This window comes from Leifsonia sp. 71-9, from assembly GCF_001898805.1.
Taxonomy (GTDB): domain Bacteria; phylum Actinomycetota; class Actinomycetes; order Actinomycetales; family Microbacteriaceae; genus Leifsonia.
Window position 1 is genome coordinate 55,751 of sequence record NZ_MKVJ01000018.1, and the last position, 54,443, is coordinate 110,193.

The following is a 54,443-nucleotide window of genomic DNA, read 5'->3' on the forward strand; positions in this document are numbered from 1 at the left end:
GACGACCCACTGGAGCTCCTCGATCGAGGCGCTGAGGTCGCGGGCGATCACGGGGAGCGCGCTGGTGACGACGAGGTTGTCGAGCGTCGCCATGAACATGGGCAGGGAGGCCGCCACGATGGCGAGCCACACCGGGATGCGTCGGCCCGCGATGGTGCGGGCCGGGGCGGAGTCTGTTGCGGTCATGAGCGGGCTTCCTGTTCGCGGATCGGGTGCCGGGTCGATGTTGTAATCGAATGATTACTCCGCACTTTAGTAATCGACTGATAACCTGTCAAGCGTGACGGACAAGATCAGCGAGCGGATCCCCTCGGCCGAGCGCCGGGAGCAGATCCTCGGCGCCGCGGGCCGCGTGTTCGGCGAACGCGGCTACTTCGGCGCGACCACCGACCAGATCGCCAAGGCGGCCGGCATCAGCCAGCCGTACGTGGTGCGGATGTTCGGCGGCAAGGAGAACCTCTTCGTCGAGGTGCTCGGCCGCGCGCTCGACACGCTGCTCGTCGCCTTCACCGAGACGATCGGGGAGTGGAACGCGCAGGGCCGGCCGACCGGGGCCCACGAGGGCGAGCGCAAAGAGATCAGCCGTCGCCTCGGGCTCACCTACGTCAACCTGATCGAGGACCGCGGCATCCTCCTCTCCCTCATGCAGGCGTTCGGGATGGGGCACGACCCCGTCATCGGCGGCAAGGCGCGCGCCGGCTTCATCGCGATCTACCGCATGCTCCGCGAGGACGCGGGGTTCGAGGCCGACGAGGCGCGCTCGTTCCTGGCCGAGGGGATGCTGCTGAACACCCTCCTGGGGCTGCGCCTGCCCGACGAGTACGGCGACGACCCGTGCGCCACCGAGCTGCTCGAGAGCACCTTCCGCACCAAGCTGCAGCTCGTGCTCGACACCACCGGGGCCGACGCGTGACCGGCAGCGGCCTGCTTCTGGTCGACAAGCCGGGCGGCATGACGAGCCACGACGTCGTCTCGCGAGTGCGGCGCCTCGCCGGGACCCGCAAGGTGGGCCACGCCGGGACGCTGGACCCGATGGCGACCGGGCTGCTGATCATCGGGGTGAACTCCTCGACGCGGCTCCTCACCTACATCGTGGGGGCCGACAAGGAGTACCTCGCCACCATCCGGCTCGGGTCGGCGACCACGACCGACGACGCGGAGGGCGACGAGACCGCCCGCGCAGACGCGGCAGCGCTGGCCGCGGTCGAGGGCGACGCGATCCGTGCCGGCATCGCCGAGCTCACGGGCGAGATCCAGCAGATCCCGAGCGCGGTCAGCGCCATCAAGGTGGACGGCAAGCGCGCCTACGCCCGTGTCCGCGCGGGGGAGGAGGTCGTGCTCGAGCCGCGCGCCGTCACCGTGAGCGAGTTCGAGCTCGTCGACGAGCGGCGCACGGCCGACGCTATCGACCTGGACGTGCGCGTCGTCTGCTCGTCCGGCACCTACATCCGCTCGCTCGCGCGCGACCTGGGCGCGGGGCTCGGGGTCGGCGGCCACCTGACCGCCCTCCGCCGCACCCGCGTCGGCGACTACGACGTGCGCGACGCCCACGACCTCGATACGCTCGACCCGGAGGCGGCGCTGCTGCCCGCGGTGGACGCGGCCACGGCGCTGTTCGAGCGCCTCGACCTCACCGAGCAGCAGGCGATCGACCTGACGCACGGCCGCCGCATCCACCTCGCCGACCGGGAAGGACCGGGCGGCGTCCCGGTCGCCGCCGTCGCGCCGACCGGCCACCTGGTGGGGCTCGTCGAGTTCCGCGGAAAGGAAGCACGGACCCTCGTGAATTTCCCGACGGACGAGATCGCCACGGCATGATCGAATGGTTCACCACGGTCCAGGTGATCGTCGCCTGCGCCGCCGGCCTCCTGTGCCTCGTGCTCGGCTTCGCCGGCCGCGTCCCGAACGACCTCACCATGGGCGCCGTCGCGCTGGTGGAGCTGCTGCTCATCGCCCAGCTGGTGGTCACGATCGTGTCGCCCGCGGTGGGCAACGAACCGAGCGGCAGCCTCCCCGAGTTCTACATCTACCTGATCTCGGCGCTCATCCTCCCTGCTGCAGGCGGCTTCTGGGCCCTCATCGAGCGCAACCGCTGGAGCACCGTCATCCTGGGCGGCGTGTGCCTCGCGATCGCCGTCATGGTGTACCGGATGGGGCAGATCTGGTTCGTGCAGGGCGCGTGAGCCCGCGCTCGCCGCGACGCCGCCGCCCACGCGAATAGAATCGTCTTCGATGTCTCCCCTCACCAAGTCCGCGAGCGAGCGCGTGCAGCGCCCGTCGAACCGGCGTATCTCCGGCATCGGCCGGGTGCTCGTCTTCGTCTACGGCGTGCTGGCGCTGGCCGCCACCGGCCGCAGCGTCTTCCAGATCATCGACCGCTTCGACGAGGCGCCCGTCGCCTTCACGCTCTCCGCGGTCGCCGCCGTCGTCTACATCGTCGCGACGATCGCCCTCGTCGCACCGGGCCGCGTCTGGTACCGGGTCGCGTGGATCACGATCACCTTCGAGCTGGTCGGCGTGCTGGTCATCGGCTCGCTCAGCCTGTTCGCCCCCGAGGCGCTCGGCCTGCACGACGTCGACCCGTTCGGCCGCGACGCGACCGTCTGGTCGGTCTACGGGATGGGGTACCTCTTCATCCCGCTCGCCCTGCCGATCCTGGGCCTGATCTGGCTGCGTGGCCACCGCCCGCGGACGGACGCCTCGTGAAGGTCTTCCGCTCCATCGACGAGGTGCCGGACGGCTTCGGTCCGAGCGCCGTCACCATCGGCAAGTTCGACGGCGTGCACTCCGGCCACCGCGCGGTCATCGGCCGGCTGCGGGAGGTCGCGGCCGACCGCGGACTGACCGCCGCCGTGATCACCTTCGACCGCAACCCGCTCGAGCTGATCGCTCCGGAGAAGTGCCCGGCCTCGCTGGTGAGCAACGGGCAGAAGCTCGACCTGCTCGCCGGCACGGGCATCGACGCGACGCTGATGGTCGCCTTCGACCGCGCCCTCGCCGACCTGGAGCCCGAGGAGTTCGTCCACCGCATCCTGGTGGAGCGGCTGCACGCGGCCGAGGTGCTCGTCGGCAGCGACTTCCGCTTCGGCCACCGCGGCGCGGGCGACGTGCGCCTGCTGCGCGAGCTGGGGGAGAAGTACGGCTTCGCCGTCGAGCTCATCGACGACGTGCGGCCCGAGCACGGCCGCCGGGTCTCCTCCACCTGGATCCGGGAGCTGCTCGCCGACGGCGACGTGGCGCACGCCGCCGAGCTGCTCGGCCACATACCGACCCTGCGTGGCGTCGTCGTGCACGGCGCGGCCCGCGGGCGCGAACTCGGCTACCCGACCGCCAACCTGTCGCCCGAGTCCGAGGGGCTGATCCCCGCGGACGGCGTCTACGCCGGCTGGCTGACGGACGGCGACGAGACCTATCCCGCCGCCATCTCCGTCGGCAACAACCCGACCTTCGAGGGCGTGCCGCACAAGCAGGTCGAGGCGTACGTGCTCGACCGCGAGCTCGACCTCTACGGCCACTGCGTTGAGGTGTCGTTCGTGCAGCGCATCCGCGGCATGGTCGCCTACCAGGGCGTCGAGCCGCTGATCGCCCAGATCGCCGACGACGTGGAGAAGGCGCGCGGCATCCTCTCGGCCGAGCCCGCGTGAGCGGCCCCGCGCCGTCGGGCGCGCGGCCGCTGTGGCACGGGCGCGCCATCGCGCTCGTCGGGATCCTGCTGGTCGCCGCGAACCTCCGCACGGCGGTCGCCGCGCTGTCGCCCATCTACGCCGAGATCCGCGCCGAGTTCCCGGTCAGCAGCCTGGGGGTCGGGCTGCTCGGGATGCTGCCGCCGATCTGCTTCGCCGTCTTCGGCCTGATCGCGCCGTCCTTCACCCGGCGGCTCAGCCTCGAGGCCGTCATGCTGAGCGCCCTCGGCGTCATGCTGGCCGGCCACCTGCTGCGCGCCTCGGCGCCGTCGTTCGTCGTGCTCGCCCTCGGCTCCGCGCTGACCTTCGCCGGGATGGGCGTCGGCAACGTGCTGCTGCCGCCGCTGGTCAAGCGCTACTTCCCCGACCGCATCGGCCTCGTCACGTCGCTCTACGCGACCGTGATGTCGGTGAGCACGCTGCTGCCGCCGCTGATCGCCGTGCCGGTCGCCGACGCCGCGGGCTGGCACATCTCGGTCGGGATGTGGGCCGCCGTCAGCCTGCTCGCGGTGCTGCCGTGGCTGCGCATCCTCGTCTCCCACCGCCCGGCGCATCCCGCGCACGACGTGGAGGTGGAGGGCGCCCCGCCCGCCATGGTCGGGAAGGTCTGGCACTCGCCGCTGGCCTGGGCGATGGCCGTCGTGTTCGCCGTCTCGAGCCTCAACGCCTATGCGATGTTCGCCTGGCTGCCGCAGATCCTGCACGACGTCGCGGGCACCCCGCCGGCGGAGGCGGGCGCCCTGCTCTCGGTGTACGCCGGAATGGGCATCCCCGCCGGCTTGCTGGTCCCGTTGCTGGCCGCGCGGTTGCGCAGCGTCGCCGGACTGATCTATCTGGCGGTCGCCTTCTTCGTGGCGGGATACCTCGGCCTGATCCTCGCGCCGGGCACGGCGACCTGGCTCTGGGTGACGTTCGCCGGGCTGGGACCGCTGCTGTTCCCGCTCGTGCTGGTGCTGATCAACATGCGCACCCGCACGCACGCCGGCTCGGTCGCGCTGAGCGGGTTCACGCAGGGACTCGGCTACACGCTGGGCGCCCTCGGACCGCTCGTCGTCGGCCTCCTGCACCAGACGACGGGCGCGTGGACCCTCCCGCTGATCGTCCTCACCGTGACGGCGCTCGCGGCCGCGGCAGCCGGAGCGGTCGTCGCGCGTCCGCGCGCCCTCGAAGACCGCTGACGCGCGCCGAGGCGGCAGCTCGACGCGGCGACGTGGAGCGGCTCGCTAGGCGGGGAGCAGGTTCGCGCGGTGGATGAGCGCAGCCGCGCCGATGAGCGGTCCCTCGGAGGAGAGCGCCGACGGGACGATGCGCACCTTGCGCACGAACGGGAAGTAGTGCTTCTCGATGACCTCGCGCATGTGCGTGAAGAGATCGGGCGTCGAGTGGGAGAAGCCGCCGCCGATGGCGACGAGCTCCAGGTCGAGCAGGGCGGTCGCCGAGGCGATGGCGTGGCCGACCGCGCGGCCGGTGCGGGCGATCGCGTGCCGGGCGACCTCGTCGCCGGCGACGTAGGCCGCAGCCAGCTCTTCGCCGGTCGTGCCCGTGAAGCCGTGCTTCTGCGCCCACGCGACGGTGTGCGGACCGGAGGCCATCGCCTCCAGCGCGTACGGGTTGCCGAAGGTGTCCTCGCCGCGGATGTCGCCGACCTCCACGTGCCCGATGTGCCCGGCGTTGCCCGTGGGGCCGGTGATGACCCGGCCACCGACGATGAGGCCGCCGCCGATGCCGGTCGAGACGACCATGCCCATCACGTTGTCGACGCCCTGGGCCGCGCCGACCCAGTGCTCGGCCATCGTGATCGCGACGCCGTCCATCTCGAGCGTCACAGGCACGTCGAGACCGGCGGAGCGCACCTCGGCGCCGATGTAGTCGCGCATCGGGTAGTCGCGCCAGTGCGGCACGTTCAGCGGGGAGACCAGGCCACGCACCCGGTCGATCGGGCCGGCGCAGCCGATGCCGACCCCGACGATCTCCGCACCGTCGGGCAGCGCGCCGAGCGCGTCGCGCACGATGCCGCCGACCGAGGCCTCCAGATCATCGACCGTCGCGGTGCGGCCGGTCGGGCGGCGGAAGCGGGAGTCGGGCACGAGTCGGCCGTCGGCGTCGACGAGCGCCGCCTCGACCTTCGTGCCGCCGAAGTCGACGGCGAGAGCGAGGGGTGTGGACACGAGGATTACCCTAGACGATCCGCTATCTGCTCATTTGAGCAACGCATGCGCAAAGGTTGCGGACGTCCTAGGCTGGTGAGGTGGCCCTGAACGATACCGACGAGATCCTCGCCGTCAAAGCCGCAGAGCTGTACTACGAGGCGGGCAAGACGCAGGACGAGATCGGCGTCGCCCTCAACGTGAGCCGCTGGAAGGTGGGCAGGCTCCTGGTGGCGGCGCGCGAGCACGGCTTCGTGCGCATCGAGATCGTGCATCCGAGCGCCAGGCGGTTCTCCCTCGAGCGCGAGCTGTGCGGCTTCTACGGTCTGGAGGACGCCGTGGTCGTCCCCGCCGCGGAGAGCGAATCCGAGACCCAGGCCCGCGTCGCGCAGGCCGCCGCGGACTACCTCACCACCCTCCGCCCCGTCCCGCGCACCCTCGGCGTCAGCTGGGGCCGCACGCTGCACGCGGTCGCCGCCCGCCTGCGCCCGGGCTGGGCCGTCGGTGTGAACCCCGTGCAGATCAACGGCAGCGTGTCGAGCACCCGTCAGGCGACGGCGGCGGCCGACACCGCGGTCGTCATCGCGCGCAAAGCGCAGGGCACCGCGACGCTGCTCCCCAGCCCCGCGATCTTCGAGCACGCCGCCACCCGCCGCGCGATCGAGGCCGACCGCTCGGTGCAGTCGGTGCTCGACCTCGCCCGCGGAGCGAGCGCCTACCTCTTCAGCGCCGGCGTCGTCGACACCAGCTCCGTCCACGTCGACTCCGGCTACCTCTCCCCGGAGGACGTCATCGGCCTCGCCGACAAGGGCGCGGTCGGCGACGTCGTCGGCCGGTTCATCACCGACACCGGCGAGGTCGCCGACCCCGAGCTCGACGGCCGCACGCTCGGCCTGTCGCTCGAGGAGCTGCGCACCGCCCGCACGAGCATCGCCGTCATCGCGGGCGAAGCCAAGCACCAGGTGGCGCACGCCGTGGTCGCGAGCGGCCTGTGCACCACCCTCATCACCGACGAAGCCACCGCGAACGACCTCCTCGGCCGCAGCCAGCCGAGCTCGTGAGCAGAACCAGTAAGGAATGACGTGACCATCGAAACCACCGTCCCGCCCGTGCGCACGCTCGCACCGGCGGCGCGTGCCGTCGAGGTGCTCGGCGGCGACCTCACCGAGGCGTCCCTGCGGCGCTACCTGAACGGCATCCCCGGTGTCGACGCCGTCGGGCTCGAGCAGCGGGCCGCGGGCCTCGGCACGCGCTCCATCAAGACCACCAGCAAGCGCTGGGCGCTCGACAAGATCATCGAGCTCATCGACCTGACCACCCTCGAGGGCGCCGACACCCCCGGCAAGGTGCGCTCGCTCGTCGCGAAGGCGCTCACGCCGGACGCCGGCGACCCGTCGACGCCGCGCCCCGCCGCGGTCTGCGTGTACGGCGATATGGTGCCGTACGCCGTCGAGGCGCTCGGCTCGTCGCACGCCGAGGCCCCGGCCGGAGTCGCCGTGGCCGCCGTGGCGACGGCGTTCCCGAGCGGACGCGCCTCCCTCGCCGTCAAGCTGGCCGACACGGCCGACGCGGTCGCGGCCGGCGCCGACGAGATCGACATGGTCATCGACCGCGGCGCCTTCCTCTCCGGCCGCTACGGCCTCGTGTTCGACGAGATCGTCGCGGTGAAGGAGGCGTGCCGTCGAACCGACGGCAGCTACGCCCACCTCAAGGTCATCCTCGAGACCGGTGAGCTCAACACGTACGACAACATCCGCCGCGCCTCCTGGCTGGCGATCCTCGCCGGGGGCGACTTCATCAAGACGTCCACCGGCAAGGTCTCGCCCGCGGCGACCCTGCCCGTCACCCTGCTGATGCTCGAGGTCGTCCGCGACTGGCACCGGCTCACCGGCGAGGAGATCGGCGTGAAGCCCGCCGGCGGCATCCGCTCCTCGAAGGACGCGATCAAGTACCTGGTGACCGTCGCCGAGACCGTCGGCGAGCACTGGCTGCAGCCGCACCTGTTCCGCTTCGGCGCGTCGAGCCTCCTGAACGACGTGCTCCTCCAGCGCCAGAAGCTCGCGACCGGGCACTACTCCGGCGCCGACTACGTGACGATCGACTGACGAAAGCAGACCCAGAATGAGTTTCCTCGAATACGCTCCGGCCCCGGAGTCGCGGTCGATCCTCAGCCTCCGCGACGAGTACGGCCTCTTCATCGACGGCGAGTTCGTCGCCGGTCACGGCACCCCGTTCCAGACCATCTCCCCGGCGACGGAGGAGCGCATCGCGACGATCGCGACCGCCGACACCTCCGACGTGGACGCGGCCGTCGCCGCCGCCCGCCGCGCCCACGACAAGGTCTGGTCGCGGATGAGCGGCACCGACCGCGGCAAGTACCTGTTCCGCATCGCGCGGCTGGTCCAGGAGCGCGCCCGCGAGCTGGCCGTCGCCGAGAGCCTCGACAACGGCAAGCCGATCAAGGAGAGCCGGGATGTCGACGTCCCGCTCGTCGCCGCGTGGTTCTTCTACTACGCGGGCTGGGCCGACAAGCTGGAGCACGCCGGGCTCGGCCCCGCGCCCCGCGCCCTCGGCGTCGCCGCGCAGGTCATCCCGTGGAACTTCCCGCTGCTGATGCTCGCCTGGAAGATCGCCCCCGCTCTGGCGGCCGGCAACACCGTCGTGCTCAAGCCCGCCGAGACGACGCCGCTGACGGCGCTGCTCTTCGCGGAGATCCTGCAGCAGGCCGACCTGCCCGCCGGCGTCGTCAACATCGTCACCGGCGCGGGGGAGACCGGGCGCGACCTCGTCGCCCACCCCGACGTGAACAAGGTGGCCTTCACCGGCTCCACCGCCGTCGGGCGCGAGATCGCCCGCTCCGTCGCCGGCACCGACAAGAAGCTGACGCTCGAGCTCGGCGGCAAGGCGGCCAACATCGTCTTCGACGACGCGCCGATCGACCAGGCCATCGAGGGCATCGTCAACGGCATCTTCTTCAACCAGGGCCACGTGTGCTGCGCCGGCAGCCGCCTCCTGGTGCAGGAGAGCATCCACGACGAGGTCGTCGACCGGCTGAAGAGCCGCCTGTCCACGCTTCGCCTGGGCGACCCGCTCGACAAGAACACCGACATCGGCGCGATCAACAGCGCCGAGCAGCTGCAGCGCATCCGCGAGCTCTCCGACATCGGGGAGGCGGAGGGGGCCGACCGCTGGACCGCCGACTGCGCCATCCCCGAGAACGGGTTCTGGTTCGCGCCGACGATCTTCGACAACGTGTCGACGAGCCACCGGATCGCACGCGAGGAGGTCTTCGGACCGGTCCTCTCGGTGCTCACCTTCCGCACGCCCGCCGAGGCGATCGCCAAGGCGAACAACACGCCGTACGGCCTCTCCGCCGGCATCTGGAGCGACAAGGGCAGCCGCATCCTCGCGGTCGCCGACAAGCTCCGCGCCGGTGTGATCTGGGCCAACACCTTCAACCGGTTCGACCCGGCGAGCCCGTTCGGCGGCTACAAGGAGTCCGGCTACGGGCGCGAGGGAGGCCGTCACGGCCTCGGCGCGTACCTCGTGCCGGGCCGCGCGCTGCCCGCCGCCGTCACCTCCTCCACCCGCTCGACCCGCAAGGGAGCCACGAAATGAGCCGCCTGGCCGTGCCGAAGACCTACAAGCTCTACATCGGCGGGAAGTTCCCGCGCAGCGAGTCCGGCCGCACCTACGAGGTGCTCTCGGCCTCCGGCGCGTTCCTGGCCAACGCGGCCCAGGGCTCCCGCAAGGACGCCAGGGACGCCGTGGTCGCCGCCCGCGCCGCCGTCTCGGGCTGGGCGGGCGCCACCGCGTACAACCGCGGCCAGGTGCTCTACCGCATCGCCGAGCTGATGGAGGGTCGCCGGGCGCAGTTCGTCGACGAGATCCAGAACGCCGAGGGCGTCTCCGCCGCCGTCGCCGGCGCCCAGGTGGACGAGGCGATCGACCGGTGGGTCTGGTACGCGGGATGGGCGGACAAGTTCACGCAGGTCGTGGGCAACGCCAACCCGGTCGCCGGCCCGTACTTCAACATCTCGGTGCCCGAGCCGACCGGCGTCGTCGCCGTGATCGCGCCCCAGGATTCCAGCCTGCTCGGCTTCGTGAGCGCCGTGGCCCCCGCGCTCGTCGCGGGCAACACGGTCGTCGTGGTCGCCAGCGAGCGCTTCCCGCTCTCGGCGATCAGCCTGAGCGAGGTGCTCGCGACGAGCGACGTCCCGGGCGGGGTGGTCAACATCCTCACCGGTTCGCCGGCCGAGATCGCGCCGTGGCTCGCCTCGCACGCCGACGTGAACGCGCTCGACCTGGTCGGCGCGGGCGCGCTGGAGTGGGTCGACCTGCAGATCTCCGCCGCGGAGACCCTCAAGCGCGTCCTCGCCCCGGAGAACGGGCCGGACGCCGCCGCTCCGTCGCTCGACCGCATCGCGTTCTTCACCGAGACGAAGACGGTCTGGCACACCAAGTCCCTGCTCTGACGTCCGCCGCCTCCCCGACCCCCTCGCCCTCCCGCCCGATCTGGGGGAGGATGGAGGGAGCCGGGGAGGATGGTACGGATGCCGGAGGAATGGGAAACGGGGCGAGGCCCGCTCGCCCTCATCGGAGACAGCCTGACGCAGGCCGGTGACTGGGCGAATCTGCTGCCCGGGGAGACGGTCTGGAATTTCGGCGTCGCCGGCGACACGACGGACGACGTGCTCGCGCGTCTCGACGATGTGATCGGTTCGGGGCCGGCGACGCTCGCCCTGCTGATCGGGACGAACGACCTGGCGTGGCGGCGATCGGCGGAGCACGTGGTCCGCAATGTGGAGACCGCGCTCGTGACGATCCGCAAGGAGCTGCCGGAGGCGCGCATCCTGGCCCAGTCGGTGCTGCCGCGCGGAGCCGAGTTCGCCGAGCAGATCAAGGACATCAACCGGCACCTGTGGCAGTTCGCGCCGACGGTGCACGCCGGCTGGCTCGACCTGTGGCCCGCCACGGCGCTGGAGGACGGCGAGCTCAACCCGGCGTACACCGACGACCGGCTGCATCTGAACGCCGAGGGCTACCGGGTGTGGGCGAGCGAGCTCATCCCGGCGCTCGAGCTCGTGCGGGAGCTCCCGCCGTCGACCAGGGCGATCGAGCTGCCGGATCTCGGCGGGGCGGCCTGAGCCGCTCGGCGAGCGTCAGCTGGAGCGCAGCAGCAGCGCGTAGACCTCGATGCCGCGCAGCCAGGTGCGCACGTGGATGCGCTCGTCGCGGGCGTGCAGCGTCCCGCGCTCCTCGGTGCTCATCTCGAACGGTGTGAACCGGTAGACGGTGTCGCCGATCGCGGTGAAGTGACGGCTGTCGCTCGCGCCCAGCATGATGTACGGCGTCACGATCGCGCGCGGGTGCACCTGCGCGAGCGCTCCCGCGACGCGGTCCCACTCCGCGCCCTCGCTCGGCGAGACCGGCGAGGGCTCGCTGGCGTCGACGGCCTCGATGCGCACCTGCGGGTCGCGGACGGCGCGCCGGATGTGCTCCAGGGTCTCGGCGACGGTCGAGCCGACGGCGATGCGGACGTTCACGATCGCTTCGGCCGTCTCGGGCAGCGCGTTGGCGGCCAGGCTGCCGCGCAGCTGGGTGACCGCGGTCGTGGTGCGGACGATGGCGCGCGTCTCGTCGCTGAGGCGGCCGAGAACGGCGCGCAGGAGCGGCTGGAGGCGTCGCGCCCGCGTGAAGACGGCGCGCAGCGGCCCGGAGGCGTGGGCGCCCAGGGTCTCCACCATGCGCAGGTTCGTCTCGGTGAGGCGGGCGGGGAAGGGTTTGGCGTTGAGCCGCGTGATGGCGCGGGCGAGGCGCACCGTGGCGGTCAGCTTCGGGGGAGTGGAGGCGTGGCCGCCGTGCTGCTCGACCGTGAGCCGCACCGAGGTGATGCCCTTCTCGCTCACGCCGACGACCGCGATGGGCCGGGTCACGCCCGGGAAGATGCGCTCCACGATGGCGCCGCCCTCGTCGAGCACGAGCGCCGGCCGGATGCCGCGCTCGCGGAGGGTCGCCACGATCGCCTGCGCGCCGGTGTCGACCGTCTCCTCGTCGTGGCCGAAGCTCAGGTAGACGTCCTCCTGCGGGGTGAAGCCCTCGCCGAGGAGGCGCTCGACGGCCTCCAGGATCGCCACGACGGCGCCCTTGTCGTCGAGCGTCCCGCGGTTCCAGAGCACCCGGCCGTCTCCGGTGCCGGTGATCTCGGCCGCGAACGGCGGGTGCTGCCAGCCCTCGTCGGTGGCGGGGACGACGTCGTAGTGGCCCATCAGGATGGTCGGGCGCCCGGTCGGCGCGCTGCCGGCCCAGCGGTAGAGGAGGGAGCGGCCGTGCTGCTCGCGCTCCAGCGCGGCGTGCACCGCCGGGTAGAGCCCGGGCAGGGCCGCGATGAACGTGTCGAACGCCTCCCAGTCGGTCAGTTCCACGTCGTTGCGCGACATCGTCGGGATGCGCAGGAGGGTGCGGAACCGGTCGAGCGCCGCGTCTTCGCGGGCGGCGACCGGGGCCTCGTCGACGGCGCTCACTCGCCGGCCGCCGTGCGGAAGGCGGCCAGCGCCTCGTCGCTGAAGAGCACGAACCGCACGTGCTCGACGGAGCCGACTCCCGAGGAGAGAACGGCGCGCACGGTGCTGACGGCGATCCGCGCGGCGTCGTCCATCGGCCAACCGTAGACACCGGCCGACACGGCGGGGAAGGCGACCGTCGTCGCGCCCAGCTCGCGTGCGACGCGCAACGAGGAGCGATAGGCGTTCTGGAGCAGTGGCGTGCGGTCCTCGGCGTCGGTCCAGACCGGGCCGACGGTGTGGATGACCCACTGCGCGGGCAGGTCGCCCGCCGTGGTGGCGACCGCCTGGCCGGTGGGCAGCCCGTCGGGCAGCGTCGTTGCGCGCAGCTCGCGGCAGGCCTCCAGGATGGCGGGGCCGCCCCGGCGGTGGATGGCGCCGTCGACGCCGCCGCCGCCGAGCAGGGAGCTGTTGGCCGCGTTGACGATCGCGTCCACGGCCTGGTCGGTGATGTCTCCGCGGACGATCTCGATGGGGTCCGTCATCTCAGCCCCGGTTGTTCGAGAGCTCGTAGACCTTCAGCAGCTCGAGGATCGCGTCGTCGCGCTGGCTGCCGCCCTCCTCGAACATCTCGGACACGTGGGTCCGGAGATGGTTCTCGACGAGGAGCTTGTTGAGGGAGCCGAGCGACTTCTGGATGGCGAGGGACTGCGTGATGATGTCGACGCAGTAGTCCTCGTTCTCGATCATCTTCTCGAGGCCCCGCAATTGGCCTTCCAGGATGCGCGTGCGGTGGAGGGCACGCTTCTTGATGTCCGCGATCACCCCTCCAGGATACCCCGCATCCCATATACCCCTATGGGGTATGTGCTACGGTGGTGGACATGGAAACGACCTACGACATCCTCGGCATGACCTGTGCACACTGCGCCCGGGCCGTCACTGACGAACTCTCGACCCTCGACGGGGTCGAACGCGTCGAGGTGGATGTGGCCGCCGGTCGCGCGACGGTCGCCCACACCGCACCGCTCGGCGACGACGCGGTCCGCGCCGCCGTCGAAGAGGCCGGCTACACCCTCGGCCGCCCCGACCGGCTCCCCCTCCTGTGACGGCGGTCGACGGCCTCGCACGGGTCGACCTCGCGATCGAGGGGATGACCTGCGCGAGCTGCGTCGCCCGGGTCGAGAAGCGGCTGGGCCGCGTGGACGGGGTGACCGCGACGGTCAACCTCGCCACCGAGCGGGCCAGCGCCCTCGTCCCGGCCGATCTCGACGTCGCCGCCCTGGTCGCCGAGGTGGAGAAGGCCGGATACGGCGCCCGCGTCCTGCACGACGACCGCGACGCGTCGGGCGACTCCGACTCCGGCGGCGAGCAGGCGGGGGAGGCACGCGACGGCCGCCGCCTCGTGCCGCGGATGCTCGTGAGTGCGGCCCTCAGCGTGCCGATCATCCTGATTGCGATGATCGAGCCGCTGCACTTTCCCGGCTGGGAGTGGGTCTCGCTCGTGCTCGCCACCCCCGTCGTCCTCTGGGGCGGCTGGCCGTTCCACCGCTCCGCCGCCGTCAACCTGCGGCACGGGGCCACGTCGATGGACACGCTCGTCTCGCTCGGCACGCTCGCGGCCTACACCTGGTCGCTCGTGGTGCTGCTCCTCGGCGCAGGCGGTCACGTCTACTTCGAGGTCGCCGCGGTCGTCACGACCTTCCTGCTCCTCGGCCGCTACGCCGAGGCCCGCTCGCGACGGCGGGCGGGGGAGGCGCTGCGCGGGCTGGCGCAGGCGTCGGCGCGCGAGGTCTCCCTGCTCGACGAGTCGGGGAGCGAGCGGCGCATCCCCGTGGCCCTGCTCTCGGCCGGCGACCGCTTCGTGGTGCGGCCGGGGGAGCGGATCGCCGCGGACGGCGAGGTCGTCGAGGGCGAGGCCGCGGTCGACGCCTCCGCGATGACCGGTGAGTCCGTGCCGGTCGAGGTCGCGGTCGGCGACGACGTGACCGCCGGGACCGTTGCGGCCGGCGGCATGCTCGTCGTCCGTGCCGAGCGGGTGGGCGCGGACACGCGCGTCGCCCGCCTCGCCGCCCTGGTCGAGCAGGCTCAGCTCGGCAAGACCCGCGCGCAGCGCTCCGCCGACCGGGTGTCGTCGGTGTTCGTGCCGATCGTGATCGGGCTCGCCGCGCTCACCTTCGTGATCTGGTGGCTCGTCACGGGGGACGCCGCCTCGGCGGTCTCGCCGGCGGTGGCCGTGCTGATCGTCGCGTGCCCCTGCGCGCTCGGCCTCGCGACCCCGACCGCGCTGCTCGTCGGCACCGGTCGCGCGGCTCAGCGCGGCATCCTGATCTCCGGGCCGGAGGCGCTCGAGCGCGCCGGTCGCATCGACACGGTCGTCTTCGACAAGACCGGCACGCTGACGACGGGCCGCATGACGGTCGCGCGTTCCGTCGTCGTGCCGGGGGAGTCGGTGGACGACGTCCTGCGGCTGGCCGCCGCCGCCGAGCGCGGCTCCGAGCATCCACTCGGCCGCGCGATCGCGGAGGCGGCGCCGTCCGAGGCCGTCGTCGCGGGCTTCCGCGCCGTGGCAGGCTTCGGCGTCACCGCGATCGTGGACGGCCGGGAGGTCGTGGTGGCGCGCGCGGGGGACGACCTGCCCGTCGTGCTGGCGGAGGCGGTCGCCCGCATCCGGGCCGACGGCGCCACGGCGGTGGCGGTCTCTGTCGACGGCGCGCCCGTCGCGGTGCTCGCCGTCAGCGACCCGCTCCGGCCGGACGCGGTGGACGCCATCGCGCGGGTGCGTGCCCTGGGCGCCGAGCCGGTCGTGCTGAGCGGCGATCACGAGGCCACCGTCCGCGCGACGGTCGCCGGCCTCGGGGAGGTGCGCGCCCTCGGAGGTGTTGCGCCCGAGGGCAAGGCCGCCGAGATCGCCCGGCTGCAGGCCGACGGCCGCACCGTGGCGATGGTGGGCGACGGCGTGAACGACGCCGCCGCGCTGGCGACGGCCGACCTCGGCATCGCGCTGGGCTCGGGTTCCGACATCGCCATCGAGGCGGGCGACCTCACCCTGCTCCGCCCCGAGCCGAGCCTGGTGGCGGATGCCCTGCGGCTCTCGCGCCGGATGCTCGCAGTGATCCGCGGCAACCTGTTCTGGGCCTTCGCCTACAACGTGGCCGCCCTGCCGATCGCGGCCCTCGGCCTCCTCGATCCGATGATCGCGGGTGCGGCGATGGCGTTCTCGAGCGTCTTCGTGGTGCTGAACAGCCTGCGGCTCCGGCGGTTCTGAGCGCGGCCGCGCTCAGCGGATCAATAGCAGGTGCGAATCCGCGGAATCGGGATGTCCGGCGGCGCGTCAACCCGGTCTCCCCTTAAAGGGGGGTAGGGGAGGACATACAACCGGGTCTATCCCCAGCGCAGGGGTTGAGAAATATTCGTTTTGCAGGAAAGGCCCGACTTTGCTGAAGAACCTCAGCCCGCTGCTGTCCGGTGCACTCTTGAGTGCGCTGGATTCGATGAACGACGGCGAGACGCTTACCCTCGTCGGCAGCGGCTATCCAGAGAACACGATCACCGCGCCCATCGTCCGCCTCGAGGACGACACCACCACCGAGGACGCCGCCCAAGCGATCCTCAGTGTGTTCCCGCTCGACAACATCCACCCGTCCCCGATCGCCTTCCTCGACCTGACAGGAGAGTCCTACGACGTCCCCGACGTCGCCTTCGCCGTGAACGGCATCGCCTCCGATGCCGAGCTGCGGCGCGTCCCGATGGAGCGTCTGGGCCTCGAGGAGTTCCTCGAGCAGGCCCGGTCCTCCTCCGTGGTCGTCCGCGTCGGCTCCGACGCCCCGCCGTGCGCCTTCCTGTTCCGCAGGGGAGTGCTCTGACCGGGTCCGCCGATCCCGGCGGCGCCCGCCCCTCGAGACGGTCTCGTCTCGAGGGGCGCGGGTGCCGCTAGGGTGGTGGGGATGTCCACCTCCCGCACCCCGCAGCCGCCCGCCTTCAACCGTGCGGCCCTGGCGCCCGGCCTCATCGCTGCGATCGTGCTGCTCGCCGGTCTCGCCCTGATCGGCGGTGCCTGGTATCTCTACGTCCAGTACGCGGTGGCGATCCTGGCGCTGATCATGTGCGTCTTCGCCGGACAGGCCAAGCAGTGGTGGTGGCTCGTCGGGCTCGTCCCGATCGCCGTCGTCTGGAACCCGGTCTGGCCGATCACGATCGACGACACGGTGCTGCGCGCGCTGCACGTCATCGCGGCCGTCTTCCTCGTCTGCGCGGCGACGCTCATCAAGATCCCGGCCGACACTCGTCGCTGAACGGCCGCGCATCCGGTAAAATGAACGCGTGCGGCGATTCCTGTGCCGCGCTCCCGGCGTCCCCGACGCCCGGTCGGGGCCGCTCGGTCCTCCGATCGGAGGTCGCGCCGGCCCTCACGCCTTAGGCGCCGTGCCCTCGGACAGCGCGCGGCGCACCTTCATGGAGGACCATGTCTCGTTCCGGTCAGCGCACCAGCTCGTCGCGCCCGCAGCAGCAGCGCCGGAGCCGGCACGCCAACAACGACGGCCTCATCCCGGTCCTCGCCCGCAAGGTGCGCGAGGTCGAGGCGAAGGCCGCCGACGGCAAGAAGCTCGGCCCGACGAACCGCACCAAGTTCCAGGTGATCGCCTTCCTCATGCGCGAGGAGCGCGCCCGGGCGAAGGCCGACGCCGAGCTGAGCGACGCGGCGCGCGCGGAGCAGCTGAAGCGGCTCGACGGCATCGCGACCATCCTCGCGAAGACCGCCGCCCGCGACACCTCGCTGATCTCCCTGCTCGAGAGCGAGGCCCCGCCGACCGCGACCGCGCAGAAGATGCGCCGCGACTGGCTGCTCGAGTCCGGCACCGAGCTCAGCCCCGACGACCTCATCATCACCATCGAGCGTCCCGTGGCCAAAGTCGACAGCGTCATCCCGCCGGAGCTGGCGGAGAAGCAGGTCGTGCCGCAGTCGGTGAAGGCGCGCCAGCTGTCCAACCCGTTCCTCGCGCCCGACTTCTCGCGGCTCACGCCGGCGCAGCCGACGCCGCGCCGCCGCCTCGACTCGTGGGAGCTGCTCGGCCCGCTGTTCAAGTCGTTCGAGTACGGCGCCGGCGGCCAGGCCGCCAGCATGGAGCTGCCGCCCGCCCCGGCCATCGACCGCTACTCGCCTCCCGGGCTCGAGCTCATGCACCACCAGGCCCGGTTCGTGGAGAGCGTCCGCCAGGGACACCGCACGTTCCTCCTCGCCGACGAGCCCGGCCTCGGCAAGACCGCGCAGTCGGTCCTCGCCGCGTCCGTCGCCGGCGCCTACCCGCTGCTGGCGGTCGTGCCCAACGTCGTGAAGATGAACTGGGCGCGCGAGGTCGAGCGCTGGACGCCGCAGCGCCGCGCCACCGTCATCCACGGCGACGGGGAGGGGCTCGACGCCTTCGCCGACGTCGTCATCGTCAACTACGAGGTGCTCGACCGGCACCTCTCCTGGCTGAGCACGCTCGGCTTCAAGGGCATGGTCGTCGACGAGGCGCACTTCATCAAGAACCTGCACTCGCAGCGCTCCCGCCTCGTCCTCGGGCTCGCCGACGCGATCCGGTCGAACACGCCGGACCCGCTGCTGCTCGCCCTCACGGGCACGCCGCTCATCAACGACATCGACGACTTCCGCGCCATCTGGCAGCTGCTCGGCTGGATCGACGGCAGCAAGCCGACCGCGCAGCTCATGGAGCGCCTGGAGGAGACGGGGCTCACCCCGGCGGAGTTCGGCTTCTACGCCGCCGCCCGCGAGGCCGTCATCGACATGGGCATCGTGCGCCGCCGCAAGCTCGACGTGGCAGCCGACCTGCCCAGCCGCCGCGTCGTCGACCTGCCGGTCGAGCTCGACGGCGATCTCGGCCGTTCCATCCGCCAGGCGGAGAAGGAGCTCGCCGACCGGCTCGTCGCCCGCTTCCACCGTGCCGCGGCCGCCGGCCGGCCGGACACCTTCGACGGCGACGACGAGGCGCACCGCCGCCACCTCATCCGGCTGGTCGCCCAGTCGGAGCTGGAGGAGTCGAAGTCGGCCAAGACCGGCGACAACGTCTTCACGATGGTCCGCAAGATCGGCCAGGCGAAGGCCGGTCTCGCCGCGGACTACACCGCGCAGCTCGCCCGCTCGGTCGGCAAGGTCGTGTTCTTCGCCAAGCACATCGACGTGATGGACCAGGCGGAGGAGGCGTTCGCGGCCCGCGAGCTGAAGACCATCTCCATCCGCGGCGACCAGAGCGCGCTGTCGCGGCAGAAGGAGATCGACGCCTTCAACAACGACCCGGACGTCTCGGTCGCGGTCTGCTCGCTCACCGCGGCGGGCGTGGGCCTCAACCTCCAGGCCGCGTCGAACGTCGTCCTGGCGGAGCTGTCCTGGACCGCTGCTGAGCAGACGCAGGCCATCGACCGCGTGCACCGCATCGGTCAGGAGGAGCCGGTCACCGCGTGGCGCATCATCGCCGCCCAGACGATCGACTCCAAGATCGCCGAGCTCATCGACGCCAAGCAGGGCCTCGCGGCCCGCGCCCTCGACGGCAGCGACGTCGAGGCGGGCTCGGCCGACTCGGTGCAGCTGGACGCGCTCATCCACCTGCTGACGGATGCGCTCGACTAGGCGGGGCGTCCCGCGAGGGGCGTGAGCACCGCCAGCAGTCGGTCGTCGGGCACGGACGCGAAGAACGCCGCATCCGCGTCCTCGACGGCGCGGACGGCTGCGGTCGCGACCTCTGTGCCCTCGGCGGTGACGGTGAGGACCTTGGCGCGCGCGTCGGCGGCATCCGTGCGGCGCTCGACGAGCCCTTTCGTGAGAAGCCGTCTGGTCACCTCCGACACGATCCGCGGATCGGATCCGGTGAACTCGGAGAGCCGGGCCTGATTCGGCAGCTCGCCCGACCGGCCCAGCCACGAGGCGGAGGTGAGGATGACGAATTGCGGGTGGGTGAGGTCGAACGGGGCCAGCGCGGCGTTCATCGCCCGCTGCCAGCGCAAGGTGGCGTGCCAGAGGAGGAATCCCGGGCTCTCCGCGGGTCCGCCGGAGAATCGTGTCATGCGCGCAGCGCCGCCTGCTCGAGGAGTGCGGCCATCGACTCGGGGAAGTCGCCGCTGATCTGCGGACCGAGTTCGGGGCCGACCGAGTCCGCTCCGGGCCCGGTGATCTGCAGGCTATGCGTGACTCGCGTCCCGTCGGGGGTGTCGGCGAGGTCGTGGCGGAAGGTCAGGACGATGTCGCCGAACTCCGTCCGGTCGGCGTAGGTCGCCCCCTCGACCAGGTCCACGATGACCGAGGTGAACGGATCCTGGCCGGCAGGGGTCACGGTCAGTTCGGTGCCGACGGCGAACGGGCCGCGCAGGTCGAACGTGTCCGCGCCGGGATAGGTGAGCGCTCCCGTGTGCAGATCGCGCAGGGCGGCCCACACGACGGGGCGGGGGAGTGCGGTGGTGGCGGTGTGCTCGGTGCTCCACATCATGATGCCTTTCTCTATGGCTAGATGATCTATGCCTAGACAATAACACCGAGAGGGAACCCCGTCCAGAGGGACCCACGCAACGGCAGGGAAGACCGGACGAACCAGTCTCATGTCGACGGGTGCTGCGAGCGTCGAGCTCGGGCTGGTTGCTACGTTCGCCTTCTTCGCCGAACTCGAGTGAGGGCGACTGTTCCCGAGGCGACGCCTGCCGCAACGAGGGCGTAGGTGAAAACGGTCAGCGGATAGCTACCCTGACGGTACTGAGCCGATCCAGCATTTCCGTCAGCCCGGGGCCAATCGCAGACATCTCCCAGCGGCCAGAACGATACCGTTTCACCAACTTCGGCGAATCGTTGTTCGCTCGTATCGGCGCCAGCTGGGGCCAGGCTATAGAGTCTGCACGTGTTGTGGTGCGCGAGAGCGATCTGTTCGCCTGCCAGGCACAGTGAGAACGCGATGAGCGCTATTGCCGCCGCGGCACAATACCGCTCAACCGAACGATCACCCACGCCGCCCCCCGAGTCATGCCGAACTCAATATGTTCCGGCACATGCACCATAAATCGTCGATAGCGCGACACGGATCCTTCTCGAGGATGGTCTGGTGTCCGACTGCGCGGCCCGGGAAACCGAGATTCGGCACGAAATGTGCCGCCCCGGCGTCAGGCGATTCCGGCGTCGTCCGGGTCGAGCGGCACCGGGCGGTCGTCGTCGGGGAGGATGCGGTCGGCCTCCTCGTCGTCCGTCACGGGGATGTCGTCGGCGTCGTGGGGCACAGGATCGGGCTCGTAGTCGCCCTCCTGCGATTCCCGGAACTCGTCCAGATCCTCATCGCGCCGGTCGCTCATGACACCGAGGGTACCGCTCGGGCCGGGCTCGGTCGAGGGGCGCTCAGCCCGCCAGCGTGAGCACGAAGTACGGGCCGCGCTCGTCGTGGAGGATGCGTGCCTCACCGCGGAACGCAGCGAAGTCGCCCGTGCCGGTGCCAGGGACGATGTACCCGAAGGCGGACGGGTCGTCGGGATGCTGCAGCGCCCCGTGGTGCACCGTGAACGAGCCGCTCCGGCCGTCGGGCAGCGCGCCGGTCACCCGCTCGGCGGCCAGGTAGCCGCGGCCGCCCTCCTCCGTCCCCGACGAGACGAAGTGCGCGACGGACTCGCCGACCAGGCCCTCCGTGTAGCGCTTGCGCATGACGATGGCGCCGACCCAGTCCCCGTCGAGGCCGGCGAGCGGTTCCGGGTCCCAGCCGGTGACCTCGAATCGGGCGGTGATCGTCTCCGTGGTGTCCATGCCCCGAGCCTAAGCACTGCGCTCCCGTGCGCTCTTGTGATTTCGCGACACGGCCGAAGTGGGCTAGACAGGGGTCATGGAGCACCAGAGCCAGGTCGAGATCGAGCGCAAGTACGACGTCGGAGAGGACACTGTTCCGCCCGACCTCGTCGGCGTCGGTGCGGTCGCGGTCGTGGCGGAGCCCGAGACGGCGGAGCTCGTCGCCACCTACTACGACACCGGCGACCTGACCCTCGCCCGCAACCGGATCGCCGTGCGCGCCCGCCGCGGCGGCGCCGACGAGGGCTGGCACGTCAAGCTCGCGCCCGGCGAGGAGGGGCGCGTCGAGCTCCACTGGCCGCTCGGGGACGGCGAGCGCGAGCCGCAGGAGCTGCGCGACGCGGTCGCCGAGGCCCTCGGGTCCGGGCTGGGGGACGAGCCGCTCCTCCCGATCGCCCGCATCGTGAACACCCGGGTGACGACCGTGCTGCGGGATGCGGCCGGCTTCGACCTCGCCGAGCTCTGCGACGACCACGTGCGCGGCGAGAACCTGCGCAGCGGCGGCCGCGACGAGTGGAGGGAGTGGGAGGTCGAGCTCCTGAGCGGTGCGCCGGACAAGCGCTCGGGCCGCACCGCGCTGCTCGACGGCGTCGAGGAGCGGCTGCTCGAGGCCGGCGCACGCCCGTCGGCGAGCGGCTCCAAGCTGCAGCACGTCCTCGAACTCTGACCCGCGCAGTGGACGGAGCGGTCCACGTGCGCGCAATACCTCACGGCCCCACCGAAGTCCAGTGCGTTTTTGTGCTGCGGCGGGAGGTCGGGCATGATGCCTAGGGGCGTTACAGAAACGGCGAGAGACGGAGCACCATGAAGATCGGCATCCTCACCAGCGGCGGCGACTGCCCCGGACTCAACGCGGTCATCCGCGGCGCGGTCCTGAAGGGCGACCGCGTGCACGGCTCGGAGTTCGCCGGTTTCCGCTACGGCTGGCGCGGCGTCGTCGACGGCGACATCATGCCGCTCGACCGCCACAGCGTCCGCGGCCTCTCCCGCCAGGGCGGCACCATCCTCGGCTCCAGCCGCACCAACCCGTTCGAGGGCGAGAACGGCGGGCCGGAGAACATCCAGCGGATGATGGACGAGAACGGCATCGACGCGATCATCGCGATCGGCGGCGAGGGTACGCTCACGGCGGCCCGCCGTCTCACCGACGCCGGCCTGAAGATCGTCGGCGTGCCGAAGACCATCGACAACGACCTCGCGGCCACCGACTACTCGTTCGGCTTCGACACCGCGGTGGAGATCGCCACCGAGGCGATCGACCGCCTGCGCACCACGGCCGAGTCGCACCAGCGCTGCATGGTCGTGGAGGTCATGGGCCGCCACGTCGGCTGGATCGCGCTGCACTCCGGCATGGCGGGCGGTGCGCACGCCATCCTCATCCCCGAGCGGCCGCAGTCGATCGAGCAGGTCGTCGAGTGGGTCGAGTCGGTCCGAGACCGCGGCCGTGCCCCCGTCCTCGTCGTCTCCGAGGGCTTCCACCTCGACACGATGGAGGAGGCGCACTCCCACAAGGGCCTCGACGCCTTCAACCGCCCGCGTCTGGGCGGCATCGGCGAGATGCTCGCCCCCATGATCGAGGAGCGCACCGGCATCGAGTCGCGCGCGACCGTTCTGGGCCACATGCAGCGCGGCGGCGTTCCGAGCGCCTACGACCGCGTGCTCGCGACGCGCCTCGGCATGGCCGCGGTCGACGCCGTCTACGAGGGCCGATGGGGCTCCATGGTGTCGCTGCGCGGCACGGACGTCGTCAACGTCTCCATCGCGGACGCGACCGGCGGCCTGAAGACCGTTCCGGACGCGCGCTACGAAGAGGCCGCGCTGCTCTTCGGCTGAGTCGCGGCTCCCGGGCACCACGTACTTCTGACGCACGGGCAGCAGGTCTAGGCTCCCTCCTACGAGAGTGAAGGGATGCCCTATGCCCAGATTCGTCCAGTTCGAGGAGTTCGGCTCGCGCGATTTCCTGCAGTTGGTGGAACGGGAGCGACCGTGGCCCGGGCCGGGTCAGCTGCTCGTGCGGGTGATGGCGGCGGGGCTCAACCCCATGGACTACAAGGCCTACCGCGACGAGCGATCGGCCGGACGGATGGGCGTCACGCTGCCGAGCGGCATCGGCCAGGACTTCGCCGGGTACGTCGAGGAGGTCGGCGAGGGCGTGACCCGGTTCGCGGCCGGCGACGCCGTGTTCGGCACGGCCCCATTCGCCACGGTCGCCGACTTCGTCGTCGTCGCGGAGGAGGGCCAGGTCGTCGCCAAGCCCGAGCCGCTGACCTTCGAGGTCGCCGGCGCCCTCGGTGTCGTCGGGCGCACCGCCATGGCGACCGCGCGCTCCCTCGGGCTCAGCGAGCACGACACGGTCCTCGTGAGCGCCGCGGCGGGCGGTGTCGGGGTGCTCGCCGCCCAGCTCGCCGTGCGCGCCGGGGCGACCGTCGTCGGGACGGCGGGGGAGGAGAACCACGAGTTCCTCGAGACGCTCGGCGTCATCCCCGTCACCTACGGCGACGGGCTGGCCGAGCGGGTGCGCGAGCTGCTGGACGGCGACCGCGTCACCGCCGCGCTGGACAACCACGGCGCCGGGACCATCGAGGCGGCTCTGGAGCTCGGCGTCCCGATCGAGCGCGTCAACACGATCGCCGTCTACGGTCCCGACGCCCACGGCGCACAGAACGTGGGCGGCGCCTCCGCCGGCAACGCGGAGCTGGCCGAGCTGGCCGCCCTGCTGGCCGAGAACGAGCTCGTCCTGCCGATCGACTCCATCTACCCGATCGAGCGCACGGTCGAAGCCTACGGGCGCCTGGAGGCCGGGCACCTGCGCGGCAAGATCGTCGTCGTGACGGACTGAGGCACGGGGATGATCGACGACGACACCGCCCGGCTGCTGCGGCAGTCGGGGCTGCGCTGGCAGCCGCAGTCCGGCGATACCTTCGCCATCGACCGGCCCGGGATGGCGGGCGAGCGCTTCACCGTCAGCGAGATGACGATCGAGCCGCACCACTTCGAGAGCGGCACCATCCTCGGCTTCAACGGCACGACGGAATGGGCGCTCGACTCGCTAGCCGTGGAGGACGCCCTCTGGATCCCGCGCGAGGACCAGCTACGCGAACTGCTGGGCGGCTCGTTCCGGCACCTGGCACGCACGGCGGACGGCTATCGCGTGACGACGGTGCTGGGCGGGGTCGAGCGGATGTTCGAGCACGACGACCCGGCGACCGCGTACGCGCAGGCGCTGCTCGCCCTCATCGGGGCGTCGGTGGACTGACGGAGGCGGCGCGCCTCAGCCGTCGGAGCGGCGGGCGGCGCGCTCGGCGTCGCGGGCCTTGACCCGCGCGTTCTCGGCGCGCACCGCGGCCAGGGTCGCACGCTCGGTCACCAGCCACTCCGGCGGGTCGGCCAGCAGCGCCTTGATCTCGGCGGTCGTGAGCGCCTCGTCGACCCCGCCGCGGGCGAGACCGGAGTTGGAGACGCCGAGCTTGCGGGCCACCTCGTCGCGCGGGTGCGGCCCCTCGGCGCGCAGGGTCTGCAGCCAGGCCGGCGGCTCGGCGTTCAGCGCGTCGAACTCGGTGCGGCTGATGTCCCGGTCGCGGAACTCCGCAGGGGCGGCGGGCAGGTAGATGCCGAGCTTCTTGGCGGCGGTGGCCGCCTTCATGGTCTGGGGTCGCTTCTCGGCACTCATGGGTTCCAGGTTACCGTTCGGTACGCTCGGGGGATGACCTCCCGATTCGCCCTGTCCTTCCCTCGGGGCGTGTCCGTCGGCAAGTGGACGCGCGAGTTCGAGCGGCGGCACCCGCACGTCGAGCTCGTCGTGGCCCCGAGCGCCGATCCGGTGGCTGCGCTCGCCGCCGGCGAGGTCGACATGGTATTCGCCCGCGACGCCGAGCCGGACGACGCACGGCACCTCATCCCGCTCTACGCGGAGGACGTCGTGCTCGTCATGCACCACGAGCACCTGCTCACCCTCGAGAAGAAGCTGCACCTCGCCGATCTGGCGGACGAGCCGCGGGTCGAGGGCGAGCCGTCGGAGGCGCTGATGCGCCGCATCGCCGAGGGCGAGGGCATCGCGCTGTGGCCCGCCTCCGTCGCCAAATCGCTGCGCCGCAAGGACGTCGTCGCGGTGCGGCTGGAGGACGGGGAGCAGAGCAGCATCGGTCTGACCTGGCCGCGGGAGGGGCAGCATCCCCTCGTCGACGAGTTCATCGGCATCGTGCGCGGACGCACGGCGCACAGCTCGCGCAACCCGGAGGTCGCGGCGGAGCAGGCGGCCACCGGAAAGCAGGCGGGGGCCAAGCCGGCGAAGGCCAAAGCCGCGCGGGGGAAGGGCGGATCCGGCACGAGCGCCACGGGCAAGCCCCGCCCTCGGACCACCGGAAAGCCCGCGTCGCGGGCCGCTCGGGGCCGCAAGCGCCGCTGAGGGGCAGAATGGCGGCATGGCAGCCAGTGCGGGCCGCGACGCCCAGTCCGAGATCTACCGTGCGGGAGTGAGCGGGAGCCGACCGCGCATCCCGGTCGGTCCCGCCGCTCTGGAGCGGGCGGCACAGCGGCGGATGTCGCGGGCCGCGTTCGCCTACGTGGCCGGCTCGGCAGGCGCCGAGCGCACCGCGCAGGCGAACCTCGACGCCTTCCGGGCGCGCCGGATCGTGCCGCGCGTGCTGCGGGACGTCGCCGAGCGCGATCTGAGCGTCGAACTCTTCGGCGTGCGCCGGCCGACTCCGCTGCTGCTCGCCCCGATCGGGGTGCTGGAGCTCGCGCGTCGCGACGGCGACGCCCTCGCCGCGCGGGCGGCCGCCTCCCTCGGCATCCCGGCGGTGCTCTCCAACCAGGCGTCGGCGCCGATGGAGGAGGTCGCGGCCGCCATGGATGGGGTGCGGCCGGGGGCGAGCCGCTGGTTCCAGCTCTACTGGAGCTCGTCGCGCGACCTGGTCGCGAGCCTCGTCGAGCGGGCGGAGCGCAGCGGGTGCGAGGCGATCGTCGTCACCCTCGACACCCACGTCCTCGGCTGGCGGCCGCGCGACCTCGACCTCGGGTATCTGCCGTTCAGCCGCGGGCTCGGGATCGCGCAGTACACCGGCGACCCCGTGTTCCGGCGTCTCGTGGCGGAGCGGGTCGCCGCGGGCGGGGAGCGGGAGCGCACCCGGGTGACCCCCGCAGCCGTCGCCGCCTTCGCGAGCATCCTGCGTCACCATCCCGGCGGACTGCGGGCCAATCTGCGGTCGCCGGAGCCCCTGGCGGCGGTCGAGACGTTCCTGGACGTCTTCGCCGACCCGTCGCTCACCTGGGACGATCTGGCGTTCCTGCGCGAGCGCACCCGGCTGCCGATCGTGCTGAAAGGCGTGCTGCACCCGGACGACGCCCGCCGGGCCGTGGATGCCGGAGTCGACGCGGTGCAGGTCTCGAACCACGGCGGCCGCCAGATCGACGGCGAGGTCGCGGCCCTGGACGCGCTGCCGGGAGTGGTGGAGGCCGTCGGCGGCAGCCACCCCGTCCTGTTCGACAGCGGCGTGCGGGGCGGGGCCGACGCCGTGATCGCCCTGGCCCTCGGGGCACGCGCGGTCGCGATCGGGCGCCCGTACGTCTATGCGCTCGCGCTCGCGGGGGAGGCGGGCGTGCGCGAGCTGCTCCGGAACGTGATCGCCGAGCTCGACATCACCCTCGGACTTGCGGGGGTTCGCTCGTTGGGGGAGTTGGGCGAGGACGTGCTGGAGGGGTGATGGTCGACGCCCGAAGGCCCGACCGCTCGGGTGAACGGCCGGGCCCGGTGGCGAGACTCGATCATCCTCGCGTGGCTCCGGAACCGGAGATTGTGCCGTTCGAGTAGACCGTCGCCGTCATTCCCCAGCTCGTCGTCACATATCCCGGTTGACCGACGTTCCACGTGCAGTTCATCGACAGGCTGCCGGTGCCGCCCCATTCGCTTTTGGCGACGTTGGAGATCGACCATGGCCAGACCACGTAGTTGGTGAAGCAGGTGTGGGAACCCCGATATCCGGCATAGCTCTCACTGACCCAGACGCGGGAGCCGTTGTAGTAGAACGTGCCGTTTTGTGTCTGCGTGTAGGCCGCCCCCGTGACGAATTGGCTCCAGTGATTCGACGAGACTCCGGCGTAAGCTGCCGCGGCCGTCAGCTCGGCTTTCGCGCTCGGACTCAGCCCGGAGTCCCGTGCGATGTCCTCTGCGGTCACAGCAACCGGTTCGCCGAGCGAGAGGACGGTCGAGATGCCGTCCGTACTCTCATACACTCGTGATTCGCCGGGGGCGATGAGGTTGGATGCCGATACCGGTAGCGCTGATCCGACGGAAAGTGGGAACTTGCATGACTGATCTCCTTTGATTGTCAGGCGGGTACTCGACAGCTTGTCGGTACACCTCGATCGTCACATTTGAAGTATCATGCGTGCAACGCGGAGTATTTGCTGCTAGTGTGCAGACTATATCTCATCGAAGGAGCGGAGATGGAAATCCTGGGCCTGATCCTCGCCGCTCTCGCCAGCGCGCTCTATCTCGCCGCTCTCGCGTACGCAGTGATGCGGATCATCCGGACGGACCAGCTCACCTGGCGCGAGCGGTTCGTCTGGATCCTTGGCGTCATCGCATTCCCTCTCGTTGGACCGATCGTCTGGTTTCTGCTGGGCCCGCATCCGCTGGGTCTACGTGCGCCGCAGATCAAGCGCTGAGATCCGGCTGACGGCGGCCTCCCGGGACGGTTACGCGCGCTCGCCGCACCGCGAACGTCCCGCGACGCGGCAGCCGCGGCGGCAGGTTCAGGAGGTGGCGGGAGGCTCGCCGGCCCGGCGCGCGGCCTGGGCCAGCACTTGCGGCCCGGTGACGAGCGCGCGCTTCCAGGGTGCGACGCCGTCGATCTCCACCTGGAGAGAGAAGCTCAGGATGGTCCGGATGAGCACGATGATGCCGAGCACGACGGCGTCGGTCAGCGTCGGACTGGAGGTCACCGTCTTGACCAGGTCGGCCGCGACGAGGATCTCGAGCCCCAGCAGGATCACGCCGCCGAACGTCTCCCGCAGGGTGCGGAACGCGACGGTCCCGCTGCGGTGGTGGCGCCAGGCGACGAGGGAGATCACGACCGCGACGATGAAGCCGAGCGCCATCGCCAGCACGCCGGCGAACTCGAAGGCGACGCCGATGGCCTCGAAGAACGCGTGTCCGCTCATGCGGTCATGGTGCCACAGGGCGGCACGGATCAGGAGACGTGGACGGCCGGTCGCCGTTTCACGTCCTTCTCGGCCTCCCGCAGCACCTCGCGCGTGACCGGGGCGACCTCGCCGACGCCGGTGATGAGGAAGCGGAACATGTTCGAGATCGGGTTGCCCTCGGTCCACTCGAAGTAGATCGTCGGGACGACGCCGGTGATGTCGCGGATCTCGAGCAGGACGGCAGCGATGGTGTTCGGGACGTTGCCGCTCTTGACCTGCAAGACTCGGTAGCCGTGCTTCACCACGCCGTGGACGACCAGGTCCTCCTCGAAGTCCGACGAGTCGGAGCGCAGCACCTCGAGGAAGATCGTGCGGGCGCGCTGCGGGATGTGGCTGTACTTGCGCTCGTCCTTGTTCTTCTGCGCGTACTCCTTCGTCGTGTCGACATCGGGCTCGTGCGAGATGATGCGGATCTCGCCCTCCTCCGCGTCCTCCAGGACGAAGTCGAGAGCGGTGATGTCGAGCGTCACCGAGGTGGCGCGCAGCTCGAACGAGCGCCCGATGCGCGAAACGATCGAGACGACGAGGATGCCGAGGATGAACAGCGTCGCGATGCGGAGGCCGTCGGGTCGCTCGATCACGTTGACGATCGTCGTGTAGACGAAGATCGCGGTGATGATGCCGAAGAGCACGAACCGCCGCGGCTGCTTCTTGCGCCGGGCCGAGAGCGCCACCGCCAGGGAGGCGGACGTGATGAGCACCAGCACGCCGGTCGCGTACGCGCCGCCCTGCGCGTCCACGTTCGCCTGGAAGACGAGGGTGATCAGGAACGCGATCGCGGTGAAGACGAGCACCAGGGGCCGCACCGCGCGCGCCCACTGCGGCGCCATCCCGTACCGCGGCAGGTAGCGCGGCACCAGGTTGAGAAGGCCCGCCATCGCGGACGCCCCGGCGAACCAGAGGATGAGGATGGTGCTGATGTCGTACACGGTGCCGAACACGTTGCCGAGGTACTCGTGCGCGAGATAGGCGAGGGCGCGGCCGTTCGCCGAGCCGCCGGCCTGGAACTCCTTCTGCGGGATCAGCAGCGTCGTGGTGAAGCTCGACGTGATGAGGAAGACGCTCATGATGATCGCGGCGGTCGTCAGCAGGCGGTGGGCGCCGCGGATGCGCCCGGCCGGGTACGCGGGGTCGTCGTCCGGCTTGCCCTTGATCTGCGGCATGACGGCGACGCCGGTCTCGAAGCCGGAGAGGCCCAGGGCGAGCTTCGGGAAGACGAGCAGGGCGACCCCGACGATCATCAGCGGGTTGCCGTTCTGCCGGAACAGCATCCCCCACCAGTCGGAGATCGCGGTGGGGTGGTGGAACACCTCGACGATCGAGGTGCCGACCACGATGACGTTCAGCGCGAGGTAGATCGCCACGAGCACGACGGCGATGCCGATGGCCTCCCGGAACCCGCGGAGGAAGACCGCGCCGAGCAGGGCCAGCAGCACGAGCGTGATGATGACGTTCTGCCCGTGGAACCAGTCGGGCGCGAACGGGTTCTCGATCGCGTGCGCGGTCGCGTCCGCCGCCGACAGCGTGATCGTGATCATGAAGTCGGTGGCCGCGAAGCCGAGGAGCACGAGCACGAACAGCTTGCCCGCCCACCAGGGCAGCAGGCGCTCCAGCATCGCGATCGACCCGGACCCGCGGAAGCTCTCGCGGGCGACGCGGCGGTAGACGGGGAGCGCGCCCAGCAGCGTCAGCGCCACCAGGACGAGCGTCGCGAACGGCGAGATCAGCCCGGCCGCGAGCGCCGCGATCGCCGGCTGGTAGCCGAGGGTCGAGAAGTAGTCGACACCGGTGAGGCACATGACCTGCCACCACGTGTGCGTGCGCTCGGGATTGCGGCCGTGCGGCCCCTGCTGCGTCCCTCGCTCGTCGACGAGCCCCGAGAGCAGCCAGTGCCGGAAGCGGCCCGACTTCGATCCCGCGGCCCTGCCAGGGTGCGTCTGGCCGGGGACAGGGACGGGCGCGGGTGCGCCGTCCGCCGGTGTGGTCGACATCGTCGCTCCTCGTGCTGGGCCTACGCCCTCACACTAGTTCGCTCACCACGCCGACGCGCGGTAGTCCTTGAGGAACACTCCGTAGACATCCTCCCCGGCTTCGCCGCGCACGACCGGGTCGTAGACGCGGGCGGCGCCGTCGACGAGGTCGAGGGGGGCGTGGAAGCCCTCCTCGGCGAGGCGCACCTTCGTGTAGTGCGGGCGCTCGTCGGTGATCCAGCCGGTGTCGACGCTGGTCATCAGGATGTTGTCGGTCTCGAACATCTCGCCCGCGCTGGTGCGCGTGAGCATGTTGAGCGCCGCCTTCGCCATGTTCGTGTGCGGGTGGCCGGGACCCTTGTAGCGGCGGCCGAACACACCCTCCATCGCCGAGACGTTGACGACGTACGCGCGACCCGACTCCGTCGCGGCGAGGGAGGGGCGCAGCCGGTCGATCAGGATGAACGGCGCGGTCGTGTTGCAGAGCTGCACCTCGAGCAGCTCGAGCGGGTCGACGTCGCCGATCGCCTGGGTCCAGCTGTTGACGGTCTTCACGTCGGGCACGAGGCCGCCCGCGTCGATGGCGGTGCCGTCGGCGTGCTTGGCCAGCGACGACGATCCCGGCGCCATCGCGAGCGTCGCCAGGTCGTGCGCGGTGATGCCGCCCTGACCGCCGAGCTCGGCGATCGTGCCGGCGATCGTCGTGCGCGAGAGCAGCGGATGCGCGGCGACCGAGGCCTCCAGGGCCTGCGGGTGCGGGTCGGCGGTGTGGCCGAAGGTCTCCATCTCGGGCAGCGGGCCGTCGGGCAGCGGCTGCGACTCCGCCTCGGCCAGCAGCGAGTACGAGCCGGGGGAGCGGCGCACCGTCTGGGCGGCGTTGTTGATGAGGATGTCGAGGGGGCCCTGCGCCGCGACCGAATCGGCCAGGGCGATCACCTGGGACGGGTCGCGCAGGTCGATGCCGACCACGCGGAGGCGGTGCAGCCACTCGCCGGCGTCGGGCAGCTGCGAGAAGCGGCGGACGGCGTCGCGCGGGAAACGGGTCGTGATGGTCAGGTGCGCGCCGTCCCGCAGCAGCCGCAGCGCGATGTGCATGCCGATCTTGGCGCGGCCGCCGGTGAGGAGGGCGCGCTTGCCGCGCAGGTCGGTGCGCGCGTTGCGCTTGGCGTGGCTGAACGCGGCGCAGGAGGGGCACAGCTGGTGGTAGAACCAGTCGACCTCGGTGTAGTCCTGCTTGCAGATGTAGCAGGCGCGCGCCTTGAGCAGCGTGCCGGCGGTGGTGGACGGCGTGGTGCCGGAGGTCAGCTCACGACCGCGGGTCTCGTCGTCGATCCGGTCGGGGGCGCCGGTCGCGGTGGCCGCGACGACGGCGCGGTCGGCCTCTGCGACGGCATCCCGCAGCTCGCGGCGCCGCGCCTGCTTGACGGCCTTGAACATGTGGCCGGTGGCCTGGCGGACGGCGACGAAGTCGGGGTGCTCGCGGTCGAACTCGTGGAGGCTCCCGAGCACGCGCAGCGTGATCTCCAGGTCGGCGGGGTCGATGCCGACGGCGGGGGAGTCGGAGGGAGGGGTCGTGGATGGCACCGGAGAATTCTACGGTGCCCTCCTGCACGGTCCCTGCCTGCGCGCGCGAAGCCGCACCAGCAGGACGGGAGGCGCCTGCGCGGCCTCCGGCATGGGAGGCTTGAGGCATCATGACGTCTCCTGCACCCGTCCGGCTCCGTGTCGACGACATCCCCGGCCACACCGGTCCGGGCACCGCGAGCGAGGACGCCGTCTACGAGACGTTCGTCGCCTGGGCCGAGGCCGGCGGGATCTCGCTCTACCCGGCGCAGGACGAGTCCGTCATCGAGATCGTCGCCGGTGCGAACCTCATCCTGAGCACCCCCACCGGGACCGGGAAGTCGCTCGTGGCCGTCGCCGCGCACTTCGCCGCCCTCTCCCGTGGCGAGCGCAGCTACTACACGGCGCCGATCAAGGCCCTCGTCTCCGAGAAGTTCTTCGCCCTCGTCGACACCTTCGGCGCCGAGAACGTCGGCATGATGACCGGCGACTCCGCCGTGAACCCGGACGCGCCGATCATCTGCTGCACGGCCGAGATCCTCGCCAACCTCGCCCTCCGCCACGGCGAGGACACCCCCGTCGGCCAGGTCGTGATGGACGAGTTCCACTTCTACGCCGACCCCGACCGCGGCTGGGCCTGGCAGGTGCCGCTGCTGACCCTCCCGCACGCCCAGTTCGTGCTCATGTCCGCGACCCTCGGCGACGTGACCGCGCTCGCCGAGGACCTCACCCGGCGCACGGGCCGCGAGACGGCGACCGTCACGGGCGTCGAGCGCCCGGTGCCGCTGCACTACTTCTACGAGCTGTCGCCCATCCACGAGACCATCGACGACCTCCTGCACACCGGGCAGGCGCCGATCTACGTCGTCCACTTCTCCCAGCTCGCCGCGCTCGAGCGCGCCCAGTCGCTCTCCAGCGCGAAGATCGCCGACCGCGAGCAGCGCGACCGCATCGCCGAGCTGATCGGCGACTTCCGGTTCACGACCGCGTTCGGCAAGACCCTCTCGCGCCTCCTGCGCCAGGGCATCGGCGTGCACCACGCGGGGATGCTGCCGAAGTACCGCCGCCTGGTCGAACAGCTCGCCCAGCGCGGGCTGCTCCGCGTGATCTGCGGGACGGACACCCTCGGCGTCGGCATCAACGTCCCGATCCGCACCGTGCTGCTCACCGCGCTCACCAAGTTCGACGGCACGCGGATGCGGCAGCTCAACGCCCGCGAGTTCCACCAGATCGCAGGGCGGGCGGGGCGCGCGGGATACGACACCGCGGGGACCGTCGTCGCCCAGGCCCCCGAGCACGAGAGCGAGAACCTCAAGGCGATCGAGAAGGCCGGCGACGACCCGAAGAAGCGCCGCAAGATCGTCCGCAAGAAGGCGCCGGAGGGCTTCGTCTCCTGGGGCGAACCGTCCTTCCGCAAGCTGATCGACGCGGAGCCCGAGACGCTCACCTCGTCCATGCAGATCACGAGCGCGATGCTCATCAACGTGATCGGCCGCGGCGGCGACGTCTACGGCCACGTGCGCGCCCTCGTGTTCGACAACCACGAGCCGTGGAAGCGGCAGCTCGCCCTCGCCCGCCGCGCGATCGAGCTCTACCGCTCCCTTCTGACCGCCGGCGTGATCGAGAACGTCGGCGGGGAGATCCGGCTCACCGTCGACCTGCAGCCCAACTTCGCCCTCAACCAGCCGCTGTCGCCGTTCGCGCTCGCCGCGTTCGAGCTGTTCGACGCCGAGTCGCCGCAGTTCGCGCTCGACATCGTGTCCGTCGTCGAGTCGACGCTGGACGACCCGCGGCCGGTCATCTCCGCCCAGCAGTTCCAGGCGCGCGGCGAGGCCGTCGCCGCGATGAAGGCCGAGGGGATCGAGTACGACGAGCGCATGGCCGCGCTCGAGGAGGTCACGCACCCGAAGCCGCACGACGAGCTGCTGCACGAAGCGTTCGCGACCTACGCCTCGAGCCAGCCGTGGGTCGCCGACTTCGAGCTGCGCCCCAAGTCGGTCGTGCGCGACCTCTACGAGCGGGCGATGACGTTCGGCGAGTTCATCGCGTTCTACAAGCTCGCCCGCTCCGAGGGCGTCGTGCTGCGCTACCTGTCCGACGCGTACCGCGCGCTGGGGCAGACCGTGCCGCTCGACCTGCGCACCGAGGACCTCCGCGACATCATCGAGTGGCTCGGCGAGCTCGTGCGGCAGGTGGACTCCAGCCTGCTCGACGAGTGGGAGGAGCTCGTCCATCCCGACGCCGCCCGCCACGCCGCCGAGGCGACCGAGCTCGCGCCTCCCGCGCCGCGCAACGTCACCACCAACCGCCGGGCGTTCTTCGTGCTGGTGCGCAACGAGCTGTTCCGGCGCGTGCAGCTGGCCGCGCTCGACCGGGTGCCGGAGCTCGGGACGCTCGAGGCGGAGGCCGCGGCGCTCGCCGAGTCGGCGGTGCCGTCGTTCACCGAGCAGCAGTGGAATGCGGCCCTCGAGGGCTACTACGAGGAGCACGACGAGATCCTCACCGACGCCGCCGCGCGCTCGGCGAAGATGATCGTCGTCGACGAGACCCCCGCCGCGTCCGAGGGCGTCTGGCGGGTGCGGCAGATCCTCGCCGACCCGGCCGGCGACCACGACTGGGGCATCAGCGCGGACATCCTGCTCGAGGCCTCGGCCCGGGCCGGCGTGGCCGTCGTGCGGGTGACCGCGGTCGAGCGCCTGTAGCGATTTTGACGGCGGACCGCCGCCGTGTGAGTATCTACACGGTCGCTTGATCGCGCGCCAGGTCACTTGCATGACATCCCGGTGAACGGTTGTATCGGGTTGGATCGCATCCCCCACACGAGAAAGAATCCGGTGGACCTCACCCTCATCATCGTGCTGGTCATCGCGCTGGCCCTGTTCTTCGACTTCACGAACGGTTTCCACGACACCGCGAACGCGATGGCGACCCCCATCGCGACCGGTGCCATGAAACCGAAGGTGGCCGTTGCTCTGGCCGCCGTCCTCAACCTGATCGGCGCGTTCCTGTCGACGGAGGTGGCCAAGACCATCTCGGGCGGCATCATCAAGGAGGGATCGGGCGGCGTGCAGATCACGCCGGAACTGATCTTCGCCGGCCTCGTCGGCGCGATCGTCTGGAACATGGTCACCTGGCTGTTCGGCCTGCCGTCCTCCTCCAGCCACGCGCTCTTCGGCGGCCTGATCGGCGCGGCCATCGTCGGCGCCGGGATCGGGGCCGTCGACTTCCTCGTCGTGCTCGACAAGGTCATCCTCCCCGCCCTCATCGCCCCGGTGACGGCCGGTGTCGTCGCGTACTCCGCCACGAAGCTCGCCTACTGGATCACGCGCCGCTACGACGGCCGGCCGGATGGGCGCGGCGGGTTCCGCTACGGCCAGATCTTCTCCTCCTCGCTCGTCGCGCTCGCGCACGGCACCAACGACGCCCAGAAGACGATGGGCGTCATCACCCTCACGCTCATCGCCGCCGGGCTCCAGACGGCCGGCTCCGGCCCGGAGCTGTGGGTCGTCATCTCCTGCGCCCTGGCCATCGCGATCGGCACGTACTCGGGCGGCTGGCGCATCATCCGCACCCTCGGCCGCGGCCTGACCGAGGTGAAGCCCGCCCAGGGCTTCGCCGCCGAGACCAGCACCGCGGCGACCATCCTCGCCTCCAGCCACCTCGGCTTCGCCCTCTCGACCACCCAGGTCGCCTCCGGCTCCGTCATCGGCTCCGGCCTCGGGCGCCGCGGCTCGTCGGTGCGCTGGGGGACCGCCGGGCGCATCGCCACCGGCTGGCTCCTCACCCTCCCCGCCGCCGGCATCGTCGGAGCCGTCGCCGCCCTCATCGCCGGCCTCGGCCCCGTGGGCATCTTCATCGACACCGTGCTCGGCGTCGGCGTCGTCACCCTCATCTTCTGGCTCTCGCGCCGCAACCAGGTCCACAGCGACAACGCGGTCGAGCCCGCGCCCGTCCAGGGCCAGAGCGAGGTCGCCGCATCCGCCCGGGCCGTGAAGATCAAGAAGGTCAAGCCGCTCAAGAAGGAGCGCACGCGCAAGGAGTCCGCATGATCGGCATCGACTGGGTCGCGTTCCTCATCGTCTTCGCCGCCGCGATCGTCGGCGCCTGCGTCGTCGTGAGCCTCTACGCCCTCGGCACGCGCCTGCTGGCCGTGGCCGGCCGCGCCCTCGTGGTGGAGCCGGTGGAGTTCACCGACGCCATCACCGTGATCACACCCGAGGAGGCGGCCAAAGCCCAGCGCAAGGCCGCCAAGGCCCGCCGGAAGAACCCGCTGACCACCGGCCAGAAGCGCCTCGCCCTCAGCGGCGCCTACGCCTGCTTCGCCCTGACCGGCTGCGCCGTGCTCTACGGCCTGTACCTGATCATCCCCTTCTTCCACGCGTGAGGGTGGGGTGGGCGTGGCCGGGCTGACCGGCCGCCCGCCCTGCCCGCCGCCCGCCCCGCGAGGGGTGACTTGTTGCGGGTATCCCACCCCTCATACCCGCAACTACTCACCCTTCGCGAGGAGTGGGCGCGGAGAACCCACTCGCAAGCGCGCGAGGTGTGACTTGTTGCGGGTACTCGGCCCCTTTTACCCGCAACTACTCACCCTTCGCGAGGTGCGGGCATGCGGTGGGCACTCGCAAGCTCGCGAGGGGTGACTTGTTGCGGGTATCCCGCCACTCGTACCCGCAACTACTCACCCTTCGCGAGGTGCGGGTGTGTGGTGGGTACTCGCGAGCTCGCGAGGGGTGACTTGTTGCGGGTGTTCCGCCCTTCCTACCCGCAACTACTCACCTCTCGTGAGGTGCGGGCATGTGGTGGGCACTCGCAAGCTCGCGAGGGGTGAGTTGTTGCGGGTATCCGGCCGCTCGTACCCGCGACTACTCACCCTTCGCGAGGTGCGTGCGGGCGGGCGGGCGAGCCGGCCCGGGGCCGCCCGGGTCAGTCGGTGCCGCGGAGGCGGGCGACGGTGCGCATGAGGTGGTAGACGACGATGGCGGCGATGGTGCCGAGGGCGATGCCGTTGAAGGTCAGCTGGCCGAGGTTGAGCGTGAAGTCGGCGATGCCGACGATGAGGGCGGTGGCCGCGGTGAACTGGTTGACGGGCTTCGAGAAGTCCACCTTGTTGTCGAGCCAGATCTTCACGCCGATGATGCCGATGAGGCCGTAGAGGGCCGTCGTCACGCCGCCGAGCACGCCGGCCGGGATGGTGTTGATGACGGCGCCGACCTTGGGGGAGAGGCCGAGCAGGACCGCCACGATGCCCGCCACCCAGTAGGCGGCCGTCGAGTAGACCTTGGTCGCGGCCATGACGCCGATGTTCTCGCCGTAGGTCGTGGTGCCGGAGCCGCCGAAGAATCCGGCGACGGTGGTGGCGAGGCCGTCGGCGAAGAGCGCGCGGCCGGTGAGCTTGTTGACGGAGGGATCGGTCAGCTGGGCGACGCCGCGGATGTGGCCGACGTTCTCGGCGACGAGCACGAGCACCACGGGGAGGAAGGCGGGGAGGATGCCGAAGGTCGCGGCCGGGTTCTCGAACGGGTTGGCGGGCAGGGCGAAGGTGGGCAGCCCGATCCAGTCGGCCTTGGCCACGGACGAGAAGTCGATCTCGCCCGCGAACACGGCGAAGACGTAGCCGACGGCCACGCCGACGAAGATGGAGAGCCGGCCGAGCAGCCCCTTGAACAGCACGGTGCACAGGATGACGGCCAGCAGCGTCACGAGCGCGGTCCACGGCGCCTGCACGAAGTTGTTCTTCGCCGCGGGCGCCAGGTTGAACCCGATCAGGGCGACGATCGCGCCGGCCACCACGGGCGGCATCAGGGCGTCGATCCAGCCCGTGCCGGTGAGGATGACGATCCCGCCGACGATGGCGAGCAGGATGCCGACGGCGACGATCCCGAAGAGCGCGCTGCCCATCCCGTTGCTGGCGGTCGCAGCGGTGATCGGCGCGATGAACGCGAACGAGGAGCCGAGGTAGCTCGGGAGGCGGTTGCCCGTGATGAGCAGGAAGAGGATGGTGCCGATTCCGGAGAACAGCAGCGTCGTGCTCGGCGGGAAGTGCGTGAGCACCGGGACCAGGAAGGTCGCACCGAACATCGCCACCACGTGCTGCGCGCCGAGCCCGATGGTGCGCGGCCACGTGAGACGCTCGCCGGGGAGCACGATCTCGTGGGCGCCGACGTTCTTGCCGTCGCCGTGCAGCGTCCAGGGCAGGGCCATGTGTGTCCTCCGATAGGTGGCTTGGAATTAGGCTGGTACTCGGCGCGTCGCGCCCATCGGCCGTCCGACCCGGTGAACACCCGGTGAACCGCCCTACGAGATACTACGGGAGACCATCATTTCCGCTCCGACCTCCACGACCGAGCCGACCGCCACGGGGCGCTTGGACCGCTTCTTCGAGATCACCAAGCGCGGCACCACCTGGGCCACCGAGGTCCGGGGCGGTGTGCTGACGTTCGTGACGATGGCGTACATCGTCATCCTGAACCCGCTCATCCTGGGCGGCACGCCGGACGTCTCCGGCCACTCCCTGCAGGGGGCGCAGGTCGCCGCGGTCACCGCGCTGAGCGCGGGCGTCATGACGGTGCTGTTCGGCCTCGTGGCGCGGCTTCCGTTCGCGTTCGCCGCCGGCCTGGGCATCAACTCGTTCCTCGCGGTGAACGTGGTGCAGGTGCTCACCTGGCAGGAGGCGATGGGCCTCGTCGTCATCAACGGTCTCATCATCGTGCTGCTGTCGGCGACCGGCCTGCGCAAACTGATCTTCAACGCCGTGCCCGCGCAGCTCAAGACGGCGATCACCGTCGGCATCGGCCTCTTCATCGCGTTCATCGGTTTCGTCGACAGCGGCTTCGTGCGCAGCACGAACATGTCGTCGCCGCCCGTGCAGCTCGGCGAGGCCGGCTCGATCGCGACCGTCCCGACCCTGATCTTCCTGCTCGCGCTGGTGATCATGGGCGTCCTCATGGCCCGCAAGGTGAAGGGCGCCCTGCTCATCGGCATCGTCGCCGCCACCGTGGTCGCGATTATCGTGGAGGCGATCTGGCCGGTCGGTCCGTCGATGGGCGGCAAGAACGCCGGCGGCTGGAACCTCACCGTGCCGCAGCTGCCCGGTTCGCTCGTCTCGCTGCCGAACCTGAGCCTGGTCGGCCAGGTCGACGTTTTCGGCTCCTTCGGCCGCATCGGCGCACTCGCCGCCATCATGCTGGTCTTCACCCTCGTCTTCACGAACTTCTTCGACGCCATGGGCTCGATGACGGGCCTCGCGCGCAGCGCCGGCCTGGCGAAGGAGGACGGCACGTTCCCGCGCCTGCAGCCCGCGCTCATCGTGGAGGGCGTCGGCGCGGTCGTCGGCGGTGCGACCTCCTCGTCGTCCAACACCGTGTTCGTCGAGTCCGCATCGGGCATCGGCGAGGGCGCGCGGACCGGTTTCGCGTCGGTCATCACCGGTGTGCTCTTCCTGCTCGCGATGTTCTTCACCCCGCTGACGCAGGTGGTCCCGCTGGAGGTCGCGGCCGCCGCGCTCGTCATCGTCGGTGCGCTCATGGTCGTCCAGATCCGCCACATCGACTTCGGCGAGTTCTCGAGCGTCCTGCCGGTGTTCCTGACGATCATCGTCATGCCGCTGACCTACTCGATCGCCAACGGCATCGGCGTCGGCTTCATCAGCTGGGTGCTGGTCCGCTCGCTCTCGGGCAAGGCCCGCGAGATCAGCCCGCTGCTGTGGATCGTGGCCGCCGGCTTCCTGATCTACTTCGCCCGCGGGCCGATCGAGGCGTTCCTGCCCCACTAGGCCGCTGCCGGCCGTCGGGTCCGGCTCGGGGAAACCCCCGAGCCGGATCCGGGGGTTTCCCCGATACCGCCGGATCCCGCGGCCCGCTTGACTGGACGCATGACCAGCACGGACACCCAGAGCCCGAGTTCCCCGAACGCCTTCCCGCACACCGCGGCTCCCGTCGCGCCCGCGGCCGACCGCACCCTCAGCGTCACGAGCTTCGTGCTCGGTCTGGCCTCCATCGTCTTCGGCTGGACCTTCGTCGCCCCGATCGCGGGCCTGGTCATCGGCATCATCGCGCTCCGCCGCGAGCCGCTCGGCAAGACGTTCGCCGTCTGGGGGATCGTGCTCAACGCGCTCATGCTGTTCGGCGTCCTCCTCGGCCTGGTGCTCGCCCTCGCCGGGATCGGCCTCGGGCTGACCTTCCTGCCGTTCGCCTTCCTTTGATCGCGCCTCGCGCCTCGCGGCTCGGGGAGGCGCCCGGCGCCTGAGAGAATGGACGGATGGAACAGCCCCACCTCGTCCGCCCGCACAGCTACGTCGTGCGCGGACGGAAGACCGAAGCGCAGCAGCGCGCGATCGACGAGCTCTGGCCCGCCTACGGCGTCGACTTCGACGGCTCGCCCCTCGACCTGGACGCGATCTTCGGCCGCACGGCGCCCCGCACCGTCGAGATCGGCTTCGGCAACGGCGAGAACCTGCTGACCCTCGCCGAGCGGCACCCCGAGCGGGACTTCCTCGGCGTGGAGGTGCACGGCGCCGGCGTGGGGCGGGTGCTCGCCGGGATGCGCGACCGCGGGCTCACGAACATCCGGGTCGTGCGTCACGACGCGGTCGAGGTGTTCCAGACCGGGCTCGCCGCGGGCAGCGTCGCCGAGGTCCTGATCTTCTTCCCCGACCCGTGGCCGAAGGTGCGGCACCACCGTCGCCGTCTCGTGCAGCCCGACGTCGTGAAGATCATCCTCCCGGCGCTCTCGTCCGACGGCCTGCTGCGGCTCGCGACCGACTGGGAGCCCTACGCCGAGCACATGCTCGAGGTGCTCGACGCCGAGCCCGCGCTGGTGAATGTCGCCGGCGACGCGCACTTCGTCCCGCGCCCGGAGGGCCGCCCCGTCACCAAGTTCGAGCGACGCGGCGAGAAACTGGGCCACGCGATCTTCGACCTGGAGTACCGCCCCCGTCCGTAGGATGGGCGCATGACCACTGGGCTCACCGCCATCGGGCAGACCGCCGACGCTCTGCGCACGACCTTCGACAGCGGGGCGACCAAGCCCCTCGCCTGGAGGGTCGCGCAGTTGCGCGCCCTGCGACGGCTGCTCACCGAGCGCGCTGCGGAGCTGGAGGATGCGCTCCTCGCGGACCTCGCGAAGAACCCGACGGAGTCGCAGATCGCCGAGATCGGCTTCGTCGTCGGCGAGATCGACCACATGCTCCGCAACCTGCGCCGCTGGTTGCGCCCGAAGCGCGTGAGCGTCCCGGGGGCGCTGCTGCCCGGGAAGGCCTCCACGATGCTGGAGCCGGTGGGCGTCGTGCTCGTCATCGCACCCTGGAACTATCCGGTGCAACTGCTGCTCGCCCCGCTCGTCGGCGCGCTGGCGGCCGGCAACGCGGTCGCGCTGAAGCCGTCGGAGCTCGCCCCCGCGACCTCCGCCGCGATGGCCCGGCTCGTCCCTCAGTACCTGGACACGCGTGCGGTCGCGGTGGTCGAGGGCGCGGTGCCGGAGACGACCGAGCTGCTCGCCCAGCGCTGGGACCACATCTTCTTCACCGGCAACGGCCGGGTGGGCCGGATCGTCGCGGCCGCGGCCGTCGAGCACCTCACGCCGGTCACGCTCGAGCTCGGCGGCAAGTCGCCGGTGTACGTCGACGACTCGGTCGACATCCTCGCCGCCGCGCGACGGATCGCGTGGGGCAAGTTCATGAACGCGGGGCAGACCTGCGTCGCCCCCGACTACGTGCTCGCGACGTCGTCCGTCGCGGCCCGTCTCGCCGATGCCCTGCGGGTCGCGATCCGCGAGCTGTACGGTGACGACCCGGCGCAGAGCCCGGACTACGGGCGCATCGTCGACGCCCGCCAGTTCACACGGCTGACCGGCCTCCTCGACGGCGCCGGGACCACGGCGGTGGGAGGCGTTCAGGATGCGGCCGGCCGCTACCTCGCGCCGACGGTGCTCACCGACGTGCCGCGCGACGCGGCCGTGATGGCGGAGGAGATCTTCGGCCCCATCCTCCCGATCGTGCCGGTCACCGGCCTGGACGACGCGATCCGCTTCATCCGGGCGGGGGACAAGCCGCTCGCGCTCTACGCGTTCACCGAGCGCGCCGCGGTGCGCCGCCGCATCCTGACCGAGACGAGCTCCGGAGCGGTCGGCTTCGGCGTCCCGGCGGCGCATCTCGCCGTCGGCGGACTGCCCTTCGGCGGCGTGGGGGAGAGCGGGGTCGGCGCCTATCACGGCGAGCGGTCGCTGCGGGTCTTCAGCCACGAGAAGGCCGTGCTGAGCAAGCCGCTCGCGCCCGACACGATGAAGCTGATCTACCCGCCGTACACGGAGGGCAAGGACCGCTTCGCGCGCGGCCTCCTGCGCAAGCTGGGCTGAACGCAGGTCGCTCGGCCGTGTCTCGGATTCGAGACGGATCGTCCACCCCGCCTCCAGGGCCGGGAGGTAGGTTGGTGCTGTCGGCGGCCACGAACGGCCGACACCCCCGCGCCGGGTCCGTCCGGCGAGCCAACCGCACAACGAGAGGCAACGGTGCCAACCGTGAACCCCACCGCCATGATGGATGATTCCCAGACCCAGCCCGTCCCCGTGACGCCGGCGCCGGTCGTCGACGCGTCGGAGAACGTGTCCGACGTCCCCGACCCGAGCGCCGCCACCGGCCCGACGCGCACCGAGACCGACTCGCTCGGCAGCCGCGAGATCCCGGCCGACGCCTACTGGGGGGTGCACACCTCCCGTGCGCTCGAGAACTTCTCCATCGCCAAGCGCCCCATCTCGGTCTACCCCGATCTGATCGTGGCCCTCGCCAGCGTCAAGCAGGCGGCCGCCCGCGCGAACCTCGAGATCGGCGTCCTGGAGCCGCACAAGGCCGACCTGATCGACCGCGCCTGCCAGCTCATCATCGACGGCCGCTTCCACGACCAGTTCGTGGTCGGCGTCATGCAGGGCGGCGCGGGCACGTCGACGAACATGAACGCCAACGAGGTCATCGCCAACGTCGCGCTCGAGCTCGACGGCCGGCCGAAGGGCGACTACGCGACCCTCAGCCCGATCGACGACGTCAATCGCAGCCAGAGCACGAACGACACGTTCCCGACCGCGATCAAGATCGCGCTCACCTTCGCCCTCGCCCACCTCCTCGACCAGCTCGCTCTGCTGCGCGACTCGTTCGCGAGCAAGGGCGAGGAGTTCCGGCACATCCTGAAGGTCGGCCGGACCCAGCTGCAGGATGCCGTGCCGATGACCCTTGGCCAGGAGTTCCACGGCTTCGCCACCACCCTCACCGAGGACCACGCGCGCCTCACCGAGACCAAGTGGCTGCTCGCCGAGATCAACCTCGGCGCGACCGCCATCGGCACCGGCATCACGGCCGATCCCGGATACGCGGCCGCCGCGGTGCGCCACCTCAACGTCATCACCGGGCTCAACCTCGAGTCCGCCCCTGACCTCATCGAGTCGACGAGCGACGCGGGCGCGTTCATGTCGTTCTCCGGCTCGCTCAAGCGCAGCGCGATCAAGCTCTCGAAGATCTGCAACGACCTCCGCCTGCTCTCGTCGGGCCCGCAGGCGGGGCTGGGCGAGATCAACCTCCCGCCGCGTCAGGCCGGCTCCAGCATCATGCCGGGCAAGGTCAACCCCGTCATCCCGGAGGTCGTCAACCAGGTGGCCTTCTCGGTCGCCGGCGCCGACGTCACCGTCACGATGGCGGCCGAGGGCGGTCAGCTCCAGCTCAACGCGTTCGAGCCCGTCATCGCACACTCGTTGCTGCAGAGCATCACGTGGATGACGCAGGCCTTCCATACCCTGCGCGTCAACTGCGTCGACGGCATCACGGCCAACGTGGAGCGCCTCGGTGCGATGGTCGGCTCCTCGGTCGGCGTCATCACCGCTCTCACCCCGCACATCGGCTACGCGGCCGCGGCCGCCCTCGCCAAGTCGGCGCTGCTGACCGGCCACAACGTGGCCGACCTCGTGGTGGACGCGAAGCTGATGAGTCGCGAGGAGGTCACCCGGCTGCTGTCCCCGGCGCGCCTGAGCGGACTGGAGACCGTCACCACGGCCATCCCGGTGATCGACGCGGAGACCGCGGCGGAGTAGCGGCGGGCGGTTCAGCCGCGCGCGTCCGCCTCCCGGAACAGCGCGATCATGTCGCGCCCGAGCTGGTGCGGAGCCGTTTCGCACGGGCTGTGACCGGTGCGGTACACGGCGAGGCGCGCGCCGAGGGCGTCCGCGTTCGCGGCGTGGAGGTGGGTCGGCCACAGGTCGTGGTCGCCCGTCGCCACCAGCACCGGGATGCCGCTGGCGGCCACGCGGGCGCGGACGTCGGGCACGCGCTTCATCAGGCCGACCATGTCGTCGACGCTCGACCGCCGCGTCAGGTCGAAGCGGGAGCGGACGAACGCGAGACGGCTGGGCGGCACCTTGTTCTTGTTGGTGACGATGCCCCAGATCATCAGGCCGGCGCCCTGGTGCCCGTTCAGCAGCCAGCTCAGCCAGCCGATGACCCGCACGCCGCGGAAGGCCTGGCCGGGCTCGGGCGGCGTCGCCAGCAGTGTGAGGGAGCGGAACAGCTCGGGATGCGCGACGAGCGCGAGCTGCGCGACGATGCCGGCGAACGAGTAGCCGAGCACGTGCGCGGCACCGCCCTCGCGGAGGAAGGCGGCGAAGTCCGCCACCAGCAGGTCGTACGTGTAGTGTCCGCCCGGGGGAGGTCCGGCGTCGGCCGACTCGTACTGGCCCGCGAGGTCGTAGCTCTGCACGTAGTACCCGGCGGCGACCAGGATGGGCGCGAGGAGGTAGAAGTCCTCCTTCGACCCGGTCGCTCCCGGCACCATGACGACGCGCGGGTCCGCCGGGTCGCCGAGGGAAGCGACCGCCAGCTCACCGCTGGGCGCGGCGAAGCGCGAGAAGACCGTGCCGACGGGCGCGATCGACCAGTCGATGTCGGGCAGCGCGGCGTCGAGGCGCGCGGCCTCGCCGCCGTCTCCCGTGATGCCGGGCCGACGCTCTCCGATGGACATGCATTCACGCTAGCCGACGCCGGGCGCGATTGCAGTCAACGGGTCACGTGACGCGGCAGTAGGTCGTCAGGTAACCGATGCCGCCGATGGAGACGGTCACGGTCGATTTGTCGCGGAGGAACACCGGGGGAGTGCGCGAGTAGCCGGCGCCGCCCGGGCTGCCGGTCGAGATCAGGGTGCCCGGCTGAATGGTCGCGGAGTGCGAGAGGAACTCGATGATCTGCGCCACGGAGCGCACCATGTCGGCCGTCGAGGCGTCCTGCAGGATGCTGCCGTCGACGTTGGTGGTGAGCCACAGATCCTGCGGGTCGGCGATCTCGTCGGCGGTGACGACGACCGGGCCGTTGGGGGTGAAGCCGTCGAACGACTTGCACCGCGACCACTGGGCCTCGGAGAACTGGAGGTCGCGCGCCGTGATGTCGTTGACCACGGTGTAGCCCCACACGTAGTCGAGGGCGTCGCGGACGGAGACGTTGCGCGCCGGGCGTCCGATGATCACGCCGAGCTCGGCCTCGTAGTCCACCTGTGTGGTGAGGTCCTCCGGCCAGGAGGTGGTGCCGCCGTGCCCGGCGAGCGAGTTCGGCCAGAGGGAGAACACGGTCGCCGCCTTCTCGCTGCGCAGCTTGAGCTCCGAGGCGTGGGCCGCGTAGTTCGCGCCGATCGCGATGACCTGCGGGGGCCGCAGCACCGCCGACGCGTGCCGCAGCTCGGTCACCGGCGCGAGCGGGCGCCCGGTCGCGACCGACTCGTCGACGAGGGAGCGCACCTCCGCGAGCGCACCCTCCCCGCGTTCGATGAGGTCCTGGAGGTCGCGCGGCGCGTCGGGCATGACCTCGTCGAGGAAGAGGGCGCCGTCGGCCACGACGGCGGCCAGGCGCGGCGCTGCGTCGGGGGTGGTGCTGAGGTGCGAGAATCTCACACCCTCCAACCTATCGGGGAGGCGGGTGCCGCGGTACTCGACAGGCAGTCGGTTCGGAGGCTCCGCCGTCGACGCGGTGTCGAACGTGAGAGACCGTTCAGGCCACGGCGCCGGTGGCGTCCTCCGCGTGCTCCTCGCGCCAGCGGCGGCGTGCGGCGCGGCGGCGCCACGGCGACTCCTCCGGCAGGTGCATCCACAGCGTGCCGAACGCCCAGGAGAGCCGGCGGCCGAAGCCGTGCCAGGTGGAGAACGGGCGCGCCGAGATGCCGACCGTGAGCCGCTCGTCGTAGCGGACGATCACGCCGGGGTCGAGGTGGAAGGCGAGGTCGAGGTCGTCATGCACTTCGCGGAGGTCGCGGTGGACGCGGCTGCGCGCGTCGGCCCAGACCTCCCGCCGCATGGCGAAGTTGGAGCCGAAGATCGGGGGATGCCCGAGCCAGATCTCCATCGACCAGAAGTAGCCGCCGATGTAGAGCACCTGGCCGAGGCCGGCGACGAACGGGTTGCCGTCGTAGAAGACGCCGGGGCCGGTGAGCACGCCGATCTCGGGGGCGTCCACGAACTCGGCCTCGATGTGCAGGAGCCAGTCGACCGGCGGGCGGGAGTCGGCGTCGATGCGCGCGATGATGTCGCCGGTGGCCGCGTCGTAGCCGGTGGCGGCGGCGGGCCAGATGCCGCGCACGGGCTGCTCCAGGACGCGGGCGCCTGCGGCGCGGGCCACGGCCGCCGTGTCGTCGGTGCTGCCGTTGTCGACGACGATGATCTCGTCGGCGGGGCGCAGCTGCGTCGCGAGATCGCCGAGGCTGCGCCGGAGCATCTCCGCGTCGTCGAGGGCCGGGATGACGACGGTGATCGTGGGCACTTCTGGCCTCACCCCTCCCACCTCGTACGACCGGTTGTGATGCGATCCTACGCTTTGCTCGCCCGCCAGAGGTGCATTCCGGCGTAGCTGCGCCACGGGGCCCAGCGGGCGCCGTACGCCGCGAGGGTCCGCGCCTCGCCGGGCAGGCCGAGCCGGGCGGCGCCCTGCCGCAGTGCGAGGTCGCCGGTGAGCAGGATGTCCGGGCTGCCCAGCACGCGCAGGGCGATGTATCCGGCGGTCCACGGTCCGATGCCGGGCAGGGCGAGCAGGCGCGCCTCCAGATCGTCGCGGGATTCGCCCACGTCGATGTGCAGGGAGCCGTCGGCGAGGGCGCGCGCGACGCCGATGATCGCCTCCACCCGCCGTGCCGGGCCGCGCAGCACCTCGTGGCCGCGCTCGGCGATCGCTGCGGCCGTGGGGAAGAGGCGGGTGAAGCCGGCGAGGTCGATCGGTTCGCCGAGCGCGTCGGTGAGGCGGGTCAGCGCGGTGCGGGCGGCCGGGACCGAGACCTGCTGGCCGATGAGGGCGCGGAAGACGATCTCGTCGGCGTCGACCGCGCCGGGCACGCGCAGGCCGGGTGCCGCGCGGACGCTCGGCGCGAGCGCCGGGTCGGTCGCGAGGGCCGCGTCGATCGCGGCGGCGTCCGCGTCGAGGTCGAGCAGGCGCCGCACGCGCGCCACCAGCGGCGCGAGGTCGGCGACGTCGGCGAGGGTGGCGTCGCACTGGACGGCCGGCGCCTCCGTGGTGCCGATGAGTCCGAGCCGCACGACGGCCGGACCGTGCGGGAGGCGGAGCGCGCGGGAGTAGGAGGTGTCGCCTCCCGACTCCATCCCCGCCACGGACCGTGCCGAGAGGAAGGCGAGGAGGGAGGCGCCGTCGAACGGCGCGCGGGCCGGGAGCCGCAGGCTCAGCGTCGCCGCGTCCGCCTCGGTCTGGGTCGCCTCGGTCTGGGCGGCCGCTGCCGGTCGGCGGGCCGCCGCGCGGATGCCGCCCGGCGTGGTGCGGTAGATCTCAGCGATCGTCTCGTTGAACTGGCGGACGCTCGTGAATCCCGCGGCGAACGCCACATCGGTGATCGGGAGGTCGGTGCCGGTCAGGAGCAGCCGGGCCGTCTGCGCGCGGTGCGCCCGGGCCAGCGCGAGGGGGCCGGCGCCGAGCTCGGCCGTGAGCACCCGACCGAGGTGGCGCGGCGTATAGCCGAGCCGGTGCGCGAGGCCGGGGACGCCCTCCCGCTCCACCGTCCCGTCGGAGATGAGACGCATGGCGCGGGCCGCGAGGTCGTCGCGCATGTTCCATTCCGGCGAGCCGGGCACGGCGTCGGGGAGGCAGCGCTTGCAGGCCCGCAGCCCCGCCTCGTGCGCGGCGGCGGCCGTGAGGTAAAAGGTGACGTTGCCCGGCTTCGGGCTGACGGCGGGGCAGCTGGGGCGGCAGTAGATGCCGGTGGAGTGGACACCGGTGATGAACTGGCCGTCGAAGCGCGTGTCGCGTGCGTTCATCGCGCGGTAGCGCTCGGCGAAGACGGGGTCGTCGAGGGGGTTCGCGGCGGGGCCGGTGGTGCGTGCCATGACCTCAGCCTGACACGCGCCGCCGACATCGGATAGCGGAAAACGGACATGAGCGATCGGCTGCACCCTCACCCGTCGCTAGCCTGGGCGGATGGACGTACTCGACTGGCTGACCGCGGCCCTCGGCGACGAGGCGATCGCGGCGGGTGTTCTCACGACGGATCCCGCGCTCCTCGACGCGGTGCGCACCGACCGCTCCGGCTGGATCGCCGAGGGCGTGCCGCTCGCGCTCGTGAACGCGACCCGGGTGGAACACGTGCAGGCGACGCTGCGCGCGGCGAGCGAGTTCCGCATCCCGGTCGTCCCGCGCGGTGCCGGGACGGGCCTCGCGGGCGGCGCCAACGGCACGGACGGCGCGGTCGTGCTGTCGGTGGCGGGGATGGGCCGCATCGTCGAGATCTCCGCCGAGGACCAGCTCGCCGTGGTCGAGCCCGGCGTCGTCAACTCCGACCTGAACGACGCGCTCGAGCCGTACGGCCTGTTCTTCGCCCCGGACCCGGCGAGCCGGGCGATCTCGACCATCGGCGGCAACATCGCCACCAACGCGGGCGGCCTGCTGTGCGCGAAGTACGGCGTGACCCGGGAGGCCGTGCTGGCGCTCGACGTGGTGCTCGCCGACGGCCGGCTCATCCGGACGGGCCATCGGACGGTGAAGGGCGTGACGGGCTTCGACCTCACGGCCCTCTTCGTCGGCTCGGAGGGCACCCTCGGCGTGATCGTCGGGGCGACCGTGCGCCTGCTCCCGATCCCGGCGGGGGAGCCGCGGACCCTCGGCGCGATCTTCCCGGACGTCGGCACCGCGGCGGCCGCGGCGGCCCGGGTCTCCGCGGCCCGGCTGCGGCCCGCGGTGATGGAGCTGATCGACGGCCCGGCGCTCGAACGCATCTCGGCCTACCTCGGCGAGCAGACGATCGCGGACGCCTTCGGCACGACCGGCGGCGGCAGCTTCCTGCTCGTGCAGTTCGACGGACCGTCGGCAGGCGCGGATGCGACGGCCGCCGGCGCCCTCATCGCCGAGAGCGGCGGCACGGTGAGCGTCGCCGCCGACACCGCCGAGGGCGAGCGGCTGCTGGCCATCCGCCGCGCCTTCCACCCGGCGCTCGCCGCGAGCGGCGAGGTGCTCATCGAGGACGTCGCGGTGCCGCGCTCGCGGATGCCCGAGATGTTCGCCGCGATCGAGCGCATCTCGCAGCGGTACGGCATCCCCATCCCGACCGTCGCGCACGCCGGCGACGGCAACCTCCACCCCAACTTCGTCTACGAGGGGGAGGAGGCGCCCGCAGCGGTCTGGGAGGCCGCGGGCGATCTGTTCCGCACGGCCGTCGAGCTCGGCGGCACGCTGACCGGCGAGCACGGCGTCGGCGTGCTGAAGCGGCGTTGGCTGGCCGACGAGCTCGGCCCGGACTCGCACGAGCTCCAAGTGAAGCTCAAGTCGGTCTTCGACCCGCTCAGCATCCTCAACCCCGGCAAGGTGTTCGGCTAGAGCCGACCTGAACCGGGCTGCGACCGAAACGGCCCTTAACAGACTCGACGCCCGGTGGTGCGGCGATGCCTGCAACGCTCCCGGGACGTCGAGTTATACGACTAGGGTGCCCCTCCGCGGCGAGAACCGCAAGACCTTTCTCGCGGCCCGTCCGGCTGCGCGCAGAGCGAACGGGCTTTGACGCGGTGCCCCGTCACCGGTTGGATGGTGAACATGGCAGAGAACACCAACCAGAAGCCCGAAGTCGACGCGCCCGAGGGCCCGGCTCCGGCGACGCTCGAGATCGTCGACATCGTCGAGGGCACCGGCGCCGAGGCGACGCCCGGCGCCAAGGTCGACGTGCACTACCTCGGTGTGGAGTACGAGACCGGCGAGGAGTTCGACTCCTCGTGGAGCCGCGGGCAGTCCATCAACTTCCCGCTCAACAACCTCATCAAGGGCTGGCAGGAGGGCATCCCGGGCATGAAGGTCGGCGGTCGCCGCAAGCTCACCGTCCCGCCGGCGCTCGCGTACGGTCCGGCCGGCGGCGGTCACCCGCTCTCGGGCAAGACCCTCATCTTCGTCATCGACCTGCTCGGCGTCAGCTGACCCCTCCGCACGGCACGAAGCGCTCCCTCGGCATGGCCGCAGGGAGCGCTTAGTCGTTCGGGCGTGGGAGGGGCGGCTCGGTCAGAGCGCCGGCGGGTGCATGTGCGTCGGCACGGCGATGCGGTTCCAGATGTTGATGGTGCCGATCGCGAGGATCAGGTTCGCGAGCGCCTCGTCGCCGAACTCGGCCAGCGCCCGGTCGTAGAGCTCGTCGGACACGCCGCCGTCGTGGATCAGGGTCACCGCCTCGGTCAGCTCCAGGGCCGTGCGCTCCCGCGGTGTGAACCACGTCGACTCGCGCCAGGCCGACACGGCGAACACCTTGCGGAGCGGGTAGCCGCCTCCCTGCAGGTCGACCGAGTGCATGTCGACGCAGAAGGTGCAGCCGTTGAGCTGCGACGCGCGCAGCTTGATGAGGTCGCCGAGCGGGGCCTCGACGTGCTCGCCGACGTAGCTGTCGAGCGCGACGACCGCGCGGTAGCCCTCGCGGGCGAGGGAGGAGATCTGGATCCGTTCTGTCATGCCTCCACGCTAGGAGCGGCATTGGTTCGGTGTAAGTTTCAATTCGAGCGATTGCGAACAGACCGATTTCCGACCGACCGACTCCTGGAGGCGCGATGGAACTGCACGTGGCGCTGGAGGGGCGGGGCGACCGCACCGACCGCATCTACCGCGCCCTCCGCGACGCCGTGCTCGACGGCCGCCTGCGTCCGGGGGAGCGCGTGCCCCCGACCCGGGAGCTCGCCGCGCGGCTGGAGGTCGCCCGGGCGACCGTGACCACCGCCTACGAGCGCCTCACGGCGGAGGGGTATCTCGTGTCCCGGGTGGGGTCCGGGACGTTCGTCGCCGCGGTCACAGGAGCAGCCGGCGGCCGGCGTCCGGTCGTCGGAGCCGCCCGCCCCGCGCCCGCCTGGCGCGGCCGCGCGGACCCGCTCTGGAGCGAACCGCATCCCGTGGCCTACGACTTCGGGGTGGGGACGCCGGATCCCGCGCTGTTCCCGCTCGCCGACTGGCGGCGCTACGTCGACGCCGAGCTGCGCGGACGGCTGCTGCGCACGGCGCACTACGGCGATCCCGCCGGGGTGGAGCGGCTCCGCTCCGGCATCGCGCGGCACCTGGGTCTGGCCCGCTCGGTCGTCGCCGGTCCCGAGGACGTGCTGGTGACCAGCGGCGCGCAGCAGGCGTTCGACCTGATCGGGCGGGTGGTCCTCCGGCCGGGCGACACGGTCGTGGTGGAGGATCCGGGCTACCCGCCGGTGCGGCAGCTGTTCGAGACGATGGGTGCGCGGGTCGTGCCCGTTCCGGTGGACGACGACGGGCTGCGGGTCGACCTGCTCCCGCCCGCCCGGCTCGTGTACGTCACGCCGTCGCACCAGTTCCCGCTGGGCGGGGTGCTCCCGATCGAGCGCCGTGTCGCGCTGCTGGAGTGGGCGGCGCGCCACGACGCGGTGATCGTCGAGGACGACTACGACAGCGAGTACCGCTTCCGCTCGCGACCGCTCGATCCGCTACAGCGCCTCGACGCGGACGGCCGCGTGGTCTACGTGGGCACCTTCTCGAAGACGATGCTGGCGACCCTCCGGCTCGGGTTCCTCGTGGCGCCGCCGTCGCTGCTCCCGGCCCTGCGCGACGCGAAGCGCCTCACCGACTGGCACGGCGAGCCGGTCTCGCAGCACGCGATGGCGCGCTTCCTCGACTCCGGCGGGTTCGCCCGTCACATCCGCCAGGCCACGCGGGTCTACGAGGGGAGGCAGCGGATCGTCGTCGAGGAGGCGGGGCGCCTGCTGGGGGAGCACCTCGTCGTGGTGCCGTCCGTGGCCGGCCTGCACCTCGCGCTGCGCCCGAGTGGGCCCGGCTTCGACTCCGACCGGGTCGCGGCGCGTGCGGCGACGGCGGGCGTCGCCGTGCAGCCGCTGCCGCGGTTCAGCGCCGGCGAGCGACGGGAGGGGCTGCTGCTGGGGTTCGGGGCCATCGCCGCCGACGACATCCCGGACGGCCTGCGGCTGCTCGCCGACGCGGTGTCGCGCGAGCAGCCGCGGCCGTGAGCCCGGCGCCGGGCATCCGGCGCCTGGCTCAGATCGCGGACCACCCGCCGTCGGAGGCGAGCACGGCGCCGGTGACGTTGGCCGAGTCGTCGCTCAGCAGCCAGGTGATGGAGGCCGCGAGCTGCTCGGCCTGCGCGACCGGCGGGACCACCGTCTGCAGCAGCGGACCGAGGCGCTCGCCGGCCCACGCGGAGCGCATGGTGCCCTCGACGTTGGTGGCGACGCCGCCGGGGGCGACGGCGTTCGCGCGCACGCCCTTGGGGGCGTAGAACACGCTGGTGCTCTTGGTCAGGCCGATCACGGCGTGCTTGGAGGCGGTGTACGCCGCACCGGCGGCGGAGCCGCGCAGGCCCGCCTCGGACGAGACGTTCACGATCGAGCCGGAGCCCGCCTCGACCATGAGCGGCAGGACGGCGCGGCTGAGACGCATGATCGCGGTCACGTTGACGGTGAACACGCGGTCCCAGGTGGCGTCGTCGACCTCGGCCGGCGGCAGGAAGCCGTCCATGATGCCGGCGACGTTGGCGAGGGCGTCGACGCGGCCGCCCGCGGCCTCCAGCAGCTTCGCGATGGTCTCCTCGCTGGAGACGTCGCCCGCCACGGTGGAGATCTCGAGGCCGGGGTTCTCGTCGACCAGCGCGGCGAGCCGCTCGGCCGAGATGTCGCTGCCGATGACGCGGGCGCCCTCGGAGGCGAGGCGCCGCGCGGTGGCCTTGCCGATGCCGGAGCCGGCTCCCGTGACGATGGCGGTCTTACCGGCGAAACGGCCGGGCGTGATGGTGCTCATGGTGTTCTCTCCTCGGGTCTTCCTCGACGGAACCTGCGATGCCCGCACCGGGCGTCGCCCTATTTATAGCACTCGGTGCCATAATGAATCCCATGAGTTCGCCGACAGCCGATCCCGCCCCGCGCCGCCGCGGGCGACCCGCCGACGTGGACCCGGAGCGCGTCGCCCTCCTGGCGCTGCGGCACTTCGACGAGCACGGCTACGAGGCGACGACGATGGACGACATCGCCGGGCTCGCCGGCATCGGCCGCCGCACCCTCTTCCGCTACTTCCCGAGCAAGCCCGCCCTGGTGTGGGGCGGGATGGAGCCGGTCGTCGAGCGGATGAACGCCGTGCTCGAGACGGCGCCCGACGACGAGCCGATGCGGGACGTGCTCGCCCGCGCGATCACGGCCTCCCTCGACCTCGCGCCCGACTCCCTCGAAGCGACCAGGCGGCGGCTGCGCCTGCTCGGCTCCGACCCGGCGCTCATCGCGTTCGGCCTCGCGCGGCTGAGCGCCGACCACGGGATGGTCGCGGCCTTCCTGGCCCGCCGGCTCGGCGAGCCCGTGGACGGCCTCCGGGTGCACGTGCTCGCGGACGCGCTCGGGTCCGCCAACTTCTCGGCGCTCATCTGGTGGGCGCGCAACGACCAGGGCGACCCCGCCGCGATCGCGGTGGCCGCCCTCGACGAGCTGCTGCGCGGGTTCTGACCCGCGGTTCCTCGCGGCTCGGTGTCAGCCGTTCGGGAGGATGACCGCGCGCCCGCGGATCTTCCCCTCGTGCAGGCGCTCGTACGCCTTCGGGGCCTCGTCGAGCGAGTACGTCTCGATCTCGACCTCCACCTGCCCGGCGCGCGCCAGGTCCAGGACCTCGATCAGCTCGGCGCGCGAGCCCCAGTACGGCGTCCGCACCGCCACGTCGTAGGCGATACGGCCGAAGCCGACCGCGAGCGCGCCCCCGCCGATCCCGACGATGGTGACGTCGCCCTCCGCCGCCGCCATCGCGCCGGCGAGCTCGACCGTCGGCTGCACGCCCACGAAGTCGAAGACCGCGTCCGCGCCGCGCCCTCCCGTCAGCTGCTGCACGGACGCGACCGCGACCGGGTTCGACAGGAACGTGTGGTGCGCGCCGACCGCGGTCGCGAGGTCGAGCTTCTCCTGGTTGACGTCGAGCGCGACTACGGTCGCGCCGCTGATCGCGCGCAGGATCTGGATGCCCACGTGGCCGAGGCCGCCCGTGCCGATCACGACGGCCGTCGTCCCCGCGCCGAGCTTCGGCAGCGAGTTCTTGATGGCGTGGTACGGCGTGAGGCCGGCGTCGGTGAGCGAGACGTTCTTCACCG

57 protein-coding genes (2 of these 57 running past the window's edge) are annotated in these 54,443 nt (G+C 71.6%); 35 read left to right on the forward strand and 22 right to left on the reverse strand.

Translation table 11 applies throughout. From position 1 onward, the window contains the following. A protein-coding gene (locus BGO91_RS13120) for a DHA2 family efflux MFS transporter permease subunit (protein WP_290473197.1) crosses the window boundary here: on the reverse strand, positions 1-186 show its 5' end (the start). It extends 1,314 nt beyond the left edge of the window; the window shows 186 of its 1,500 coding nt (coding positions 1-186); the start codon lies at positions 184-186; its stop codon lies beyond the left edge, outside the window. 94 nt (positions 187-280) lie between these two features. On the opposite strand from BGO91_RS13120, the gene BGO91_RS13125 reads away from it, so the two are divergent. Genes BGO91_RS13125 through BGO91_RS13150 form a run of 6 tightly spaced genes read left to right on the forward strand, consistent with a single transcriptional unit; the run spans position 281 to position 4,861 of the window. Beyond that, complete coding sequence (locus tag BGO91_RS13125; RefSeq protein WP_290473198.1) at positions 281-913, forward strand: TetR/AcrR family transcriptional regulator; 633 nt, start codon at positions 281-283, stop codon at positions 911-913. Then, positions 910-1,818 (forward strand): tRNA pseudouridine(55) synthase TruB, encoded by a 909-nt coding sequence (truB, locus tag BGO91_RS13130; RefSeq protein WP_290473199.1) that lies wholly within the window; start codon positions 910-912, stop codon positions 1,816-1,818. Before BGO91_RS13125 ends, truB begins: the two co-directional genes overlap by 4 nt. After that, the gene (locus tag BGO91_RS13135; protein WP_021763419.1) at positions 1,815-2,183 is read left to right on the forward strand and encodes a hypothetical protein; all 369 of its coding nucleotides are present in this window, start codon (positions 1,815-1,817) and stop codon (positions 2,181-2,183) included. The genes truB and BGO91_RS13135 overlap by 4 nt, the downstream gene beginning before the upstream one ends. A gap of 49 nt (positions 2,184-2,232) precedes the next feature. Further along, positions 2,233-2,706: a hypothetical protein gene (locus tag BGO91_RS13140; protein ID WP_290473200.1), complete on the forward strand. Its 474-nt coding sequence runs from the start codon at positions 2,233-2,235 to the stop codon at positions 2,704-2,706. Continuing rightward, on the forward strand, positions 2,703-3,644 hold the full coding sequence (locus tag BGO91_RS13145; RefSeq protein WP_290473201.1) for a bifunctional riboflavin kinase/FAD synthetase: 942 nt from the start codon (positions 2,703-2,705) through the stop codon (positions 3,642-3,644). The genes BGO91_RS13140 and BGO91_RS13145 overlap by 4 nt, the downstream gene beginning before the upstream one ends. Next, on the forward strand, positions 3,641-4,861 hold the full coding sequence (locus BGO91_RS13150) for a CynX/NimT family MFS transporter (RefSeq protein ID WP_290473202.1): 1,221 nt from the start codon (positions 3,641-3,643) through the stop codon (positions 4,859-4,861). The genes BGO91_RS13145 and BGO91_RS13150 overlap by 4 nt, the downstream gene beginning before the upstream one ends. Before the next feature lie 45 nt (positions 4,862-4,906). Here the strand turns inward: BGO91_RS13150 and BGO91_RS13155 are convergent, their stop codons facing one another. Further along, positions 4,907-5,851, reverse strand: coding sequence for an ROK family protein (locus tag BGO91_RS13155; protein ID WP_290473203.1), 945 nt, complete (start codon positions 5,849-5,851; stop codon positions 4,907-4,909). A gap of 80 nt (positions 5,852-5,931) precedes the next feature. On the opposite strand from BGO91_RS13155, the gene BGO91_RS13160 reads away from it, so the two are divergent. The 5 genes from BGO91_RS13160 (at position 5,932) to BGO91_RS13180 (ending at position 10,977) form a co-directional block, all read left to right on the forward strand. Further along, the gene (locus tag BGO91_RS13160; protein WP_290473204.1) at positions 5,932-6,891 is read left to right on the forward strand and encodes a sugar-binding transcriptional regulator; all 960 of its coding nucleotides are present in this window, start codon (positions 5,932-5,934) and stop codon (positions 6,889-6,891) included. A 21-nt stretch (positions 6,892-6,912) separates the two neighbouring features. Next, on the forward strand, positions 6,913-7,935 hold the full coding sequence (gene deoC / locus BGO91_RS13165) for a deoxyribose-phosphate aldolase (protein WP_179699411.1): 1,023 nt from the start codon (positions 6,913-6,915) through the stop codon (positions 7,933-7,935). Between the two features lie 16 nt (positions 7,936-7,951). Continuing rightward, positions 7,952-9,448 carry an aldehyde dehydrogenase family protein gene (locus tag BGO91_RS13170; protein ID WP_290473205.1) on the forward strand — a complete coding sequence of 499 codons (1,497 nt, stop codon included), beginning with the start codon at positions 7,952-7,954 and terminating at the stop codon, positions 9,446-9,448. Then, entirely contained in the window at positions 9,445-10,305 is an 861-nt protein-coding gene (locus BGO91_RS13175) for an aldehyde dehydrogenase family protein (protein ID WP_290473206.1), read from the forward strand. The genes BGO91_RS13170 and BGO91_RS13175 overlap by 4 nt, the downstream gene beginning before the upstream one ends. A 78-nt stretch (positions 10,306-10,383) precedes the next feature. Beyond that, the gene (locus BGO91_RS13180; RefSeq protein ID WP_290473207.1) at positions 10,384-10,977 is read left to right on the forward strand and encodes a GDSL-type esterase/lipase family protein; all 594 of its coding nucleotides are present in this window, start codon (positions 10,384-10,386) and stop codon (positions 10,975-10,977) included. Between the two features lie 15 nt (positions 10,978-10,992). Here BGO91_RS13180 and BGO91_RS13185 read toward each other — a convergent pair whose 3' ends face one another. The 3 genes from BGO91_RS13185 to BGO91_RS13195 form a co-directional block, all read right to left on the reverse strand. Beyond that, a complete protein-coding gene (locus tag BGO91_RS13185; protein ID WP_290473362.1) occupies positions 10,993-12,270 on the reverse strand; it encodes a M20/M25/M40 family metallo-hydrolase in 1,278 nt (425 codons plus the stop codon). Between the two features lie 80 nt (positions 12,271-12,350). Beyond that, positions 12,351-12,878 carry an O-acetyl-ADP-ribose deacetylase gene (locus BGO91_RS13190; RefSeq protein WP_290473208.1) on the reverse strand — a complete coding sequence of 176 codons (528 nt, stop codon included), beginning with the start codon at positions 12,876-12,878 and terminating at the stop codon, positions 12,351-12,353. A 1-nt stretch (position 12,879) separates the two neighbouring features. Next, positions 12,880-13,158 (reverse strand): metal-sensitive transcriptional regulator, encoded by a 279-nt coding sequence (locus BGO91_RS13195; RefSeq protein ID WP_021764665.1) that lies wholly within the window; start codon positions 13,156-13,158, stop codon positions 12,880-12,882. Between the two features lie 59 nt (positions 13,159-13,217). Here BGO91_RS13195 and BGO91_RS13200 point away from each other — a divergent pair, with 59 nt between their 5' ends. The 5 genes from BGO91_RS13200 (at position 13,218) to BGO91_RS13220 (ending at position 18,961) form a co-directional block, all read left to right on the forward strand. Next, positions 13,218-13,442, forward strand: a complete 225-nt coding sequence (locus BGO91_RS13200) for a heavy-metal-associated domain-containing protein (RefSeq protein ID WP_290473209.1) — start codon at positions 13,218-13,220, stop codon at positions 13,440-13,442. Further along, entirely contained in the window at positions 13,439-15,601 is a 2,163-nt protein-coding gene (locus tag BGO91_RS13205) for a cation-translocating P-type ATPase (protein ID WP_290473210.1), read from the forward strand. The genes BGO91_RS13200 and BGO91_RS13205 overlap by 4 nt, the downstream gene beginning before the upstream one ends. A 169-nt stretch (positions 15,602-15,770) precedes the next feature. Next, complete coding sequence (locus BGO91_RS13210) at positions 15,771-16,199, forward strand: RbsD/FucU domain-containing protein (protein WP_290473211.1); 429 nt, start codon at positions 15,771-15,773, stop codon at positions 16,197-16,199. An 81-nt stretch (positions 16,200-16,280) separates the two neighbouring features. Further along, a complete protein-coding gene (locus BGO91_RS13215; protein ID WP_290473212.1) occupies positions 16,281-16,628 on the forward strand; it encodes a DUF6804 family protein in 348 nt (115 codons plus the stop codon). Positions 16,629-16,798: 170 nt separating this feature from the next. Further along, entirely contained in the window at positions 16,799-18,961 is a 2,163-nt protein-coding gene (locus BGO91_RS13220; protein WP_290473213.1) for a DEAD/DEAH box helicase, read from the forward strand. On the opposite strand, the gene BGO91_RS13225 is transcribed toward BGO91_RS13220, so the two are convergent. The 4 genes from BGO91_RS13225 to BGO91_RS13240 all read right to left on the reverse strand — a co-directional run bounded on the left by BGO91_RS13225 (position 18,958) and on the right by BGO91_RS13240 (position 21,103). Further along, complete coding sequence (locus BGO91_RS13225) at positions 18,958-19,395, reverse strand: MarR family winged helix-turn-helix transcriptional regulator (RefSeq protein ID WP_290473214.1); 438 nt, start codon at positions 19,393-19,395, stop codon at positions 18,958-18,960. The two genes, BGO91_RS13220 and BGO91_RS13225, sit on opposite strands and share 4 nt — an antisense overlap. Continuing rightward, a complete protein-coding gene (locus BGO91_RS13230; protein WP_290473215.1) occupies positions 19,392-19,814 on the reverse strand; it encodes a polyketide cyclase in 423 nt (140 codons plus the stop codon). The genes BGO91_RS13225 and BGO91_RS13230 overlap by 4 nt, the downstream gene beginning before the upstream one ends. A gap of 661 nt (positions 19,815-20,475) precedes the next feature. Then, positions 20,476-20,661: a hypothetical protein gene (locus BGO91_RS13235; RefSeq protein WP_290473216.1), complete on the reverse strand. Its 186-nt coding sequence runs from the start codon at positions 20,659-20,661 to the stop codon at positions 20,476-20,478. Positions 20,662-20,704: 43 nt separating this feature from the next. Continuing rightward, complete coding sequence (locus BGO91_RS13240; protein ID WP_290473217.1) at positions 20,705-21,103, reverse strand: DUF3224 domain-containing protein; 399 nt, start codon at positions 21,101-21,103, stop codon at positions 20,705-20,707. Positions 21,104-21,179: 76 nt separating this feature from the next. Between BGO91_RS13240 and BGO91_RS13245 the strand changes: the two genes are divergently transcribed. From BGO91_RS13245 to BGO91_RS13260, 4 genes are all read left to right on the forward strand, one after another. After that, positions 21,180-21,809 (forward strand): CYTH domain-containing protein, encoded by a 630-nt coding sequence (locus BGO91_RS13245; protein ID WP_290473218.1) that lies wholly within the window; start codon positions 21,180-21,182, stop codon positions 21,807-21,809. Positions 21,810-21,946: 137 nt separating this feature from the next. Then, positions 21,947-22,975, forward strand: coding sequence for a 6-phosphofructokinase (locus BGO91_RS13250; protein ID WP_021758361.1), 1,029 nt, complete (start codon positions 21,947-21,949; stop codon positions 22,973-22,975). Between the two features lie 82 nt (positions 22,976-23,057). Beyond that, the gene (locus BGO91_RS13255; RefSeq protein ID WP_290473219.1) at positions 23,058-23,981 is read left to right on the forward strand and encodes an NADP-dependent oxidoreductase; all 924 of its coding nucleotides are present in this window, start codon (positions 23,058-23,060) and stop codon (positions 23,979-23,981) included. Between the two features lie 9 nt (positions 23,982-23,990). Beyond that, positions 23,991-24,398: a hypothetical protein gene (locus BGO91_RS13260; protein WP_290473220.1), complete on the forward strand. Its 408-nt coding sequence runs from the start codon at positions 23,991-23,993 to the stop codon at positions 24,396-24,398. 15 nt (positions 24,399-24,413) lie between these two features. Here the strand turns inward: BGO91_RS13260 and BGO91_RS13265 are convergent, their stop codons facing one another. Beyond that, entirely contained in the window at positions 24,414-24,812 is a 399-nt protein-coding gene (locus BGO91_RS13265) for a DUF5997 family protein (RefSeq protein ID WP_290473221.1), read from the reverse strand. Positions 24,813-24,845: 33 nt separating this feature from the next. Between BGO91_RS13265 and BGO91_RS13270 the strand changes: the two genes are divergently transcribed. Both BGO91_RS13270 and BGO91_RS13275 read left to right on the forward strand, forming a co-directional pair. After that, entirely contained in the window at positions 24,846-25,547 is a 702-nt protein-coding gene (locus tag BGO91_RS13270; protein WP_290473222.1) for a LysR family substrate-binding domain-containing protein, read from the forward strand. 16 nt (positions 25,548-25,563) lie between these two features. Continuing rightward, positions 25,564-26,844, forward strand: a complete 1,281-nt coding sequence (locus tag BGO91_RS13275; protein ID WP_290473223.1) for an alpha-hydroxy-acid oxidizing protein — start codon at positions 25,564-25,566, stop codon at positions 26,842-26,844. A gap of 61 nt (positions 26,845-26,905) precedes the next feature. Here BGO91_RS13275 and BGO91_RS13280 read toward each other — a convergent pair whose 3' ends face one another. Beyond that, entirely contained in the window at positions 26,906-27,373 is a 468-nt protein-coding gene (locus BGO91_RS13280; RefSeq protein ID WP_290473224.1) for a hypothetical protein, read from the reverse strand. Positions 27,374-27,586: 213 nt separating this feature from the next. On the opposite strand from BGO91_RS13280, the gene BGO91_RS13285 reads away from it, so the two are divergent. Next, a complete protein-coding gene (locus BGO91_RS13285; protein ID WP_290473225.1) occupies positions 27,587-27,808 on the forward strand; it encodes a PLDc N-terminal domain-containing protein in 222 nt (73 codons plus the stop codon). Positions 27,809-27,895: 87 nt separating this feature from the next. Here BGO91_RS13285 and BGO91_RS13290 read toward each other — a convergent pair whose 3' ends face one another. From BGO91_RS13290 to BGO91_RS13300, 3 genes are read right to left on the reverse strand one after another with little or no spacing between them, the layout of a single operon-like run. Then, positions 27,896-28,303, reverse strand: a complete 408-nt coding sequence (locus BGO91_RS13290) for a DUF1622 domain-containing protein (protein WP_290473226.1) — start codon at positions 28,301-28,303, stop codon at positions 27,896-27,898. Between the two features lie 29 nt (positions 28,304-28,332). Then, positions 28,333-30,336 (reverse strand): amino acid transporter, encoded by a 2,004-nt coding sequence (locus BGO91_RS13295; RefSeq protein WP_290473227.1) that lies wholly within the window; start codon positions 30,334-30,336, stop codon positions 28,333-28,335. Between the two features lie 42 nt (positions 30,337-30,378). Then, positions 30,379-31,899: an SDR family NAD(P)-dependent oxidoreductase gene (locus BGO91_RS13300; protein WP_179699395.1), complete on the reverse strand. Its 1,521-nt coding sequence runs from the start codon at positions 31,897-31,899 to the stop codon at positions 30,379-30,381. 110 nt (positions 31,900-32,009) lie between these two features. On the opposite strand from BGO91_RS13300, the gene BGO91_RS13305 reads away from it, so the two are divergent. The 3 genes from BGO91_RS13305 to BGO91_RS13315 all read left to right on the forward strand — a co-directional run bounded on the left by BGO91_RS13305 (position 32,010) and on the right by BGO91_RS13315 (position 36,262). Then, positions 32,010-34,580, forward strand: a complete 2,571-nt coding sequence (locus tag BGO91_RS13305; RefSeq protein WP_290473228.1) for an RNA helicase — start codon at positions 32,010-32,012, stop codon at positions 34,578-34,580. A gap of 132 nt (positions 34,581-34,712) precedes the next feature. After that, entirely contained in the window at positions 34,713-35,927 is a 1,215-nt protein-coding gene (locus tag BGO91_RS13310) for an inorganic phosphate transporter (RefSeq protein WP_290473229.1), read from the forward strand. After that, entirely contained in the window at positions 35,924-36,262 is a 339-nt protein-coding gene (locus BGO91_RS13315) for a peptidase (protein WP_290473230.1), read from the forward strand. Before BGO91_RS13310 ends, BGO91_RS13315 begins: the two co-directional genes overlap by 4 nt. Positions 36,263-36,801: 539 nt before the next feature. Here the strand turns inward: BGO91_RS13315 and BGO91_RS13320 are convergent. Continuing rightward, entirely contained in the window at positions 36,802-38,079 is a 1,278-nt protein-coding gene (locus BGO91_RS13320) for a solute carrier family 23 protein (RefSeq protein WP_290473231.1), read from the reverse strand. Between the two features lie 163 nt (positions 38,080-38,242). Here BGO91_RS13320 and BGO91_RS13325 point away from each other — a divergent pair, with 163 nt between their 5' ends. The 5 genes from BGO91_RS13325 to BGO91_RS13345 all read left to right on the forward strand — a co-directional run bounded on the left by BGO91_RS13325 (position 38,243) and on the right by BGO91_RS13345 (position 43,947). Then, complete coding sequence (locus tag BGO91_RS13325; RefSeq protein ID WP_290473232.1) at positions 38,243-39,649, forward strand: NCS2 family permease; 1,407 nt, start codon at positions 38,243-38,245, stop codon at positions 39,647-39,649. A gap of 99 nt (positions 39,650-39,748) precedes the next feature. Further along, entirely contained in the window at positions 39,749-40,078 is a 330-nt protein-coding gene (locus BGO91_RS13330) for a DUF4190 domain-containing protein (RefSeq protein WP_290473233.1), read from the forward strand. 56 nt (positions 40,079-40,134) lie between these two features. Then, entirely contained in the window at positions 40,135-40,818 is a 684-nt protein-coding gene (trmB, locus tag BGO91_RS13335; RefSeq protein ID WP_290473234.1) for a tRNA (guanosine(46)-N7)-methyltransferase TrmB, read from the forward strand. Positions 40,819-40,827: 9 nt separating this feature from the next. Then, the gene (locus tag BGO91_RS13340; protein WP_290473235.1) at positions 40,828-42,228 is read left to right on the forward strand and encodes an aldehyde dehydrogenase family protein; all 1,401 of its coding nucleotides are present in this window, start codon (positions 40,828-40,830) and stop codon (positions 42,226-42,228) included. Positions 42,229-42,408: 180 nt separating this feature from the next. Continuing rightward, positions 42,409-43,947 (forward strand): aspartate ammonia-lyase, encoded by a 1,539-nt coding sequence (locus BGO91_RS13345; protein WP_290473363.1) that lies wholly within the window; start codon positions 42,409-42,411, stop codon positions 43,945-43,947. Positions 43,948-43,958: 11 nt separating this feature from the next. On the opposite strand, the gene BGO91_RS13350 is transcribed toward BGO91_RS13345, so the two are convergent. The 4 genes from BGO91_RS13350 to BGO91_RS13365 all read right to left on the reverse strand — a co-directional run bounded on the left by BGO91_RS13350 (position 43,959) and on the right by BGO91_RS13365 (position 48,216). Further along, entirely contained in the window at positions 43,959-44,870 is a 912-nt protein-coding gene (locus BGO91_RS13350) for an alpha/beta hydrolase (protein WP_290473236.1), read from the reverse strand. Positions 44,871-44,913: 43 nt separating this feature from the next. Then, positions 44,914-45,789, reverse strand: a complete 876-nt coding sequence (locus BGO91_RS13355) for a fumarylacetoacetate hydrolase family protein (RefSeq protein ID WP_290473237.1) — start codon at positions 45,787-45,789, stop codon at positions 44,914-44,916. Positions 45,790-45,886: 97 nt separating this feature from the next. Then, positions 45,887-46,651 (reverse strand): glycosyltransferase family 2 protein, encoded by a 765-nt coding sequence (locus BGO91_RS13360; RefSeq protein ID WP_183428412.1) that lies wholly within the window; start codon positions 46,649-46,651, stop codon positions 45,887-45,889. A 47-nt stretch (positions 46,652-46,698) separates the two neighbouring features. Next, positions 46,699-48,216 (reverse strand): AlkA N-terminal domain-containing protein, encoded by a 1,518-nt coding sequence (locus BGO91_RS13365; protein WP_290473238.1) that lies wholly within the window; start codon positions 48,214-48,216, stop codon positions 46,699-46,701. Between the two features lie 91 nt (positions 48,217-48,307). Between BGO91_RS13365 and BGO91_RS13370 the strand changes: the two genes are divergently transcribed. Both BGO91_RS13370 and BGO91_RS13375 read left to right on the forward strand, forming a co-directional pair. Further along, complete coding sequence (locus tag BGO91_RS13370) at positions 48,308-49,699, forward strand: FAD-linked oxidase C-terminal domain-containing protein (protein ID WP_290473239.1); 1,392 nt, start codon at positions 48,308-48,310, stop codon at positions 49,697-49,699. A 213-nt stretch (positions 49,700-49,912) separates the two neighbouring features. After that, the gene (locus tag BGO91_RS13375; protein WP_039921815.1) at positions 49,913-50,287 is read left to right on the forward strand and encodes an FKBP-type peptidyl-prolyl cis-trans isomerase; all 375 of its coding nucleotides are present in this window, start codon (positions 49,913-49,915) and stop codon (positions 50,285-50,287) included. A gap of 81 nt (positions 50,288-50,368) precedes the next feature. Here BGO91_RS13375 and BGO91_RS13380 read toward each other — a convergent pair whose 3' ends face one another. Then, positions 50,369-50,809: a carboxymuconolactone decarboxylase family protein gene (locus BGO91_RS13380; protein ID WP_290473240.1), complete on the reverse strand. Its 441-nt coding sequence runs from the start codon at positions 50,807-50,809 to the stop codon at positions 50,369-50,371. 95 nt (positions 50,810-50,904) lie between these two features. Between BGO91_RS13380 and BGO91_RS13385 the strand changes: the two genes are divergently transcribed. Continuing rightward, on the forward strand, positions 50,905-52,332 hold the full coding sequence (locus BGO91_RS13385; RefSeq protein ID WP_290473241.1) for a PLP-dependent aminotransferase family protein: 1,428 nt from the start codon (positions 50,905-50,907) through the stop codon (positions 52,330-52,332). 28 nt (positions 52,333-52,360) lie between these two features. Here BGO91_RS13385 and BGO91_RS13390 read toward each other — a convergent pair whose 3' ends face one another. Next, complete coding sequence (locus BGO91_RS13390; RefSeq protein ID WP_290473242.1) at positions 52,361-53,119, reverse strand: SDR family NAD(P)-dependent oxidoreductase; 759 nt, start codon at positions 53,117-53,119, stop codon at positions 52,361-52,363. Positions 53,120-53,211: 92 nt separating this feature from the next. Here BGO91_RS13390 and BGO91_RS13395 point away from each other — a divergent pair, with 92 nt between their 5' ends. Further along, entirely contained in the window at positions 53,212-53,811 is a 600-nt protein-coding gene (locus tag BGO91_RS13395) for a TetR family transcriptional regulator (RefSeq protein WP_290473243.1), read from the forward strand. A 24-nt stretch (positions 53,812-53,835) separates the two neighbouring features. Here the strand turns inward: BGO91_RS13395 and BGO91_RS13400 are convergent, their stop codons facing one another. Further along, positions 53,836-54,443 carry the 3' portion of an NAD(P)-dependent alcohol dehydrogenase gene (locus tag BGO91_RS13400; protein WP_290473244.1) on the reverse strand. The gene runs 433 nt beyond the window's last position, so only the last 608 of its 1,041 coding nucleotides appear in the window; its start codon lies beyond the right edge, outside the window — the gene reads right to left on this strand; the stop codon is at positions 53,836-53,838.

Excerpts from the sequence above, each read along its gene's own strand:
- BGO91_RS13330 (WP_290473233.1), top strand. The coding sequence starts at position 39,749 with ATGACCAGCACGGACACCCAGAGCCCGAGTTCCCCGAACGCCTTCCCG.
- BGO91_RS13255 (WP_290473219.1), top strand. The coding sequence starts at position 23,058 with ATGCCCAGATTCGTCCAGTTCGAGGAGTTCGGCTCGCGCGATTTCCTG.
- BGO91_RS13200 (WP_290473209.1), top strand. The coding sequence starts at position 13,218 with ATGGAAACGACCTACGACATCCTCGGCATGACCTGTGCACACTGCGCC.
- BGO91_RS13345 (WP_290473363.1), top strand. The coding sequence starts at position 42,409 with ATGGATGATTCCCAGACCCAGCCCGTCCCCGTGACGCCGGCGCCGGTC.
- BGO91_RS13225 (WP_290473214.1), bottom strand. The coding sequence starts at position 19,395 with ATGACACGATTCTCCGGCGGACCCGCGGAGAGCCCGGGATTCCTCCTC.
- BGO91_RS13350 (WP_290473236.1), bottom strand. The coding sequence starts at position 44,870 with ATGTCCATCGGAGAGCGTCGGCCCGGCATCACGGGAGACGGCGGCGAG.
- BGO91_RS13275 (WP_290473223.1), top strand. The coding sequence starts at position 25,564 with ATGGCAGCCAGTGCGGGCCGCGACGCCCAGTCCGAGATCTACCGTGCG.
- BGO91_RS13250 (WP_021758361.1), top strand. The coding sequence starts at position 21,947 with ATGAAGATCGGCATCCTCACCAGCGGCGGCGACTGCCCCGGACTCAAC.
- BGO91_RS13390 (WP_290473242.1), bottom strand. The coding sequence starts at position 53,119 with ATGAGCACCATCACGCCCGGCCGTTTCGCCGGTAAGACCGCCATCGTC.
- BGO91_RS13240 (WP_290473217.1), bottom strand. The coding sequence starts at position 21,103 with ATGGACACCACGGAGACGATCACCGCCCGATTCGAGGTCACCGGCTGG.
- BGO91_RS13375 (WP_039921815.1), top strand. The coding sequence starts at position 49,913 with ATGGCAGAGAACACCAACCAGAAGCCCGAAGTCGACGCGCCCGAGGGC.
- BGO91_RS13380 (WP_290473240.1), bottom strand. The coding sequence starts at position 50,809 with ATGACAGAACGGATCCAGATCTCCTCCCTCGCCCGCGAGGGCTACCGC.
- BGO91_RS13340 (WP_290473235.1), top strand. The coding sequence starts at position 40,828 with ATGACCACTGGGCTCACCGCCATCGGGCAGACCGCCGACGCTCTGCGC.
- BGO91_RS13215 (WP_290473212.1), top strand. The coding sequence starts at position 16,281 with ATGTCCACCTCCCGCACCCCGCAGCCGCCCGCCTTCAACCGTGCGGCC.
- BGO91_RS13285 (WP_290473225.1), top strand. The coding sequence starts at position 27,587 with ATGGAAATCCTGGGCCTGATCCTCGCCGCTCTCGCCAGCGCGCTCTAT.
- BGO91_RS13260 (WP_290473220.1), top strand. The coding sequence starts at position 23,991 with ATGATCGACGACGACACCGCCCGGCTGCTGCGGCAGTCGGGGCTGCGC.
- BGO91_RS13270 (WP_290473222.1), top strand. The coding sequence starts at position 24,846 with ATGACCTCCCGATTCGCCCTGTCCTTCCCTCGGGGCGTGTCCGTCGGC.
- BGO91_RS13290 (WP_290473226.1), bottom strand. The coding sequence starts at position 28,303 with ATGAGCGGACACGCGTTCTTCGAGGCCATCGGCGTCGCCTTCGAGTTC.
- BGO91_RS13245 (WP_290473218.1), top strand. The coding sequence starts at position 21,180 with ATGGAGCACCAGAGCCAGGTCGAGATCGAGCGCAAGTACGACGTCGGA.
- BGO91_RS13235 (WP_290473216.1), bottom strand. The coding sequence starts at position 20,661 with ATGAGCGACCGGCGCGATGAGGATCTGGACGAGTTCCGGGAATCGCAG.
- BGO91_RS13370 (WP_290473239.1), top strand. The coding sequence starts at position 48,308 with ATGGACGTACTCGACTGGCTGACCGCGGCCCTCGGCGACGAGGCGATC.
- BGO91_RS13185 (WP_290473362.1), bottom strand. The coding sequence starts at position 12,270 with ATGTCGCGCAACGACGTGGAACTGACCGACTGGGAGGCGTTCGACACG.
- BGO91_RS13365 (WP_290473238.1), bottom strand. The coding sequence starts at position 48,216 with ATGGCACGCACCACCGGCCCCGCCGCGAACCCCCTCGACGACCCCGTC.
- BGO91_RS13140 (WP_290473200.1), top strand. The coding sequence starts at position 2,233 with ATGTCTCCCCTCACCAAGTCCGCGAGCGAGCGCGTGCAGCGCCCGTCG.
- BGO91_RS13265 (WP_290473221.1), bottom strand. The coding sequence starts at position 24,812 with ATGAGTGCCGAGAAGCGACCCCAGACCATGAAGGCGGCCACCGCCGCC.
- BGO91_RS13180 (WP_290473207.1), top strand. The coding sequence starts at position 10,384 with ATGCCGGAGGAATGGGAAACGGGGCGAGGCCCGCTCGCCCTCATCGGA.
- BGO91_RS13135 (WP_021763419.1), top strand. The coding sequence starts at position 1,815 with ATGATCGAATGGTTCACCACGGTCCAGGTGATCGTCGCCTGCGCCGCC.
- BGO91_RS13295 (WP_290473227.1), bottom strand. The coding sequence starts at position 30,336 with ATGTCGACCACACCGGCGGACGGCGCACCCGCGCCCGTCCCTGTCCCC.
- BGO91_RS13320 (WP_290473231.1), bottom strand. The coding sequence starts at position 38,079 with ATGGCCCTGCCCTGGACGCTGCACGGCGACGGCAAGAACGTCGGCGCC.
- BGO91_RS13315 (WP_290473230.1), top strand. The coding sequence starts at position 35,924 with ATGATCGGCATCGACTGGGTCGCGTTCCTCATCGTCTTCGCCGCCGCG.
- BGO91_RS13385 (WP_290473241.1), top strand. The coding sequence starts at position 50,905 with ATGGAACTGCACGTGGCGCTGGAGGGGCGGGGCGACCGCACCGACCGC.
- BGO91_RS13175 (WP_290473206.1), top strand. The coding sequence starts at position 9,445 with ATGAGCCGCCTGGCCGTGCCGAAGACCTACAAGCTCTACATCGGCGGG.
- BGO91_RS13170 (WP_290473205.1), top strand. The coding sequence starts at position 7,952 with ATGAGTTTCCTCGAATACGCTCCGGCCCCGGAGTCGCGGTCGATCCTC.
- BGO91_RS13395 (WP_290473243.1), top strand. The coding sequence starts at position 53,212 with ATGAGTTCGCCGACAGCCGATCCCGCCCCGCGCCGCCGCGGGCGACCC.
- trmB (WP_290473234.1), top strand. The coding sequence starts at position 40,135 with ATGGAACAGCCCCACCTCGTCCGCCCGCACAGCTACGTCGTGCGCGGA.
- BGO91_RS13220 (WP_290473213.1), top strand. The coding sequence starts at position 16,799 with ATGTCTCGTTCCGGTCAGCGCACCAGCTCGTCGCGCCCGCAGCAGCAG.
- BGO91_RS13305 (WP_290473228.1), top strand. The coding sequence starts at position 32,010 with ATGACGTCTCCTGCACCCGTCCGGCTCCGTGTCGACGACATCCCCGGC.
- BGO91_RS13230 (WP_290473215.1), bottom strand. The coding sequence starts at position 19,814 with ATGATGTGGAGCACCGAGCACACCGCCACCACCGCACTCCCCCGCCCC.
- BGO91_RS13190 (WP_290473208.1), bottom strand. The coding sequence starts at position 12,878 with ATGACGGACCCCATCGAGATCGTCCGCGGAGACATCACCGACCAGGCC.